The sequence below is a fragment of the Bradyrhizobium sp. 138 genome, from assembly GCF_023074075.1.
GTDB lineage: Bacteria > Pseudomonadota > Alphaproteobacteria > Rhizobiales > Xanthobacteraceae > Bradyrhizobium.
On the sequence record NZ_JADPKT010000086.1, the window covers coordinates 1 to 57,421 of the forward strand.

The 57,421-nt window shown below is 63.5% G+C and carries 48 protein-coding genes and 1 tRNA gene; 23 read left to right on the plus strand and 26 right to left on the minus strand.

All coding sequences use genetic code 11. The features are described from left to right. Window positions 1–256: 256 nt before the first annotated feature. The 4 genes from IVA79_RS29625 to IVA79_RS29640 all read right to left on the minus strand — a co-directional run bounded on the left by IVA79_RS29625 (window position 257) and on the right by IVA79_RS29640 (window position 7,765). Window positions 257–3,571, minus strand: coding sequence for a type I restriction endonuclease subunit R (locus IVA79_RS29625; protein WP_247559761.1), 3,315 nt, complete (start codon window positions 3,569–3,571; stop codon window positions 257–259). A 316-nt stretch (window positions 3,572–3,887) separates the two neighbouring features. Next, window positions 3,888–5,267: a restriction endonuclease subunit S gene (locus IVA79_RS29630; RefSeq protein ID WP_247559764.1), complete on the minus strand. Its 1,380-nt coding sequence runs from the start codon at window positions 5,265–5,267 to the stop codon at window positions 3,888–3,890. Continuing rightward, window positions 5,264–7,246, minus strand: coding sequence for a class I SAM-dependent DNA methyltransferase (locus tag IVA79_RS29635; protein WP_247559767.1), 1,983 nt, complete (start codon window positions 7,244–7,246; stop codon window positions 5,264–5,266). The genes IVA79_RS29630 and IVA79_RS29635 overlap by 4 nt, the downstream gene beginning before the upstream one ends. 429 nt (window positions 7,247–7,675) lie before the next feature. After that, a tRNA-Ser gene (locus IVA79_RS29640) sits at window positions 7,676–7,765 on the minus strand. A 133-nt stretch (window positions 7,766–7,898) separates the two neighbouring features. Here IVA79_RS29640 and IVA79_RS29645 point away from each other — a divergent pair. After that, the gene (locus tag IVA79_RS29645; RefSeq protein WP_247559770.1) at window positions 7,899–8,762 is read left to right on the plus strand and encodes an alpha/beta hydrolase; all 864 of its coding nucleotides are present in this window, start codon (window positions 7,899–7,901) and stop codon (window positions 8,760–8,762) included. Between the two features lie 168 nt (window positions 8,763–8,930). On the opposite strand, the gene IVA79_RS29650 is transcribed toward IVA79_RS29645, so the two are convergent. Then, entirely contained in the window at window positions 8,931–10,061 is a 1,131-nt protein-coding gene (locus IVA79_RS29650; protein ID WP_247559772.1) for an ROK family protein, read from the minus strand. 318 nt (window positions 10,062–10,379) lie between these two features. Here IVA79_RS29650 and rplU point away from each other — a divergent pair, with 318 nt between their 5' ends. The 3 genes from rplU (at window position 10,380) to IVA79_RS29665 (ending at window position 11,881) form a co-directional block, all read left to right on the plus strand. After that, entirely contained in the window at window positions 10,380–10,766 is a 387-nt protein-coding gene (rplU, locus tag IVA79_RS29655) for a 50S ribosomal protein L21 (RefSeq protein WP_212081963.1), read from the plus strand. Window positions 10,767–10,868: 102 nt separating this feature from the next. Further along, window positions 10,869–11,138, plus strand: a complete 270-nt coding sequence (gene rpmA, locus IVA79_RS29660; RefSeq protein ID WP_018643862.1) for a 50S ribosomal protein L27 — start codon at window positions 10,869–10,871, stop codon at window positions 11,136–11,138. Window positions 11,139–11,287: 149 nt separating this feature from the next. After that, window positions 11,288–11,881 carry a GNAT family N-acetyltransferase gene (locus IVA79_RS29665; protein WP_247559774.1) on the plus strand — a complete coding sequence of 198 codons (594 nt, stop codon included), beginning with the start codon at window positions 11,288–11,290 and terminating at the stop codon, window positions 11,879–11,881. A gap of 31 nt (window positions 11,882–11,912) precedes the next feature. Here the strand turns inward: IVA79_RS29665 and IVA79_RS29670 are convergent, their stop codons facing one another. Further along, entirely contained in the window at window positions 11,913–12,827 is a 915-nt protein-coding gene (locus IVA79_RS29670; RefSeq protein ID WP_247559776.1) for a DMT family transporter, read from the minus strand. A 253-nt stretch (window positions 12,828–13,080) separates the two neighbouring features. On the opposite strand from IVA79_RS29670, the gene IVA79_RS29675 reads away from it, so the two are divergent. From IVA79_RS29675 to IVA79_RS29685, 3 genes are all read left to right on the plus strand, one after another. Then, complete coding sequence (locus tag IVA79_RS29675; RefSeq protein WP_247559778.1) at window positions 13,081–13,575, plus strand: MaoC family dehydratase; 495 nt, start codon at window positions 13,081–13,083, stop codon at window positions 13,573–13,575. Window positions 13,576–13,660: 85 nt separating this feature from the next. Continuing rightward, the gene (gene obgE / locus IVA79_RS29680; RefSeq protein ID WP_247559780.1) at window positions 13,661–14,701 is read left to right on the plus strand and encodes a GTPase ObgE; all 1,041 of its coding nucleotides are present in this window, start codon (window positions 13,661–13,663) and stop codon (window positions 14,699–14,701) included. Between the two features lie 98 nt (window positions 14,702–14,799). Continuing rightward, window positions 14,800–16,434, plus strand: coding sequence for an alkaline phosphatase family protein (locus IVA79_RS29685; protein WP_247559782.1), 1,635 nt, complete (start codon window positions 14,800–14,802; stop codon window positions 16,432–16,434). A 187-nt stretch (window positions 16,435–16,621) separates the two neighbouring features. On the opposite strand, the gene IVA79_RS29690 is transcribed toward IVA79_RS29685, so the two are convergent. Continuing rightward, window positions 16,622–17,587: a Bug family tripartite tricarboxylate transporter substrate binding protein gene (locus IVA79_RS29690; RefSeq protein WP_247559784.1), complete on the minus strand. Its 966-nt coding sequence runs from the start codon at window positions 17,585–17,587 to the stop codon at window positions 16,622–16,624. Window positions 17,588–17,778: 191 nt separating this feature from the next. Between IVA79_RS29690 and proB the strand changes: the two genes are divergently transcribed. The 10 genes from proB (at window position 17,779) to IVA79_RS29740 (ending at window position 27,562) form a co-directional block, all read left to right on the plus strand. Beyond that, window positions 17,779–18,900 carry a glutamate 5-kinase gene (gene proB, locus IVA79_RS29695; protein ID WP_247316507.1) on the plus strand — a complete coding sequence of 374 codons (1,122 nt, stop codon included), beginning with the start codon at window positions 17,779–17,781 and terminating at the stop codon, window positions 18,898–18,900. 216 nt (window positions 18,901–19,116) lie between these two features. Then, on the plus strand, window positions 19,117–20,412 hold the full coding sequence (locus tag IVA79_RS29700; RefSeq protein WP_247559786.1) for a glutamate-5-semialdehyde dehydrogenase: 1,296 nt from the start codon (window positions 19,117–19,119) through the stop codon (window positions 20,410–20,412). Window positions 20,413–20,432: 20 nt separating this feature from the next. After that, complete coding sequence (locus IVA79_RS29705) at window positions 20,433–21,077, plus strand: nicotinate-nucleotide adenylyltransferase (protein ID WP_247559788.1); 645 nt, start codon at window positions 20,433–20,435, stop codon at window positions 21,075–21,077. 213 nt (window positions 21,078–21,290) lie between these two features. Further along, the gene (gene rsfS, locus IVA79_RS29710; RefSeq protein WP_018318847.1) at window positions 21,291–21,647 is read left to right on the plus strand and encodes a ribosome silencing factor; all 357 of its coding nucleotides are present in this window, start codon (window positions 21,291–21,293) and stop codon (window positions 21,645–21,647) included. A gap of 109 nt (window positions 21,648–21,756) precedes the next feature. Further along, window positions 21,757–22,239, plus strand: coding sequence for a 23S rRNA (pseudouridine(1915)-N(3))-methyltransferase RlmH (gene rlmH / locus IVA79_RS29715; RefSeq protein WP_247559790.1), 483 nt, complete (start codon window positions 21,757–21,759; stop codon window positions 22,237–22,239). Between the two features lie 32 nt (window positions 22,240–22,271). Beyond that, window positions 22,272–23,642, plus strand: a complete 1,371-nt coding sequence (locus IVA79_RS29720) for a peptidoglycan DD-metalloendopeptidase family protein (RefSeq protein WP_247559792.1) — start codon at window positions 22,272–22,274, stop codon at window positions 23,640–23,642. Further along, the gene (locus IVA79_RS29725) at window positions 23,639–24,997 is read left to right on the plus strand and encodes a S41 family peptidase (protein ID WP_247559794.1); all 1,359 of its coding nucleotides are present in this window, start codon (window positions 23,639–23,641) and stop codon (window positions 24,995–24,997) included. The genes IVA79_RS29720 and IVA79_RS29725 overlap by 4 nt, the downstream gene beginning before the upstream one ends. Window positions 24,998–25,187: 190 nt before the next feature. Next, window positions 25,188–26,417: a divergent polysaccharide deacetylase family protein gene (locus tag IVA79_RS29730; protein ID WP_247559796.1), complete on the plus strand. Its 1,230-nt coding sequence runs from the start codon at window positions 25,188–25,190 to the stop codon at window positions 26,415–26,417. 75 nt (window positions 26,418–26,492) lie between these two features. After that, window positions 26,493–26,999 carry an RNA pyrophosphohydrolase gene (locus IVA79_RS29735; protein WP_247559798.1) on the plus strand — a complete coding sequence of 169 codons (507 nt, stop codon included), beginning with the start codon at window positions 26,493–26,495 and terminating at the stop codon, window positions 26,997–26,999. A gap of 62 nt (window positions 27,000–27,061) precedes the next feature. After that, window positions 27,062–27,562 carry an RNA pyrophosphohydrolase gene (locus IVA79_RS29740; RefSeq protein ID WP_247559800.1) on the plus strand — a complete coding sequence of 167 codons (501 nt, stop codon included), beginning with the start codon at window positions 27,062–27,064 and terminating at the stop codon, window positions 27,560–27,562. Between the two features lie 176 nt (window positions 27,563–27,738). On the opposite strand, the gene IVA79_RS29745 is transcribed toward IVA79_RS29740, so the two are convergent. From IVA79_RS29745 to IVA79_RS29770, 6 genes are all read right to left on the minus strand, one after another. Then, window positions 27,739–29,406, minus strand: coding sequence for an adenylate/guanylate cyclase domain-containing protein (locus IVA79_RS29745; RefSeq protein WP_247559802.1), 1,668 nt, complete (start codon window positions 29,404–29,406; stop codon window positions 27,739–27,741). 163 nt (window positions 29,407–29,569) lie between these two features. Beyond that, window positions 29,570–29,977 (minus strand): F0F1 ATP synthase subunit epsilon, encoded by a 408-nt coding sequence (locus IVA79_RS29750; protein WP_247559804.1) that lies wholly within the window; start codon window positions 29,975–29,977, stop codon window positions 29,570–29,572. 87 nt (window positions 29,978–30,064) lie between these two features. Next, window positions 30,065–31,498, minus strand: coding sequence for a F0F1 ATP synthase subunit beta (atpD, locus tag IVA79_RS29755; RefSeq protein ID WP_247559805.1), 1,434 nt, complete (start codon window positions 31,496–31,498; stop codon window positions 30,065–30,067). 83 nt (window positions 31,499–31,581) lie between these two features. Further along, on the minus strand, window positions 31,582–32,454 hold the full coding sequence (locus IVA79_RS29760) for a F0F1 ATP synthase subunit gamma (protein WP_247559807.1): 873 nt from the start codon (window positions 32,452–32,454) through the stop codon (window positions 31,582–31,584). A 141-nt stretch (window positions 32,455–32,595) separates the two neighbouring features. Further along, on the minus strand, window positions 32,596–34,125 hold the full coding sequence (gene atpA / locus IVA79_RS29765) for a F0F1 ATP synthase subunit alpha (RefSeq protein WP_209969353.1): 1,530 nt from the start codon (window positions 34,123–34,125) through the stop codon (window positions 32,596–32,598). Further along, the gene (locus IVA79_RS29770) at window positions 34,125–34,685 is read right to left on the minus strand and encodes a F0F1 ATP synthase subunit delta (RefSeq protein WP_247559809.1); all 561 of its coding nucleotides are present in this window, start codon (window positions 34,683–34,685) and stop codon (window positions 34,125–34,127) included. The genes atpA and IVA79_RS29770 overlap by 1 nt, the downstream gene beginning before the upstream one ends. Window positions 34,686–35,358: 673 nt before the next feature. On the opposite strand from IVA79_RS29770, the gene IVA79_RS29775 reads away from it, so the two are divergent. Further along, on the plus strand, window positions 35,359–35,862 hold the full coding sequence (locus tag IVA79_RS29775; RefSeq protein ID WP_247559811.1) for a septal ring lytic transglycosylase RlpA family protein: 504 nt from the start codon (window positions 35,359–35,361) through the stop codon (window positions 35,860–35,862). A gap of 256 nt (window positions 35,863–36,118) precedes the next feature. Here the strand turns inward: IVA79_RS29775 and IVA79_RS29780 are convergent, their stop codons facing one another. Continuing rightward, a complete protein-coding gene (locus IVA79_RS29780) occupies window positions 36,119–38,329 on the minus strand; it encodes a primosomal protein N' (RefSeq protein ID WP_247559813.1) in 2,211 nt (736 codons plus the stop codon). Between the two features lie 111 nt (window positions 38,330–38,440). Here IVA79_RS29780 and IVA79_RS29785 point away from each other — a divergent pair, with 111 nt between their 5' ends. From IVA79_RS29785 to IVA79_RS29805, 5 genes are all read left to right on the plus strand, one after another. Next, window positions 38,441–39,403 carry a tyrosine recombinase XerC gene (locus IVA79_RS29785; RefSeq protein ID WP_247559815.1) on the plus strand — a complete coding sequence of 321 codons (963 nt, stop codon included), beginning with the start codon at window positions 38,441–38,443 and terminating at the stop codon, window positions 39,401–39,403. Between the two features lie 175 nt (window positions 39,404–39,578). Next, a complete protein-coding gene (locus IVA79_RS29790) occupies window positions 39,579–39,806 on the plus strand; it encodes a hypothetical protein (RefSeq protein WP_247559817.1) in 228 nt (75 codons plus the stop codon). After that, window positions 39,799–41,202 carry a class I SAM-dependent methyltransferase gene (locus tag IVA79_RS29795; protein WP_247559819.1) on the plus strand — a complete coding sequence of 468 codons (1,404 nt, stop codon included), beginning with the start codon at window positions 39,799–39,801 and terminating at the stop codon, window positions 41,200–41,202. The genes IVA79_RS29790 and IVA79_RS29795 overlap by 8 nt, the downstream gene beginning before the upstream one ends. Before the next feature lie 7 nt (window positions 41,203–41,209). Next, window positions 41,210–42,748 carry a sulfatase-like hydrolase/transferase gene (locus tag IVA79_RS29800; protein ID WP_247559821.1) on the plus strand — a complete coding sequence of 513 codons (1,539 nt, stop codon included), beginning with the start codon at window positions 41,210–41,212 and terminating at the stop codon, window positions 42,746–42,748. Window positions 42,749–42,848: 100 nt separating this feature from the next. Next, entirely contained in the window at window positions 42,849–43,439 is a 591-nt protein-coding gene (locus IVA79_RS29805; RefSeq protein ID WP_247559822.1) for a DUF4337 domain-containing protein, read from the plus strand. A gap of 98 nt (window positions 43,440–43,537) precedes the next feature. Here IVA79_RS29805 and IVA79_RS29810 read toward each other — a convergent pair whose 3' ends face one another. The 12 genes from IVA79_RS29810 to thpR form a co-directional block, all read right to left on the minus strand. Beyond that, window positions 43,538–44,068, minus strand: coding sequence for a hypothetical protein (locus IVA79_RS29810; RefSeq protein WP_247559824.1), 531 nt, complete (start codon window positions 44,066–44,068; stop codon window positions 43,538–43,540). A gap of 34 nt (window positions 44,069–44,102) precedes the next feature. After that, window positions 44,103–45,503, minus strand: a complete 1,401-nt coding sequence (lpdA, locus tag IVA79_RS29815) for a dihydrolipoyl dehydrogenase (protein ID WP_247559826.1) — start codon at window positions 45,501–45,503, stop codon at window positions 44,103–44,105. A gap of 56 nt (window positions 45,504–45,559) precedes the next feature. Beyond that, window positions 45,560–46,309 (minus strand): SDR family oxidoreductase, encoded by a 750-nt coding sequence (locus IVA79_RS29820; RefSeq protein WP_247559828.1) that lies wholly within the window; start codon window positions 46,307–46,309, stop codon window positions 45,560–45,562. A gap of 64 nt (window positions 46,310–46,373) precedes the next feature. Continuing rightward, window positions 46,374–47,609, minus strand: a complete 1,236-nt coding sequence (gene odhB, locus IVA79_RS29825) for a 2-oxoglutarate dehydrogenase complex dihydrolipoyllysine-residue succinyltransferase (protein WP_247559830.1) — start codon at window positions 47,607–47,609, stop codon at window positions 46,374–46,376. 177 nt (window positions 47,610–47,786) lie between these two features. Further along, the gene (locus IVA79_RS29830) at window positions 47,787–50,744 is read right to left on the minus strand and encodes a 2-oxoglutarate dehydrogenase E1 component (RefSeq protein WP_247559833.1); all 2,958 of its coding nucleotides are present in this window, start codon (window positions 50,742–50,744) and stop codon (window positions 47,787–47,789) included. 137 nt (window positions 50,745–50,881) lie between these two features. Then, complete coding sequence (gene sucD / locus IVA79_RS29835) at window positions 50,882–51,766, minus strand: succinate--CoA ligase subunit alpha (RefSeq protein ID WP_018318870.1); 885 nt, start codon at window positions 51,764–51,766, stop codon at window positions 50,882–50,884. Between the two features lie 6 nt (window positions 51,767–51,772). Beyond that, on the minus strand, window positions 51,773–52,237 hold the full coding sequence (locus IVA79_RS29840; protein WP_247559835.1) for a hypothetical protein: 465 nt from the start codon (window positions 52,235–52,237) through the stop codon (window positions 51,773–51,775). 8 nt (window positions 52,238–52,245) lie between these two features. Further along, window positions 52,246–52,725: a DUF1579 family protein gene (locus IVA79_RS29845; RefSeq protein WP_247559837.1), complete on the minus strand. Its 480-nt coding sequence runs from the start codon at window positions 52,723–52,725 to the stop codon at window positions 52,246–52,248. Between the two features lie 4 nt (window positions 52,726–52,729). Beyond that, window positions 52,730–53,926: an ADP-forming succinate--CoA ligase subunit beta gene (sucC, locus tag IVA79_RS29850; protein ID WP_247559839.1), complete on the minus strand. Its 1,197-nt coding sequence runs from the start codon at window positions 53,924–53,926 to the stop codon at window positions 52,730–52,732. A gap of 206 nt (window positions 53,927–54,132) precedes the next feature. Beyond that, a complete protein-coding gene (mdh, locus tag IVA79_RS29855) occupies window positions 54,133–55,101 on the minus strand; it encodes a malate dehydrogenase (RefSeq protein WP_008145224.1) in 969 nt (322 codons plus the stop codon). A gap of 247 nt (window positions 55,102–55,348) precedes the next feature. Further along, complete coding sequence (zapE, locus tag IVA79_RS29860; RefSeq protein WP_247559841.1) at window positions 55,349–56,533, minus strand: cell division protein ZapE; 1,185 nt, start codon at window positions 56,531–56,533, stop codon at window positions 55,349–55,351. A 220-nt stretch (window positions 56,534–56,753) separates the two neighbouring features. Beyond that, window positions 56,754–57,290, minus strand: a complete 537-nt coding sequence (gene thpR, locus IVA79_RS29865; protein ID WP_247559843.1) for an RNA 2',3'-cyclic phosphodiesterase — start codon at window positions 57,288–57,290, stop codon at window positions 56,754–56,756. Between the last annotated feature and the right edge of the window lie 131 nt (window positions 57,291–57,421).

Genomic DNA, 57,421 nt, shown 5'->3' on the forward strand with positions numbered 1-57,421 from the left:
GTTCAAGGGGGGGCACCCGGTCTCCGAGGGACTTCGGTCCCCCGGACAACAATAAACGCTAAAACAACCCCATGCACAGTAGACGGGGGCTTTGAGATCAATGGGTTACAAGGCAGTACTCATGGCGTGGCCGGATTTCGAATGACGCCGCGCGTCGTTGATCCGTCGGGCAAAACAGGGGCATAATGTCACCATCGCCAAGCTTGAGATATGCACGGGGGAGCACACCCGAGCTGCTTCTGCCCAGCAGCGTGTTTCACGATGACGATGGCGTCGGACGATCGTACGTCGCGGAAAAGACCGTATCGGTAAGCCAGCGCTTGAATTCGGGATTATCACTAAATTGTTTGAACAGCTCGGTGTCATCCTTCATCAATCCGATGATCACGCCTGCCAATGCTTTGTCGTGCTCGATCCGAGCATTCTGTTTGTCTGAATTTTTCTGGGCGTTCTGATAGGCCGGGTTTGCGGCCACCTTGCCTGGTATCACGGTCGCAATAAGGTGGCGGATGCGGTCCGTATCCGCCCAAGTAATGTTCCCAAACAGGTCATTGAAGCTGCGGATGATATTGGACAGACGATCGAGCTCGGGTTCGGCTCTGTGTCCGCCGCCATCGGTAGGCACCGGGTCGATCTCCGCGTCCTGATCCGAAAGCTGCACCCGTTGCGCTGCCTGCTTCTCGACCCGATAACTGTCCATGTCGATGGCCTCGAGAATCCCCTTGGACAGATCCTCCTCCCGCGGAGCCGGTAACTTCGGAATCAGGAAGTTGAGGAAGATTGAGAGCTTCTCCCAATCCGCATTGGTGAAGGGCAGAATGGAGGAAATGAAAGCGTAGGTCCGTGCAAAGGCCTTGGCCTTACCCTTAAAATCGACCTGCCCGTCCTCGTCGAGGTCACGCACATAGGTCTCAACACAGAAATCCAGGATGGGATCGAGCCGGTCGCGATCCGCGCCCGCGAGATACAGCTCGACGAGCTGCTCGATCTGGGCGGGCTGATAGACTTGATGGCCGTCGAGACTGGCCTTGAGATCATGCAGCCGATTTGGATCGGTCTCGTCACTGAGGATCGTCGTCCGATAGAACGTGTCGAACGCAGCCCGGATCGTCTCGATATCGTTCATGAAGTCGAGCACGAACGTATCGTGCTTCTGCGGATGCGCGCGGTTCAGGCGTGAGAGCGTCTGAACCGCCTTGATCCCCGAAAGAGCCTTGTCGACATACATCGTATGGAGCAACGGCTGGTCGTAGCCAGTCTGGAACTTGTCCGCGCAAATCAGGAAGCGATAGGGATCAGTTTCGATACGCTCGGCAATATCCTTGGAGGGAAAGCCGTTGAGGCTGGCTTCGGTGACCTTGGCGCCCTTGAATTCATGCTCCCCGGAGAAGGCAACGATTGCACGGTAGGGACTCTTGCGCTCGATCAGATAAGCGCTTACCGCTTGATAATACTGGATCGCGCGCTCGATTCCCGAGGTCACGACCATCGCTCGCGCCTGACCGCCGATCTTGTTCAGTGCTAGCACTTGCTCGTGGAAATGATCCACCATGATCTCGGCCTTGAGACGGATCGCGTGATCGTTGCTCTCGACATAGCGCCGAAGCTTCTTGGTCGCGCGCTTAGTGTCGAATTCCGGATCGGCTTCCACCGTCTTGACCAACCTGTAATAGCTATTGACCGGCGTGTAGTCGGTGAGGACGTCGAGAATGAACCCTTCCTGGATCGCCTGCTTCATCGTGTAGCTGTGGAAAGGGCGGTGCTTGACCTTGTCACCCTCCGGCCAGGGTTCGCCGAAGATTTCCAGAGTCTTGTTCTTGGGCGTCGCGGTGAACGCGAAATAGCTCGCATTGGGGAGCATCTTGCGGCTCTCCATGATCGCGTTGATTTTATCCTCGAGGGTCTCGTCGCCGTCTTCGGCGCCGGACAATGCAGTGTTCAGAGCCGCTGCTGCCCGGCCGCCTTGGCTCGAATGCGCCTCATCAATGATAATTGCAAAGCGCCGATCCCGGTGCTGCGAGCCGATGTCATCGAGGATGAACGGGAATTTCTGCACCGTGGTAATGATGATCTTCTTGCCGCCAGTGATAAAGCGGCGAAGATCGCCTGAGCGTTCGGCATGGCCGACTGTGGCGCCGACTTGCGCGAACTGTTTGATCGTGTCGCGAATCTGCTGATCGAGGATACGGCGGTCTGTCACGACGATCACTGAATCGAACACCTGGCCGGCAGTGTTCGCAAGCGCTACCAGCTGATGCGCGAGCCAAGCGATCGAGTTTGATTTGCCAGACCCGGCCGAATGCTGGATCAGCACCCGCCGCCCTGCTCCTTTGGCTTTGGCGTCGGCTAGCAACTTGCGAACCACATCCAACTGATGGAACCGCGGAAACAGCTGATCGCGCCTGGTCCGGTTGGTCTTGGGGTCCTTGCGCTCAACGATCTGCGCGTAGTTCTCAATGATATCGGTGAGGCCTACCGGTGTCAGAATATCCTTCCAGAGATAGTCGGTCTTGATCCCCGCCGGGTTCGGCGGGTTGCCGGCGCCGTCGTTCCAGCCCATATTGAAGGGCAGGAACCATGACGCCTTGCCCTTAAGCTGGGTGCAGAACTTGACCTGCGTGTCGTCGACCGCGAGATGCACGATGCAGCGGCCGAACTCGAACAGCTTTTCGCGTGGATCGCGGTCGCGCTTGTATTGCTCGACGGCGTCCTCGACGGTCTGCTTTGTCAGGCTGTTCTTGAGTTCGAACGTGGCGATCGGTAGGCCGTTGATGAACAGTGCCAGATCGAGCGCATGGGCCGTGTCGGCGCGGCTGTAGCGCAGCTGGCGGGTGACCGAGAACCGGTTCAGCGCAAAGCGTTCAGCGGCCTTGGGATTGCCTGGTGACGGCGTGCCGTAGAACAACTCGACATCGTGCGCGCCGTGCTTCACCCCCTTGCGCAGCACGTCGATAGCGCCGCGTTTGCCTATCTCGCCCTGAAGCCGGGCCAGGAATTTCTGCCGTGTCGGGCTGTCGTGGTCGAGGTCAAACGCCACCACCAGCGGCTGCTGGGTCGCGCCGATGAAAGCACGCAGCTGTACGAGATCGACGGTCCAGGCGCGATCATAGGCCTTGGGATCGCCGAGGAGCCAGTTATGGAGGCCAACAAAGGGCTCGGGGTTCTCGTCAAGTCCGCCACCAGCCGCTGCTTTGCGGCCGGTCATGTCAGCGACGATGAGGGTCTCTAAACCTCGCTCACTAACATCGGCCTTCTCTGCCCTTGGGGAAATTTCTGCACGCAGGACCGGAATGTCTTCAAAGAAGGCAGTTAAGTTCTTGTCTTGCGATTCAAGCCCGGCCACTATTTTCTCCGCTCCACTCGGGGGCATGAGCAAGCGGACTCGAATACTGTTCGCCGGCGAGACCGAGACAAACGAAACTTCGGATACGCGCACTCCGGCGTATGCGGCCGCCATCGAAACGAATCTCGTTCGCTGGCCTTCCGTCATCTCATCAGGATTCAGAGCTAGGATGAAGTCGATCAGAACCTGCTGTTCCGGCGACGCCAGAATTGGCGGTGGATTCTTCAACGCACAAGGATCATTCTTGTAGGCCCGGAGAGTTGCCTCCCCCCACTTTTCATTGTCGGCCCTCTGATGGCAGTTCGCACAAAGCGCTATCAGATTATTTGCGCCATGGTTTTTTGACTTGCTCCACGCACGTATATGCGCTCGCTCCAACGGTGTCGGTTCGCAGCATACGGCGCACCTGTGACGAGCTTGAAATAAGACTTCGCGCTGAACAGCGATCGGTATTGCGGGACGATTGGGCACTTCTTAGTCCCTTTCGGCGCACTGCATCGGCAGGACAGGACTGGTATCAGCTGCGTCTATGGCAGGCATGTTATCACGCAGCCTCATCTTCAGAATCGACCTCAGACTCCATGATGTCATCGTCCTCGGCAACATCGTCGACGGCCTCAACTTCGATGGTATCGGACAGACTAGCAGCCGTGGTGCGGACATCGAGTTTGCCGGTGACGGCGTCGGCGATCAAGCGAGCCCGAAACTCCTCGATCAGCGACACCTCACTAACGATTTTGGAAATGGCAGCATTAATTTCTGCGGTGGCGGCACGAACCGCCTCTACGATAGCAATCTGCTCCTCAATCGGAGGAACCGGCATTTTGATCCCGATAAATCGAGATGGGGCAATGGTATTCCGCAAACCAGTGTAGAGCGGACCAAGCAGCTTTCGATCATCCATCGCGATATAAAATAGCTCGACAAACTCCGGATCGATCGAGCCCTTAAACGAAAAAACTGTGTACGCTCCCGTGATCATCCCTTCGCAGCGAGATAGACCAACCGTTCGGGGTGTTTCAGGGATATCGAACAGACAGAAGATGATATCTCCCGCACTCACGATCTGGGAAGTTCCCATATCTGCAGAAAACTTTCCCTTTCCGCTTTCAACATCGCGAACGATCACACCCTTCTTTGTGAGCGAAAGAAGTTGAAACTGATTATGAGCGTCGCCGACAAGCGACTTCCGCTTCTTCAGAAATGCGCGATTTGGAAGCATCTGCCAGTGTTCGGGGACACTACGCACCCAAGACACTCCAGAGGACTTGAACTTAACGTTGGGATCGAGGCCGCGGGTGACGAGGCCGTGGATGATCTCCTGCTTCTGCTCGTCCAGGAGCGCGATGACCTTCTTCTTCGCTCGGATCAGCTTCGTGGCCCGCGCTCCATGCCAATCCAGAAACCGCACAATAAGCCGCTGCTCTTCGAGCGGCGGCACCGGTAGCCGAATGTCATAGAAGTCATCTGTGTAAAGGCGCCAAAATCCCTCGACGATGCCCTTGGCCCTTACTCGAAGCTCGGTGCGGCAAGCGGCAGACTTCAAGACATATTCAAAGAATCTGACGTTGGCACGCGGTTTCGGTCGCAACACCGTATAGTCCGGACTGATCAAGCCAGATTGCTTCGCACACGCGAACACCCCAAGGTGCGCCTTGAGACGATTCAGAACGAGATCTTCCTTTTCGACGAGTTTCGCTCCGACGTAACTCTCAGAGACGAGAGACTTTTCAACTTGGCTCGCTGGTACAAGTCCTAGACGTTGGCTCATTGACAAGTGGGTTTCTTCACCCGTCATCGAACGACCATCGACTTCCCGGAAGATATATTTGCTGCGGAAGACATCCCAATGGGTCGGCACGTCACCAATCCACAACAGGCCGCTCGGCTTCATCTCCGGATAGGGGCGAAGTCCCTCGATCATCGGGAGGCCCCGAAGATGTCGGCCATCAGGCCCTTAGTCTCGCGTTCTAGCGCCCGCATGTCGGCGCGGATGGCTTCGAGCGGACGCAGAGGCTGCGGCTTGTAGAAATGTCGAGTGAAACTGATCTCGTAGCCAATCGTGGTCTTGGCTTGGTCGACCCAAGCGTCGGATGCATGCGGTAGCACTTCGCGGCGAATGAACGCCTCGACCCCGCCCGACTCCTGCAGCGGCACTGTCTCGGTGTCCCGCAGATCGCCATCCGGCTCGTATTCGACCACGCAGGCCTTGCCGTCGATGGTGAGCGGGAATAGTCCGTGCATCGGATCGGGATCGACCTTACCCGCTTTGTGAATCCTGCGGATCACCGGCGCGCCGCCCTCGGCGATGCGCCCCTCCTCCTTCAGCGCCTTGATCTCCTTCGGCGTGTAGGCCCGCATCACCTCGATCCCTTTAGCTCGCAAGGGTCGCTCGACCGTAACCTTGGAATAGCCAAACTCTGCATTGTCAAAGATCCGCGATTGCTCGGTCTCTTCGAACGCCAAGAAGACCGCGAGAATTCGTTCGATGTCGGCCTTGGTCAGTTCACAGTTCTTCTTGCCCAGGTTCTTGCGCAGCGGCTTGGACCATTGGGTCGCATCGATCAATTGCACCTTGCCGCGTCGGTGGCTGGGCTTGCGGTTCGACAGCACCCAGACATAGGTGGCGATGCCCGTGTTGTAGAACATGTTCAACGGCAGGGCGACGATGCCCTCCAGCCAGTCGTTTTCGATCACCCAGCGCCGTACATTGCTTTCGCCGGAGCCTGCATCGCCAGTAAATAGCGACGAACCATTGTGCACCTCGGCGATGCGCGACCCTAGCGGCGTATCGTGCTTCATCTTTGACAGCATGTTCGCCAGAAACATCATCTGCCCGTCGCTGGATCGGGTGACAAGACTGTATTCCGGATCGCCAGCATGCTCGATTACGAAGCGTGGATCGCGCAAGCCCAGCTTGCCTCCCATACGCTCCTGATCACTCTTCCAGCTCTTGCCGTAGGGCGGATTCGACAGCATGAAATCGAATTCCCTCGACGGAAAAGCATCATTCGCAAGCGTTGACCATTCCGGTCCGCCGACCATGTTGTCGGCCTCTTCGCCCTCGCCCTTGAGCAGCAAATCGGCTTTGGCGATGGCATATGTCTCGCCGTTGATCTCCTGCCCGAACAGATGGGTGGATACTTGCTTGCTATGCTGCAGAGCCAGTTCCTTCAGCGTTGCTTCTCCGACGGTGAGCATACCGCCAGTGCCACACGCGCCATCATAGAGGAGATAGGTGCCAGACTGGATCTGGTTGGCGATCGGCACGAAGATAAGCTTCGCCATCAACTTCACGGCGTCGCGCGGCGTCCAATGTTCGCCCGCTTCTTCGTTGTTAGCCTCGTTGAAGCGGCGAACCAACTCTTCGAAAACCGTGCCCATCGCGTGATTGTCCAGGCCGGGATGCTTCTCCGAGCCGTCGCCGTTCAGCACCGGCTTCGGACCTAAATTGATCGAGCTGTCGAGGAATTTCTCAATTAGCGTGCCCAACACGTCGGCCTTCGACAGTTTCGGCACCTGGTTGCGGAATTCGAAATTGTCGAGGATCACCTGCACGTTCGGTGAGAAGCCATCGAGGAAAGCTTCAAAATCCGCCTTCAACTGGGCTTGCGAGGCGCGGTTGCGCAAATCGCGTAGGTTGAACGGAGACGTGTTGTAGAAGGCCTCCCCCGCGGCCTGGCGCAGCGCCGCATCCTGATTAGCGACGCCGGCGCTATCGAGATTGCTCTTCATCGACAGTACGGCAGCCTTGGTCGGCTCCAGCACCGCATCGAGACGGCGCAGAACCATCATCGGCAGGATCACATCGCGGTATTTGCCGCGTACATAGAGATCACGCAACGCATCGTCGGCGATACCCCAGATGAAGTTCGCAATCCAATTCAGATCACCGTTGCTCATTCCCTGACTGACTCCCCCGGACTTCCCAGACCGCTTGCCGCGCCGTCTCGATGAACCAGCCGCGTTCGCGCTCTCTGTAGCTTCTCGTATTCTTCAACGACCGTCACCACGACGACCAGTCGCCCGTGCTCCTGCTCCTCAACAGTCGCGGCTCCGCGCGCGCCAAATCAAAGAGGCGCCCAAAGCGATCTTTGGCGCTTGTGGCCGACATCTCTTGCAAGTTGTCCCGACCGAATCACGCGACTTTTCGACATTTTGGCCACTCAATCAAGGTTGGGAGGCCAATATCCAAATGCGCCTAATTGCCTATGCCGGCCCAAAGCACCGTGAGGCCAGTAAGACCTGAAGTGTGCCATCGGCATCATTATCCGGGCGATCGCCGCGACGGAAAAATCCAGGCAGGAATTGAAGGCCCGTTGATGAGATTTATGGCGGAGAGGGAGGGATTCGAACCCCCGATAGGCTTGCACCTATGCCGCATTTCGAGTGCGGTGCATTCAACCACTCTGCCACCTCTCCTGAAGGCGCCATATAGGAGCTGCGGCCCCTGTGGTTGGGGCGTTAATAGGCGAGGATGGCGGGCCAGACAAGGCGCGGGAGAGGAAAATCCGCTGCCTCTTTCACCCTTGTCCAGGCCCTCGGAGGAACTGCCATGGAGCATCTGACGATCTCGGCCAATGGCACAAGCTTCCACCTGGTTCGCGCTGGAAGCGGAAAACCGCTGCTTTTGCTGCATGGTTGGCCGGAATTCTGGCTGACTTGGGAGCCGGTGATGGCCCGGCTTTCGGACCGCTTCACCCTGATCGCGCCCGACCTGCGCGGTTTCGGCGACAGCGACAAGCCGGATGGGCCTTACGGGCCGGACGGCCATGCGGCGGACATGCTGGCGCTGATGGACGGGCTTGGCATCGACCGATTCGGCGTGGTCGGCCACGATGTCGGCGGCGCCGTGATGCAGCCGCTGGCGCGGCAGGCGGCGAAGCGGCTCGCCGGGCTGTTCTTGTTCGATTTCGTCTATCCCGGGATCGGGCCGCGCATGGCGGCGCCCGATCGGCTCAATCACATCTGGTACCAGTCCTTCCACCAGATGGAGATGGCCGTGCCGCTCGTTGGCGCCAGCCGCGAAAGCTGCCGGCTCTATATCAGCCATTTCCTCAAGGGCTGGGCGCATCGAAAGAACGCCTTCGATGACGTCCTCGATGCCTTCGCCGACAACTTCTTCAAAGACGGCAATCTCGCCGGCGGCTTTGCGCATTACCGGGCGTCACATGCGGGGCGGGTCGCGATGATCAAGGGTGAAGCCGTCAGGCTGCCGCCGATCACGGTGCCGACCTGCGTGCGCTGGGCCGAGCACGACCCGCTGTTTCCCTATGCCTGGACGGATCGGCTTTCCGAGACGTTCAGCGCGCTGGATCTCAAGATGTTTCCCGGCGTCGGCCACTTCCCGCATCGGGAAGATCCGGATCGCGCAGCCGCGGAGATCGCGGGGTTTTTTCAGCGTGTGGGCTGGAGTTGAAAAATGGGGTGGGACCGCCAGACGCGGTAAACACTGGCGGTCCCGTGCCGCTCATTGAAACTCTGGCCGGGAAGGGCGGCTTCGCAGGCCAGGCGAGGCGACGATTTGACCGTAGCGTGCGGCCCGCTTCATGCAACGCAATCCGCCCCTTAACCTAACCAGTCAAGGTTACTCCTTGTCGTTCTTACCTTTTTTCTTCCCGTTCTCCGTGGAATCACGGTCCTTGCCGTTGCTGTTCTCCTTGCGGCGGTTGGTGAAGCGGGCATTGCCAAGGCCGGTGCCGATGGTGAGCACGCCCCAGCGATCGAACTCCTGCATGAACGGCACTTCCGACAGGCCCTGAACCACGCCGTCATTGTGCATCAGGACCGCGGTGTCGTGCTCGCCGATCTCGGGGATGGCCTCGACGAGGCTCGCCGGCAGGTTGAACTTGCTGCTCTCCCAATTGCCCGGCAGGTTCTGCGCGCCCTTCTCGATGGAGCCGTCCGCGTTGATCACGCCGGGACAGGCGATGCCGATGAAGGGTGCGAGCTTGAAGCCTTCGGCCTCGGCGTCCTCGATCAGGCCTTCGAGCATCTTGACCAGCCGCTTGACCGCGGCTTCGCGGCTCGGCTCGTCATCGGCATGGCGCCACAGGTCGGATTTGAACACGATCGCCTTGGACAGATCGGCCGCCTTCTTCCAACGGGTCTCGACGATGCCGCAGCGGATGTTGGTGCCGCCGATATCGACCGCGAGGATGCTGTCATAGGCCTCGAAGATCCAGGACGGTGCGAGGTGCAGGGCCCCGATCAGCCCGGCATCGTCAGGATCGAAGCGGATCGGCACCAGATCGACCTTGAAGCCGTCCGATTTGAGGATGATCTCGGCCCGGGCAATGGCGATTTCGCCGAGCCGGCTAGCGCGAAAGCCGCCGCCGACCACGATGCACTCGGTCTTGGCCCAGGCCTTGGTCTTGAGAAACCGCCGCGTGACGTAAGCGAGCTCCTGCGCAAAATCCTCGATCGCGCTGTGCACCACGGCTGTGGCCTCGGTATTGTCGCCGACCAGAACGGCATCGAGCGCCTTCTTGCTGATCTTGTCGGACGGCTCCTCGCCAAAAGGATCCTCGCCGCTCTTGCGCAGCGGCTTGCGCCACTCCTCGAGGATGTCGCGAAACGCGCCCTTGCTGGCGCGGTCGCCGAGAAAGCCGTCGTCGTCCTTGAGCTCGATGTTGAAACTGTCGACGTCGACCGAGGGCAGGCGGTCCGCCCCGTGCTGGGCGATGCCCGTCGACTTGACCAATTCGTCCGTTGCCATGATAGCCCTTGCCCGAATGTCCGATTTGCCGGGACAACGGGGAGGGAACCCGTTGGTTGCAAACCGGCCGCGGATTCGGCCGATGCCTTGGAAGGCAGCCAAATCCTTCAAATCCCGGCGGTTTTCCTTGACTCTTCGCGCCCGGCGGCTATAAGTCCCGCAACCGGCGCGGGGCGTTTCTCGCGCCGCTTGTTTTTGCGTGGGTTTTCAAAGGGATAACTCCCACCCGCACAAAACTCGCATAAACCCATAGCGACTGGCAAAAAGCCGGCCCCGACAATCCGTCGCGAGGCCGGGATTGAACACGGAGAAAAAACGATGTTCGCAGTCATCAAAACCGGCGGCAAGCAATACCGCGTCGAGCCGGATGATGTTCTCGAAGTAGGCAAGATCGAAGGCGAAGTCGGCTCGATCATGCAGTTGAATGAAGTGCTGGTGGTCGGCGGCGACACGCCGGTGCTGGGCGTTCCGACGGTCGCAGGCGCGTCCGTTGCGGTCGAGGTGCTCGACCACAAGCGCGGCCCCAAGGTCATCGCGTTCAAGAAGCGCCGCCGCAAGAATTCGCGCCGCAAGCGCGGCTATCGCGACGAGATCACGGTGCTTCGCATCAGCGAGATCCTGACTGACGGCGCCAAGCCCACCAAGGGCCCGCGTCCGAAGCGGGAGAAGGTGGCGAAGGAGCCGGCAGCGGAAGCCGCCGAATAAATAGAATTGATCACGCCAATTCACGAATTGATGCGTGAGAAATTTTGAAATGATTCCGTCAAGGAATTGATCTAGAAATACGCAGGATTTCGGAGACGGGCCATGGCTCACAAAAAAGCAGGCGGTTCATCGCGTAACGGACGCGATTCCAAGGGCAAGCGCCTCGGTATCAAGGCGTTCGGCGGGGAGATCGTCACTCCCGGCAACATCATTGCGCGTCAGCGCGGCACCACCTGGCACCCCGGCCTTAATGTCGGCATGGGCACGGACCACACTTTGTTCGCCAAGGTCGAAGGTCGTGTCGCGTTCCAAGCCAAAGCCAACGGCCGCACCTTCGTATCGGTGCTCCCGATCGCAGAGGCTGCTGAATAGACGGTGGACCAAATTGGAGTCCGCCGGTCCCACTGAACCGGCGGAGTCCAGATCACAAGAGATCGAAGGCTCCAGGGGAGGCGGGAAACCGGCCTCCCCTTTTCTTTTGACTTGCTCACTTTGACTTAGTGACTTTCACGGAGCCGGACATGTTGCAGGATTTCTCGAGCGTGACCGTGGCTGAGGCGAGACCGAGCGTCGTCGCCACCGAGCGGCTGACCTTGCGGCGGCCGACGCTTGCCGATGTCAAGACCATCGCCCGGCTCGCCAACGACCGCCGCATCGCGGAAAACACCCGCCGCCTGCCGCATCCCTATTCGCAGGACGACGCCGTCGAATTCGTCCGCGCCACCGCCGCGCTCGGCAGCGAAACCGTGTTCCTGATCGAGCACGACACCGGGCCGGTCGGCATGGTCGGCATCGACTGCTCCAGGCCCGGCGATGCCGAGCTCGGCTATTGGCTCGGCGTCGAGCATTGGGGCCGGGGCTTTGCCACCGAGGCCGCGCGCGGCGCGATCGACTTCTTCTTCGAGGAGTTCGAGGACGAGCATCTCTATGCCGGCGCGCGCGTCACCAACCCGGCCTCGCGCAAGGTGCTGGAGAAGTGCGGCTTCCAGTGGAGCGGCGTGCAGCTGCATCGCTTCCTCGCGCTGGGCTCGTCGACGCCGGTCGACTGCTTCCGCTTGTCGCGCGGGGTGTGGGCCTCGCTGAAGAGCTGGAGCAGCGCAAGGAGGATGAGGTAGGCGACACTTACCCTCCCCTGGAGGGTAAGGGCTACGCCGGCGGATTCACCTCTGCACTCTCACGCCCGAGATCGCGCTCGCGCAAATAGATATAGAATCCCGCACCGATAATGATGGCGGCGCCGATCAGCGTCGCCATTGACGGCACGTCGCCGAACACGACGAAGCCGAAGATCACGGCCCAGACGATCATCGAATATTGGTAGGGCACCACGACACTCGCCGGTGCCAGCTTGAGCGAGCGATTGACGCAGAACAGCGCCGTTACCGAAACGAGGCCGGCGGCAGCGAAGATCACAAGGCTGCCCGAGGTCGGCGGCACCCAGTGGAACGCGGACAGCGCCGCACCCAGCGAGAACGTGCCGACAAATTGCGTTGACGCCATCACGATGTCGGGCGTCTTGCGCAGGCTGCGCGTGATCAGCATCAGGGTTGCGAAGGACAGGCTGCCGCCGAGCGCGATCAGCGCCGGCAGGCTGACGGTCTGCGCCGACGGCCGCAGCGCGATCAGGACGCCGCAAAAGCCGATCAGGATCGCGGTCCAGCGCCGCCAGCCGACCTTTTCCCCTAAGAAGATCGCCGACATCGCGGTGACGAAGATGGGCCCGGCCAGATAATAGGTGATGACGTCGGCGAGCGGCAGGTAGACCGTGGCCAGGAAGAAGGCGGCAACTTCAAGCGTCGAGAGCACGACGCGGACCAGCTGCAGGCCCGGCCGCTCCAGATGCAGGAACTGATGACGCTGCTTCCAGATCAGCGGCGACAGCAGCAGCAGCGCCGCGCAGGCGCGCAGGAACAAGAGCTGTCCCACCGAATAAGTCCCGACCAGGAACTTGCCCATGGCGTCGCCGAACGAGAACATGAAGATCGACAGCACCATGAGCCCGATGCCGGCGAGGCGCGCGGAGCGATCATCATAAGCGGAGAGGTTCTTGAACAGGGGCATTGATCGGACTGTGAGCGGTCGTCATTGCGAGCGCAGCGAAGCAATCCAGAATCTTTCCGTGGAGACAGTCTGGATTGCTTCGCTGCGCTCGCAATGACGGGGAGACAGCGGCGGAAACCGGCGAATAGAGTCGCTTGCGGTCGTTTTAATGACGTGGGCGCGCTGGACAAGCCTGCAACGCCGAATTGAACGGATTGTCGCACTCTTCGCATCGCGGTAGCGGTAGAGGCCGCACCGACAAGAGAGCACTGACATGACCGATTTCGATCCCAGCCAGCATCGCATGATCCCCACGCAACGCTGGTTTGAGGATTTCGTCGTCGGCGAACGCTTCGTGCTGCCGAGCCGGACCCAGACCTCGGCGATCTTCGCGGCGTTCCAGACCGCGAGCGGCGACACCCATCCGGTGCACTACGATCTGGAATATTGCCGCAGTCGCGGCATGCCGCACCTGCTCGCCCACGGCTTCCAGACCCTGATCCACACCGCGCCCGGCGCCGGCCTGTTTCCGTTCATGGTCGAGGAATCCCTGGTCGGCTTCCTCGAGCAATCGAGCCGGTTTCTCAAGCCGGTGTTCGCCGACGACACCCTCTATCCGACACTGGAGGTCACTGAGCTCGTGCCGGGCCGTACGACCGGCACGGTGACGCTTCGCAGCACCGTGTTCAACCAGCGCAAGGAGCTGGTGCTGGAGGGGACGCAGAAGTTCCTGATCCGGCGCCGGCCCTCTGAAGTCGTCCGGGGTTAAGCAAGGGTCGCAATTCGCGGAGATTCGGCCGATTTGCGGGTCGATCCGGGTTGCCGCGCGGGACCTGCTGGCCTACCTATGGCCCATGAAATTCCTCGACGAAGCAAAGGTCTATATCCGCTCCGGTGACGGCGGGAACGGCTGCGTGGCGTTCCGCCGCGAGAAGTTCATCGAGTTCGGCGGTCCCTCCGGCGGCAATGGCGGCCGCGGCGGCAATGTCATCATCGAGGTCGCCGACGGCCTCAACACGCTGATCGACTATCGCTACCAGCAGCACTTCAAGGCCCAGAAGGGCGAGAACGGCTCGGGCTCGGACCGCCACGGCGCCAACGGCAAGAACATCGTGCTGAAGGTGCCCATGGGCACGCAGATCTTCGACGAGGATCGCGAGACGCTGATCCACGACTTCACCAAGGTCGGCGAGAAATTCGTGCTGGCCGAGGGCGGCAATGGCGGCTTCGGCAACGCGCATTTCAAATCCTCGACCAACCGCGCGCCGCGCAACGCCAATCCCGGTCAAACGGGCGAAGAGCGCTGGATCTGGCTGCGGCTGAAGCTGATCGCCGATGCCGGTCTCGTCGGCATGCCCAACGCCGGCAAGTCGACGTTCCTGTCCAAGGTCAGCGCTGCCAAGCCGAAGATCGCCGACTATCCCTTCACCACGCTGCATCCGCAGCTCGGCGTCGTGAACGCCGACGGCCGCGAGTTCGTGCTGGCAGACATTCCCGGCCTGATCGAGGGCGCGCATGAAGGCACCGGTCTCGGCGACCGCTTCCTCGGCCATGTCGAGCGCTGCCGCGTGCTGCTGCATCTCGTCGACGCCACCTGCGAGCATGCCGGCAAGGCCTACAAGACGGTGCGCAAGGAGCTCGACGCCTATGGCGGGCAGCTCACCGACAAGATCGAGATCATCGCGCTGAACAAGATCGACGCGGTCGAGCCGGACGAGTTGAAGAAACAGAAGGACCGGCTCAAGCGTGCCGCCAAGAAGACGCCGCTGCTGCTGTCTGGTATCACCGGCGATGGCGTCAAGGAAGCGTTGCGCGCGCTGGCCGAGGTGATCGGCGAGGCCCCGGTGTCGGCCAAGGCGAAGAGCGCCGCCGAAGCGGAGCCTTGGTCGGCCTGAAGGAAGCGTCGCTCGCTCTAAACCTCTCCCTCCGGGAGAGGTTTTCTTCGCGCCATCAATAGCGCAATATCCGGCAAACGAAGGGTGGAGCGAGACGCATGGCGCGGGCGAAGAACGTTTTGTGGATCATGTGCGACCAGCTTCGCTATGATTATCTCGGCTGCACCGGCCACCCCACGCTGAAGACGCCGAACATCGACGCCATGGCCAAGCGCGGCGTGCTGTTCACCAAAGCCTATGTGCAATCGCCGATCTGCGGCCCGTCGCGGATGTCGTTCTACACCGGACGCTACATGCGCTCGCACGGCTCGCACTGGAACGGCTGGCCGCTGCGCGTCGGCGAGCCCACGCTCGGCGATCACCTCAAAAAGATCGGCGTGCGCAACGTGCTGGTCGGCAAGACCCACATGGCGCCTGATATCGAAGGCATGAAGGCGCTCGGCATTCCCCCGGAATCGATCATCGGCGTGCACGTCGCCGAATGCGGCTTTGAACCTTACGAGCGCGACGACGGCCTGCATCCGACGGGGCGGCCGCGGCCGAAATACGATGACTATCTACGCAGCCAAGGGTTTGAGGCCGCCAATCCCTGGGAGCATTGGGCCAATTCGGGCGCCGCGGAAGACGGTAGCTTGCAGAACGGCTGGCTGCTGGTGCATGCCGACAAGGCCGCGCGCGTGCCGGACGAGCATTCCGAGACGCCCTACATGACGCGGCGCGCGATGGACTTCATCAGCGAGGCCGAGACCGACGGAAGGCCATGGTGCCTGCACCTGTCCTACATCAAGCCGCACTGGCCCTATATCGCGCCCGAGCCCTACGCCAGCATGTACTCGACATCAGACATGATCCCGGTGATCCGCTCGATGCGCGAGCGGCAGAATCCGCATCCGGTGTTCGGCGCCTACATGGACATGCGCTACTCCCGCAACATGGCGCGCGATGATGCCCGCGAGAAGGTGATCCCGACCTATATGGGCCTGATCACGCAGATCGACGACCAGATGGGCGTGCTGATGAAGTTTCTGGAGGCGCGCGGCCTGCTGGAGACCACGATGATCGTGTTCACCTCCGATCATGGCGATTATCTCGGCGATCACTGGATGGGCGAGAAGGATTTGTTCCACGAACAGTCGGCGAAGATCCCGCTGATCATCATCGACCCCTCGCAAGAGGCCGACGCGACGCGCGGCACACGCAGCGATGCGCTGGTCGAGGCCATCGATCTGGCGCCGACCTTCGTCGATTATTTCGGCGGCAAGGTGCCGGGCCACATCCTCGAAGGACGCTCGCTGCTGCCGCTGCTGCGCGACTCCACGCCGCCGGATTGGCGCAAGGTCGCGTTCTCCGAATACGACTACGCCATGCAGGACGTACGTCTGAAGCTGAACCAGCCGCTCGAGCGTTGCCGCCTGTTCATGGTGTTCGACGGCCGCTGGAAATACATCCACGCCTCCGGCTTCCGCCCGATGCTGTACGATCTCGAAACCGATCCGGAAGAGTATCTGGACCGCGGTGACGATCCCGAATGCGCCGGCATCATCGCGCGGCTCCAGGCCGAGCTGTTCGACTGGGCGCTGCATCCGAATGACCACATCACCACGCCGCGTGAGAAGATCGCGGCCTATGCGGACAACCAGCTGCAGGTGAAGGGTGGGGTCTTGATCGGCATCTGGGATGAGGCCGAGCTTGCCGCGATCAAGGACGGCATCGCGCAGCGCGCGAAGATGTAGACCCTCATGGTGAGGAGGCGCGAAGCGCCGTCTCGAACCATGCAGGCCCAGCTGCTGCAGCGAAGGCCTCGATCCTTCGAGACGCCGCTTCGCGGCTCCTCAGGATGAGGAGAACGAGGGAGCGCGCCGCTGTCTCAGTTCGTCAAGCCCAACCATGACGACGGATTGTGGGGTGCTAAAACCGCCCTCAATTCTCGATCTTGTATCCGGTCGCTTTCACGATCGGCTGCCATAACGCGATGTTGGCGGCGAGCTCCTTGGTCAAGCCTTCCGGTGTCGACCCGACCGGAATGAGCCCGATGGCCGTCAGCCTCTCCTTCACCTCGGGCTTGGCCAGCGCGGCGCTGGCGGCGGCGCCGAGCTTTGCGGCAAATTCCGGCGGGCTGCCGGCGGGAAGCCACATGCCGTACCAGGCATCAGCGACGAGATCGATGCCGCTCTCCCTCAGCGTTGGAACGTCGGGCGCGAACGGCGAACGCTCAGCACTAGACACCGCGATGATCTTCACGCCCTTGGCGCGATGCTGCGGCAGCGCGTCGGCCAGCGTGGTGATCCCAAAAGAAATGTGACCGCCAACGAGGTCGTTGAGGATCGGCGCGCTGCCGCGATAGGGCACACGGGTCAGGGGGATGCCGAGGTCCTTCTCGAGCCTGGAGCCCATGAAGTGCGGAATGGTGCCGTTGCTCGGCACGCCGAACGACGTCTTGTCCGGATGCGCCTTGAGCCACGTCACGAAGCTCTTGAAATCGGACGCGTCGACCGACGGGTTGATCACCAGCGCGAATTCGAACCGCGCCAGCAGCGACACCGGCACGAAATCCTTGGCGGCATCGAAGCTCGGTGTCGTCTCCACCATCGGCAGCAGGTACATGGTCGGGCCCGTCGTCACCAGCACCATGCTGCCGTCGGCGCTTGCGCCCTTCACCGCCTTGATGCCGATCAGGCCGTCGCCGCCGGTGCGGTTCTCGACCACGACAGTTCGCTGCAGCACCGGCGCCATCTCCTGCGCGATCAGCCGGCACAGCGTGTCGCCGCCAGCTCCGGCTGCGAATGGGAAGATGACCTTTGTGAGCCCGGCCTGCGCTTGCACCTCGCCCGCCTGCGCCAGCAGCGGCACCCCCAAGCATCCGGCCATGAATGTGCGGCGATCCATTCGTTTCCTCTTTCGGCTTGTTATCGTTGGCCGCAATTAGAGCCAAGCGGACGCCCGACACAAGGCCGAGATGCGCCGTTTACCATGCCGGCTGCCTTGCGCCGGCCATCGTCCTGCTGCAAAAGCGGGCCTATCGGCGCCGCTCTCTCGCTCCGCCGTTTCCAATGCAGAGCAGATCGTCCAGGCGCACTATGGCCAGCCCCGAACTCAGTCAATTCCGCCGCATCGTCGTCAAGGTCGGCTCCGCGCTGCTGGTCGATTCCGACAGGGGCGAGGTGCGGGCGTCCTGGCTGGCCGCACTGGCCGACGACATGGCCAAGCTGCACCGCGAGGGCCGCGACGTTCTCGTCGTCTCCTCCGGCTCGATCGCGCTTGGCCGCAGCCGGCTCAAATTGCCGCGCGGTCCGCTGAAGCTGGAAGAGAGCCAGGCCGCTGCCGCGGTCGGCCAGATCGCGCTGGCGCGGATCTGGTCGGAGGTGCTTGGCGCCCACGGCATCGGGGCCGGCCAGATCCTGGTGACGCTGCAGGACACCGAGGAGCGCCGCCGCTATCTCAACGCGCGCTCCACCATCGGCAAGCTCTTGGAATGGCGCGCCATCCCCGTGATCAACGAGAACGACACGGTGGCGACCAACGAGATCCGCTACGGCGACAACGACCGCCTCGCCGCGCGCGTCGCCACCATGGCGAGCGCCGACCTCCTGGTGTTGCTGTCCGACATCGATGGCCTCTACGACGCCCCGCCGAAAAACAACCCGAACGCAAAGCTGATTCCGGTGGTCGAGAGCATCTCCTCGGAGATCGAGGCCGTGGCGGGAGACGCCGAGTCCGAGCTGTCGCGCGGTGGCATGCGCACCAAGGTCGAGGCTGCCAAGATCGCGACGACAGGCGGCACGCATATGCTGATCGCCTCCGGCAAGATCGAGCATCCCCTGCAGGCGATCGCCGATGGCGGCCGCTGCACCTGGTTCCTGACACCGGCCAATCCCATCACCTCGCGAAAGCGCTGGATCGCGGGCACGCTTGAGCCGAAGGGCACGCTGACGATCGATGCCGGCGCCGTGACGGCGCTGCGCGCCGGCGCCAGCCTGCTGCCGGCCGGTGTGATCAAGGTCGAGGGCCAGTTCGCCCGCGGCGACGCCGTGATCGTGCGCGGCCCCGATGGCAGCGAGGTCGGCCGCGGCCTGATCGCCTATGACGCAGAGGTCGCCGAGCGGATCAAGGGCCGCTCCTCGCCGGACGTGATGGCGATCCTCGGCATTAGCGGCAGGTCGGAGATGATCCACCGCGACGATCTGGTGGTGGGCGGGTAGGGGCCCGCCTCCGTCATTCCGGGGCGGTGCGCCAGCGCCGAACCCGGAATCTCGAGATTCCGGGTTCGATGCTTCGCATCGCCCCGGAATGACGCCGGGGCCGGTCTGTCGTCCAGGCCTCGTCCCACCCGGCCGAAGCCCAGCCATACCCTCCCCGGCCTTCGCAAATGCGGGATTTCCGTGCTAGGACACCGCCTTAGCAGAAGGTTTTGACCCATGGCCGCCCCCCTCAAAGCCGTAGACGGCAATGCCGATCTCCAGGCGCTGATGTCCGATCTCGGGACTCGTGCCCGCGCTGCCGCGCGCGTGCTGGCGCTGGCGCCGCCGGAGCAGAAGAACCGGGCGCTCGAAGCCATGGAACGGGCGATCCGCGGCAATGCTGCGGCGATCCTCGCCGCCAATGCCGAGGACGTCGCTGAAGCCCGTGCTTCCGGCAATGCCACCTCCTCCTTCATCGACCGCCTGACGCTGACCCCAGCGCGGGTTGAAGGCATGGCCGAGGGCATCAGCATCGTGCGCGGCATTGCCGATCCGATCGGGATCGTCACCGAGAGCTGGCAGCGGCCGAACGGCATGACGATCGAGCGCGTGCGCGTGCCGCTCGGCGTCGTCGGCGTGATCTTCGAGAGCCGGCCCAACGTCGCAGCGGACGCCGGCGTGCTGTGCCTGAAGTCCGGCAATGCCGTGATCCTGCGCGGTGGCTCCGACAGTTTCCGCTCGTGCCGCGCCATCCATGAATGCCTGGTGCAGGGCCTGCGCGAAGCCGGCCTGCCCGAAGCTGCGATCACGCTGGTGCCGACGCGCGACCGCGCGGCGGTCGGCATGATGCTGTCAGGGTTGAACGGCGCCGTCGACGTGATCGTGCCCCGCGGCGGAAAGAGCCTCGTCGCACGTGTCGAGCAGGAAGCGCGCGTGCCTGTCTTCGCGCATCTCGAAGGCGTCAATCACGTCTATGTCGATGCCAGCGCCGACCTTGCCATGGCGAAGTCGATCGTGCTGAACGCAAAGATGCGCCGCACCGGCGTCTGCGGCGCGGCCGAGACGCTGCTGGTCGATCGCGCCGCTGCCGGTAAAAATCTGAAGCCGCTGGTCGAGATGCTGCTAGATGCCGGCTGCGAGGTGCGCGGTGACGATGCCGTGCAGAAGACCGACACGCGCGTAAAACCTGCCGGCGAAGAGGATTGGGACACCGAATATCTCGACGCGATCATCGCGGCGAGGGTGGTGGACGGCGTCGACGGCGCGATCGCGCACATCCAGAACCACGGCTCGCATCATACCGACGCGATCGTGAGCGCGGATGAGCGTGCGGCGAACAAGTTCCTGAGCGAGGTCGATTCCGCGATCGTGCTGCACAACGCCTCGACGCAGTTCGCCGATGGCGGCGAGTTCGGCTTCGGCGCCGAGATCGGCATCGCCACCGGGCGTTTCCATGCCCGCGGCCCCGTCGGCGCTGAGCAGCTGACGAGCTTCAAATATCGCGTTCGCGGCACCGGGCAAACGCGGCCGTAAGCAACGTCGCGGGGCGGGCATTGAGCAACAATTTCGTCGCGCCACGTTTCTTCGCGCAGGCCATACCAACCCACACCTCGGGCATGCGCATCGGCCTGCTCGGCGGCTCGTTCAATCCGCCGCACCAGGCTCATCGCGCCATCAGCCAGTTCGCGCTGAAGCGATTGCAGCTTGACCGCATCTGGTGGCTGGTGACCCCCGGCAATCCGCTGAAGGAGAACGGCACGCTGCATGAGCTCGGCGCGCGCATGCAGGCGGCGCGCGACGTTGCCGACGACCCGCGGATCGAGGTCAGCTGTCTCGAATCCGTCATTCGTACCCGCTATACTATCGACACGATCAACACCTTGCGCCGCCGCCTCAGCGGCTTGCGCTTTGTCTGGATTATGGGCGCCGACAACCTCGCTCAATTCCATCGTTGGCAGCACTGGCGGCGCATCGCCGGCCAGGTGCCGATTGCGGTCATCGATCGCCCGCCGCAGAGCTTTCGCGCCCTCGCCTCCCCCGCTGCCCAGGCACTCCGGCGGTACCGCGTGCCGGAGAATGAGGCAGCCCTGCTCGCGGACCGACCGGCGCCCGCCTGGGTTTTCCTGACAGGAATGAAGCTAAATCTCTCTTCAACCGGCTTACGGAACCCGGATGGAAGCTGGAAAGGTACGAAGTGAGTCAGACCGTGCGGACATGTGGGGGCCTGGGGCTCTCTGGCATATTGAAACCCTTAACCCCACATGATGTAGTGTAACCGGTGAGCGCCGGATTCGGCGTTCGCGATACAGTGAAAGGAATGGTCCCTGACCGCATCTGTATTGTCCAAGACAGAGTCTGTTTTACCCAAGGTTGCCAAGCCGGCGCGTAAAACATCGACCAAAGCTGCGGCCTTGAAGGCGCAACCCGACGCCGACAAGACGCTGAGCCTGATCCTCTCCCGCCTCGAGGACATGAAGGCGGAAGAGACGGTCACAATCGACCTTCGCGGCAAATCGGCGTACTCCGACTACATGATCGTCACCACCGGCCGGGTGAACCGGCACGTTGGCGCGATCGCGGAAAACGTCGCCAAGGGCCTCAAGGAAAACGGCATCAAGAACATCCATGTCGAGGGCTTGCCCAATTGCGACTGGGTGTTGATCGATTCCGGCGACGTGATCGTGCACGTATTCCGACCCGAGGTCCGCGAGTTCTACAATCTCGAGCGATTGTACACGCAGGGCCCAGGGGCGGCGAAGGCGATCTAGGCTCATCGGGCCGATTTCGAATCGGCTGACGCGCATGCTAGCGTCGTGCGCGCGCTTATTGCGCGCGGTCTCGAAACGCGACCTGAAGATATCAGGCCCTGAAGATATCATGCGTGTTGCTGTCATTGCGGTGGGCCGGCTGAAGCAGGGCCCCGAACGGGAGCTTGCCGACCGCTATTTCGAGCGGTTCAGCGAAGCCGGCGGCAAGCTCGGATTCCGCGGGCTCAGTGTCTACGAAGTTGCCGAAAGCCGCGCGCGGGACACCGCGACGCGGATGACCGAGGAAGCCGCGGCGATCTCCGTCCATATTCCGGAAAAATCGATCCTGGTGGCGCTGGACGAGCGCGGCCAGAATCTCGAATCCACCGTATTCGCACGGCATCTTGGCCGCTGGCGCGACGAGGGGGCCGGACATACTATCTTCGTGATCGGAGGAGCGGACGGACTTTCGCCCGAATTGCGCCGTAAGGCCAAGCTCGCGATCGCGTTCGGCTCTGCGACCTGGCCGCACCAAATGGTCCGCGTCATGCTTCTGGAACAGCTTTACCGGGCCGCCACCATTCTGGCGGGCCACCCCTATCACCGCGCGTGACACGCGCCACAACGAGCACCTTTGCCGACACGATGCGAGCGCCGCTCCTCAACCTGTTGCTGATCGGAAGCGTTGCCGGCGCAAGCCTCGCGCAAGCGTACATAAGCCTCGCGCAAGCTCAGACGGCAAATCCGGCGCCGCAGACCGCAGCCGTCTCGCCCGATGCCATCAAGCAGCGCGAGCAGGAGCTGGAAGCCGCCCGCGCCAGGCAGAAGAGCGCGGAGGAAGCACAGGCCAAGCTCAAGGCCGAGATCACCGCGCTCGGCCAGGACCGCACCCAGCTCAACCAGCAGCTGATCGACACCGCCGCCAATGTGCGCAGCGTCGAGACCAAGATCGACGCCACCGAAGCGCGGCTGCGAAACCTGAACGGCCGCGAGCAGGAGATGCGCAATTCGCTGGATTCGCGCCGCGCCGATATCGTCGAAGTGCTGGCGGCATTGCAGCGGGCCGGGCGGCGGACGCCGCCGGCGCTCTTGGTGCGGCCCGAAGATGCGCTGCAATCGCTGCGCACCGCGATGCTGCTCGGCGCCGTGGTGCCGGAGTTGCGCGGCCGCGCCGAAAAGATCGCAAGCGAGCTCGGCGAGCTGATAGCCTTGCGCAAGACCATCGCCACCGAGCGCGACCAGCTCGCCTCTGACCACGACCGGGTCCGCAGCGACCAGACCCGGCTCACCGCCCTTGTCGACGAGCGGCAACGCCAACAGGCGGCGCGCGAGAAGGATCTCGACGCCGAGAACTCGCGCGCGATCATGCTCTCAAAGCAGGTCGGTGATCTCCAGGGGCTGATCACCAAGATGGAGCAGGACCTGCAGAGCGCCGCCAAGGCAGCCGAGAAGGCCGCCGAGGCCGCCAGGCAGGCCGAGGCCAAGGAGGCCAAGGCAGCAGCGGCAAACGCGGCCGCCAGCGCCAAGTCCGGCCCGGCTGCGTTCAAGGATCGCTCCCGGACCACCCCCGCCATCGCCTTCGCCTCGGCCAAGGGTCTCCTGCCGCTTCCGGTTAACGGTAACAAGATCAGGGATTTTGGCGGTTCCGACGGGGTCGGCGGGGTCCAGAAGGGCATTTCGCTGGCGACCAAGCCCGGCTCCCAGGTCACAACGCCGTGTGACGGCTGGGTGGTCTATTCCGGCCCCTTCCGCAGCTATGGACAACTCTTGATCCTCAATGCCGGGGGCGGGTATCATGTCCTGATCGCCGGGATGGAGCGCATTTCGGTCAACATCGGACAGTTTGTGCTCACGGGGGAGCCGGTCGCGACCATGGGGTCGACCTCTCAGGTCGCTTCCATTCTCGCGACGAACGCGAGTCAACCTGTGCTGTATGTCGAGTTCCGTAAGGACGGCACTCCAATCGATCCAGGCCCATGGTGGGCCGCAAATGAAGGCGAGAAGGTTCGCGGATGATGCGCAAGACTTCAGTAATCCTCCTCAGCGCAGCTACCGGTGCGGCGCTGACGCTGTTCGTGACGCAGCCGCGCGCGGTGTTCATGGGCTCGAGCGCGCGAGCTGCCACCGCGGACACCTATCGCCAGCTCAATCTGTTCGGCGACGTCTTCGAACGCGTGCGCTCCGACTATGTCGAGAAGCCCGACGACACCAAGCTGATCGAATCCGCCATCAGCGGCATGCTCACCGGTCTCGATCCGCATTCGAGCTACATGGACGCCAAGAGCTTCCGCGACATGCAGGTGCAGACCCGCGGTGAGTTCGGCGGCCTCGGCATCGAGGTCACGATGGAGGACGGCCTCATCAAGGTGGTCTCGCCGATCGACGACACGCCGGCCTCGCGCGCCGGTGTCATGGCCAACGACATCATCACCAATCTCGACGACGAGGCGGTGCAGGGCCTGACCCTGAACCAGGCGGTCGAGAAGATGCGCGGCCCTGTCAACACCAAGATCAAGCTCAAGATCATCCGCAAGGGCCAGGACAATCCGATCGACGTCACCCTGGTGCGCGACAACATCCGCGTCCGCTCGGTGCGCGCACGTGTCGAGCAGGACGACATCGGCTATATCCGCATCACCACGTTCAACGAGCAGACCACCGAAGGCCTGAAGCGCGAGGTCGCCAACCTCTCGAATCAGATCGGCGACAAGCTCAAAGGCTACGTCATCGACCTCCGCAACAATCCGGGCGGCCTGCTCGAGGAAGCTGTCACCGTCTCGGACTCGTTCCTGGAGAAGGGCGAGATCGTGTCGACCCGCGGCCGCAATGCCGAGGAGACCCAACGCCGCACCGCGCATTCGGGCGACCTCACCAAGGGCAAGCCGGTCATCGTGCTGGTCAATGGCGGCTCGGCTTCGGCGTCGGAAATCGTCGCCGGCGCGCTGCAGGACCACAAGCGCGCGACCATCGTCGGCACGCGCTCGTTCGGCAAGGGCTCGGTGCAGACCATCATTCCGCTCGGAAGCGGCAACGGCGCGCTGCGCCTGACCACGGCGCGCTATTACACGCCGTCGGGCAAGTCGATCCAGGCCAAGGGCATCGTGCCCGACATCGAGGTGCTGCAGGACGTGCCGGACGAGCTGAAGGCGCGCACCGACACCAAGGGCGAAGCTTCGCTGCGCGGCCATCTCAAGAACGACGGCGACGAGAAGACCGGCTCGCAGTCCTACGTCCCGCCGGACGCCAAGGACGACAAGGCGCTCAAGCTCGCCGACGATTTGCTCCATGGCATCAAGAACAGCGCCTCCGCCGCGCCCACCCCTGGCGGCGACAACAAGGCCGCCGCCGACAAGCCCAAGGCGGCGAACTAGGTCTTTTCAAGCCAGCTCTTGTCAAGTCAGGTCTTGTCAAGTCAGGTCTTGGCACCACGCGATCCAACACAAAGGGCGGCTCCTCGAGCCGCCCTTTTTGCTTGGAACCCCTGGCATCCCCGGCCTATCCCGGCCTGCCGCCGCTTGACCCCGGCGTGGTATCGTCATTGGCAGTGATTCGGGATCGCGCATGACTGAAACGGCCGATGATCTGAGCGCCCCGCTCGGACAGGACAAGCCGCGCCGGAAACGCCGGCTGCGGCTGCCGTTCACGGCTATGCAGCTGCTTGCCGTCCTGCTCGGCCTGTTCCTCGCCGCCTTTGCCGGCTTCGCCATCTTGAACAAGGATCCGCTCGGCGGCGAGCCGATGACGCGGATCGCGATCAACCCGGCGGACAAGGCACCGGACGAGAAGCCCGTCGCCGCAGGCCATGGCTCCGAAACCAAGCCAGAGGGCAAGCACGAGACCAACGAAGCGCCGAAGCAGGCCGCTCCCGGCGAGCAGAAGACCGTCACCATGATCGACGGCTCCACCGGCGCCCGCCACGACGTGGTCATCGGTGCCGGCGAAGCCGCCGACAAGGCCGATGCTTCAGCATCAGCGCCGCCTCCCGTCATGGCCGGGATCAATCCAAAACTGCTAGAGAAGTCACGCTACGGCATGATCCCGGTGGTCGCCGGCGACTTGAAGCCATTCAACGTCTACGCGGCAGACGCCGACCGCGCCAAGGCCGCCAAGATGCCGGTGGTCGCCATCGTGATCGGCGGCCTCGGCGTCGGCGCCGCCAAGACCACCGATGCCATCATGAAGCTGCCGGCAGCGGTGACGCTGGCCTTCACGCCCTACGGCGCCGATCCCGGCAAGCTCGCCGAGCGGGCCCGGGCGCAGCGCCACGAGATCTTCCTGCAGGTCCCGATGGAGCCCTACGACTTCCCCGACAACGATCCGGGACCGCAGACGCTGCTGACCTCGCTCAGCGCCGACCAGAACACGGACCGCCTGTACTGGCATTTGAGCCGGATGCAGGGCTATGCCGGCATCACCAATTTCATGGGCGCCCGCTTCATCGCGACGGAGCCGGCGATGCAGCCGATCATCCGCGAGGCGGCCAGGCGCGGCCTCGGCTTCTTCGACGACGGCTCCTCGCCCCGCAGCATCGCGCCCCAGGCTGCAGCGAACCAGACCATGCCGTTCGGCAAGGGCGACATCGCGATCGACGCGGTGCCGACGGCGACCGAGATCGACCGCGCCCTGAACAAGCTCGAATCGGCGGCACGCGAGCGCGGCGCGGCTGTCGGCACGGCTTCCGCCCTGCCCGTCTCGATCGAGCGCATCGGCGCCTGGACCAAGACATTGGGCGACCGGGGTATTCTTCTGGTGCCATTGACAACCGTGATGCTGAAATCAAAATCCAGCTAAATCAACGAATTGGTACGGCACGGGTCCCCGCGGCCACTTCGTGCCTTACCGACAGCATGCGAGAGGTCTGGCGGAATGGCGCGTTACGAGGATCTGCCCTACCGGACCTGCGTCGGCGTGATGCTGATCAACACGAAGGGCCTGGTGTTCATCGGCCGCCGCGCCGGCGGCATCGAGCATGTCGACGACACCCATGTCTGGCAGATGCCGCAAGGCGGCGTCGATCCCGGCGAAGACACCTGGGAGGCCGCCAAGCGCGAGCTCTATGAGGAGACCAGCGTGCGCTCGGTCGAGCGGCTCGGTGAGGTCCCGGACTGGCTCACTTACGACATTCCGCGCACGGTCGCCGGGCGCGCCTGGAAGGGCCGCTATCGCGGCCAGCGCCAGAAATGGTACGCGGTGCGCTTCACCGGCAAGGACAGCGAGATCAACGTCGAGAAGCCCGGTGGCGGCGGCCACAAGGCCGAGTTCGTCAGCTGGCGCTGGGAGCCGATGCAGAATCTGACCGGGCTGATCATTCCCTTCAAGCGCCCGGTCTATGAGCGCGTGGTGCAGGAATTTTCCGCGCTGGCGAATGAATGAATCAAATTGTCGCTCCGGGTTGATGCTAAGGCATCTCCGGAATGACGATGAGAGATGCCCGCGTGACCAATGAAAAGCCCTACCGCCCCAACGTGGGCATTGCCCTCTTCAATGCCGATGGCCGCGTGCTGATCGGCCACCGCTTCAAGGGCGACGGCCCCGAGATCATTTTGCCGGGGCTCGACTGGCAGATGCCGCAGGGCGGCGTCGACGAGGGCGAGAACTTACGCGACGCCGCGATGCGCGAGCTCTGGGAGGAGACCAGCGTCGTCAGCGCCGACTATCTTGGCGAGACCGACTGGTTGACCTACGAATTCCCGCCCTATGACGGCCCGCAGACGCATCGCCTAGCGAAATTCCGCGGCCAGCGTCAGAAATGGTTCGCGCTGCGCTTCACCGGCAAGGATGACGAGATCGACCCGCTGACGCCGCGCAACGACCAGCCGGCGGAGTTCGACGCCTGGCGCTGGGAGCGCCTGGATCGTGTCGCCGACATCGTGGTGCCGTTCCGACGTGAGGTTTATCGCGCAGTGGCTGGGCAGTTTGCGGCCTTCGGAAACTGAAACCGCGAAAACAACCCCATGCACAGTAGAGTGGGGTTTGAAATGATTGGAGAATTTTTGTCGAGAATCTTCGCGTAAGGGACGCTCGCTCTCTCATTCCCTCTCCCTTGCGGGCCCTTGCGGGGAAGGGAACGCAGCATTTGCTGCGCGCCCGTCGGGCCTAATCTCAGCGCGCCCTAATTCATCGGTCCCACCGTGAACGGGCCGATGGCGATGACGTGGCAATCGCTGTCGCGCCTGGCGCAGTCGGCGAGTGCGGAATTGACGGCGGCCTGCTCGTCGGCGGCCTTGAGGCCGAGACCCGGCCGGCCGGCGGTGCCGACGGCAACCGCATTCCAGCCCACGGCATCGCCGAGCTTGCGCACCACTTCGCCGCGCGCATCGGCCACGATCGAGGCATTGGAGGCGGCATTGAAGAAGCCGGTGATCCTGAACAGCGTCGGGATCGGCACGACGAAATTGTCGTCGATCGCGACCACGAGGCACGCCACGCCGGCGATGGCGCCGCAGGATTCCAGCGACCGCCGTGCCGCATCCTCGGCGGATGAGGCGCCGAGCACCATGAAATATTGTCCGCCCGGCCCGAGCGCGACCGAGCGCGATTTCGCAGCCGGCACGAACATGTTCTCGAGCCGGACTTTTTGCGGCTCGCGCACGATCGGAAAGTCCTTTGAGGCGAACGCTCGCTCCGTCATGGCGTCATGCCGGAAATACGGCGATGGCGGCATCGGCGGCTTGCCGCGGCTGTAAACGACAGTGTTGCCGACCGCATAGAGCTCGCAGCGCCGCGGCGATTGCGCGGCGTCGGCGCGCTTCTGACATTGCTCGATCGCGGCGTTGCGCGCGGCCTCCTCGCTCGGCTGGTTCAGCGACGAGCCGGAGAAGCCGCCGACATTGAGCGCGAAGGCCTTGTAGTCGCCGGCCGTGGAATAGTCGCCGGCGAGGAAGCTGCGCACGCGCTCGTTGATGAAGGGCACGTTGTCGGCCGCAAGCTTGCCGGCCATCGGCGCGGCCGATGGCGACGGGGCAGGCATCGGGGCCATGGCAGCCCCGGCATTTTGCGGCGCCATCGGTGTCATCGGCGCCTTGGCAAGCTGGGTCGGCATTGGGCTCGGCGCCGCTGCATTTGCCGTCGGCGCGGCACTTGGTGTCACGGCCGGCGTCGGTGCGACACTGGCCGTCTGCTTGAGCTTGGTGTTGTAGAGAAAGCCAGTGACGCCGATGGCGACGATCGAGACCACCGCGACCACCAGCGGCCACATCCACACGGGGGCAGCGGCCAGCTTGGAGGCCGGCTTCTTCAGTTGCGGCTTGCTATAGGTCCCGTTCTCGCGCCGCATCGCCACCATGTAGGCATGCACGGGCGTCGGGATGTTCTTGACCTCCTGCGCGCCGATATCGGCGAACTGCACCGAGAGCTTGTTGGCGACCTGCTCGTGCACCGCACGAGAGACGCAGATGCCGCCGACCTCGGCGAGCCCCTCCAATCTTGCTGCGATATTGACGCCGTCGCCCAAGAGATCGCCGTTGCGCTCGACGACGTCGCCGATGGTGATACCGATGCGGAACGACATCTGCCGGCTCGGCGGATAGGCCATGTTGCGGGTCCGCAGGGATTCCTGGATGTCGATGGCGCAGCGCACCGCATCGACCGCGCTCGGGAATTCCGCCAGCACGGCATCGCCCGCCGTGTTGAAGATGCGCCCGCCGGCCCTGGCGATGAAGTCGTCGACGACCTCGCGATAGGAGGCCAGACGCCGCAGCGTCTCCTCCTCGTCTTCCGCGACCAGCCTCGAGTAACCGGCAATATCGGCCGCGAAAATCGCCGCGATCTTGCGTTTCATTTGCGCCAGCCCCAGGAACAAATCCGCGAGGGCAGAATGCCGCCATCGGCGGCGCGGTGCAACACAGTTTCAGCGCCCGCCACGGTGGTGACGAGCGCTGAACCTGTTCAGGAATTCCTTTGCAGGAATGTCTTATTCGAGCCCCGGAGCGGTGCCCCGGGGCTTAGTGCATAGCCGTGGAATTGAGCTGGTGCTGGATGCTCTTGAAGTGGTCGAGCCGCTCGATGGCCTGATCGAGCTCGCTGCCTTCGTGCTCCTTCAGATTCTCTTCCATCTCCGCGATCGTCTCGGCGAACTGCGTGCGATCGAGCTCGGCGAGCGACGTCGCGACGTCGGCGAGCACGGTCAGGCCGTTTTCGGAGACTTCGGCGAGACCGCCGAGCACGATGATCTTCTCGTGGCGGCCGCCGGTGGTGACGGTCAGAATGCCGGGCCGGATCGCAGCCACGACCGGTGCGTGACCCGCCAGCACGCCGAAATCACCCTCGACGCCGGGGATGTCGACCTGATCGACCTCGCCCGAGAAGGCGAGCTTTTCCGGAGAGACAAGATCGAAGTGGAAGGTGGCCATAAGAAACCTGCGAATGGTGAGTGGCGAATGGCGAGTGGTTGAAACAGGGAGCAGCTATTCGCCACTCCCTATTCGCTATTCGCCAGCTTAGGCGGCTTCCGCCGCCAGCTTCTTGCCCTTCTCGACGGCTTCTTCGATGGTGCCGACCATGTAGAAGGCCGCTTCCGGCAGGTGGTCGTACTTGCCTTCAACCAGGCCCTTGAAACCCTTGATGGTGTCGGCGAGGTCGACGAACTTGCCCGGCGAACCCGTGAAGATTTCGGCGACGAAGAACGGCTGCGACATGAAGCGCTCGACCTTGCGGGCGCGGGCCACGGTCAGCTTGTCCTCTTCCGAAAGCTCGTCCATGCCGAGAATGGCGATGATGTCCTGGAGTGCCTTGTAACGCTGCAGCACCTGCTGGACCTGACGGGCGACCGCGTAGTGCTCCTCGCCGACGACCAGCGGCGAGAGCATGCGCGAGGTCGAGTCGAGCGGGTCCACCGCCGGGTAGATGCCCTTTTCGGCGATCGAGCGCGACAGCGTGGTGGTCGCGTCAAGATGCGCGAACGAGGTCGCGGGCGCCGGGTCGGTCAAGTCGTCGGCCGGAACGTAGATCGCCTGCACCGAGGTGATCGAGCCCTTCTGCGTGGTGGTGATGCGCTCCTGCAGCGCGCCCATGTCGGTGGCGAGCGTCGGCTGATAACCCACCGCCGAAGGAATACGGCCGAGCAGCGCCGACACTTCCGAACCGGCCTGGGTGAAACGGAAGATGTTGTCGACGAAGAACAGCACGTCCTGGCCCTTGTCGCGGAAGTCTTCCGCGATGGTCAGACCCGTGAGCGCGACGCGGGCGCGGGCGCCCGGCGGCTCGTTCATCTGGCCGAACACCAGCGCGCATTTCGACTTCACGCCCTCGTCCGGCTTCTTCGGATCGGCGTTGACCTTGGACTCGATGAACTCATGATAGAGGTCGTTGCCCTCGCGGGTACGCTCTCCGACGCCGGCGAACACGGAGTAACCGCCATGCGCCTTCGCGACGTTGTTGATCAGCTCCTGAATCAGCACGGTCTTGCCGACGCCGGCGCCGCCGAACAGGCCGATCTTGCCGCCCTTGGCGTAGGGAGCCAGGAGATCGACGACCTTGATGCCGGTGACGAGAATTTCGGCCTCGGTCGACTGGTCGGTGTAGGTCGGCGCTTCCTGGTGAATCGCGCGCAGGCCGTCCGACTTGACGGGACCTGCTTCGTCGATCGGCTCGCCGATGACGTTGATGATGCGGCCGAGCGTGCCTTCACCGACGGGAACGCGGATCGGCGCGCCGGTGTCGGTCACTTCCTGGCCGCGGACCAGACCTTCGGTGGTGTCCATCGCGATGGTGCGGACGGTGGACTCGCCGAGATGCTGGGCGACTTCGAGCACCAGGCGGTTGCCGCCGTTCTTGGTCTCGAGCGAATTGAGAATGGCCGGGAGGTGGCCTTCGAACTGCACGTCGACGACGGCGCCGATGACCTGGGTGACGCGACCGACCTGGGCTGCCATTGAATGTCTCCTTCGATCCGAACTTCTAAACCGCGGTCAGTCTGACCGGGATGTTGCGTGTGATGGGTACTGAAGCGCCTTGGTCAGACGGCCTCGGCACCCGAGATGATTTCGATCAGTTCCTTGGTGATCTGCGCCTGACGCGTGCGGTTGTAGACCAGCGTCTGCTTGCGGATCATCTCACCGGCGTTGCGCGTCGCGTTGTCCATCGCGCTCATCTGCGCGCCGTAGAACGAGGCGTTGTTCTCGAGCAGCGCGCGGAAGATCTGGACCGCGAGGTTGCGCGGCAGAAGACGGGTGAGGATCTCGTCCTCTTCCGGCTCGTATTCGTAAGACGTCGTGTTGGCGGCACCGCCCTCCTCGACCACCAGCGGGATGATCTGCTGGGCGGTCGGGATCTGCGCGATCACCGAGCGGAAGCGCGAATAGAACAGCGTGCAGACGTCGAATTCACCGTTGTCGAAACGCGCCAGCACCTTCTTGGCGATGTCCTCGGCATTGACGAAGCCGAGCTGGCGGACGCTGCGCAGGTCCATGTGCTCGACGATCTGCTTGTCGAACTGGCGGCGGAGCTGCTCGTAACCCTTGCGGCCGACGCAGAAGAACTTCACGTCCTTGCCCTGCGCCATCAGCGCCAGGGCGCGCTCGCGGGCAAGACGCACGATCGAGGAGTTGAAGGCGCCGGACAGGCCGCGCTCGCCGGTGCAGACCAGCAGCAGGTGGACCTGGTCGCGGCCGGTGCCGGCCAGCAGAACCGGCGCGCCGGGCGAGCCCGCCGCGGCGCTGGCGATGTTGGAAATCACCGCGCTCATCTTGTCGGCATAGGGACGTGCAGCTTCCGCAGCGGTCTGCGCGCGGCGCAGCTTGGAGGCCGCGACCATCTGCATGGCCTTGGTGATCTTTTGCGTCGCCTTGGTGGAGGCGATGCGGACGCGCATGTCTTTAAGTGACGCCATTCTTCGTTCACCCCGGCAGTTCGACGCTACGTCGGACTGCTAGCCTGTCCCTACCGCAAAACCCGGCCGGGCGCCGGGCATGCACTTTATTGTTTGCCTCTCGCGAAGCGGTCGTGGCCGGACGATCCGGCCACGTCGCAATTACGCGAAGCTCTTCGCAAAGCCTTCGACCACCGACTTCAGCTTGGCAGCAGTGTCGTCGGAGAGATCGCGGCTGTCGCGGATCGTGTTGAGGATGTCGGCATTCTTGCCGCGCAGCAGCGAGAGCAGACCGTCCTCGAACGCGCGCACCTTGTTGACCGGAAGCGGATCGAGATAGCCGTTGGTGCCGGCCCAGATCACGCAGACCTGCTCTTCCATCTTCAGCGGCGAGAACTGCGGCTGCTTCAGCAGTTCGGTCAGGCGCGAACCGCGGTTGAGAAGGCGCTGGGTCGAGGCGTCGAGGTCGGAACCGAACTGTGCGAACGCCGCCATTTCGCGGTACTGCGCGAGCTCGCCCTTGATCTTGCCAGCGACCTTCTTGGTGGCCTTGGTCTGCGCCGACGAACCCACGCGCGACACCGACAGGCCGACGTTCACCGCGGGACGGATGCCCTGAAAGAACAGGTCGGTTTCCAGGAAGATCTGGCCGTCGGTGATCGAGATGACGTTGGTCGGGATGTAGGCCGACACGTCGTTGGCCTGCGTCTCGATGACAGGCAGCGCCGTCAGCGAGCCCGAGCCATGGTCCTTGCTGAGCTTCGCCGCGCGCTCGAGCAGGCGGGAGTGCAGATAGAACACGTCGCCCGGATAGGCCTCGCGGCCCGGCGGACGGCGCAGCAGCAGCGACATCTGGCGATAGGCGACGGCCTGCTTGGACAGATCGTCATAGATGATGACCGCGTGCATGCCGTTGTCGCGGAAGAATTCGCCCATGGTGCAGGCGGTGAACGGCGCGATGTACTGCATCGGCGCCGGATCCGAGGCGGTGGCGGCAACGACGATCGAGTATTCGAGCGCGCCCTGCTCTTCCAGCACCTTCACGAACTGGGCGACGGTCGAACGCTTCTGGCCGACCGCGACGTAGACGCAGTACAGCTTGATGTTCTCGTCCGGCTGCGCGTTGAGCGGCTTCTGGTTCAGGATGGTGTCGAGCGCGATCGCGGTCTTGCCGGTCTGGCGGTCGCCGATGATCAGCTCGCGCTGGCCGCGGCCGATCGGGATCAGGGCATCGATCGCCTTGAGGCCGGTCGCCATCGGCTCGCTCACCGACTTGCGCGGGATGATGCCGGGCGCCTTGACGTCGACGCGCATGCGCTTGTCGGCCTGGATCGGGCCCTTGCCGTCGATGGGATTGCCGAGCGCGTCGACGACGCGGCCGAGCAAGCCCTTGCCGACCGGCGCGTCCACGATGGCGCGGGTGCGCTTGACGGTCTGGCCTTCCTTGATCTCGCGGTCGGCGCCGAAAATAACGACACCGACGTTGTCGGTTTCGAGGTTCAGCGCCATGCCGCGGGTGCCGTTCTCGAACTCGACCATTTCACCGGCCTGGACGTTGTCCAGACCGTAGACGCGGGCGATACCGTCGCCGACGGACAGCACCTGTCCGACTTCGGAGACTTCAGCTTCCTGGCCGAAATTCTTGATCTGGTCCTTGAGGATCGCGGAAATTTCCGCGGCGCGGATGTCCATCAGCCTGCCTCTTTCATCGCGTGCTTGATCGAATTGAGTTTGGTGCGAAGCGAACCATCGATCATCCGGCTGCCCAGCTTGACGACGAGGCCACCGATGATCGCGGGATCGACTTTCACGTTCAGCGCGACGTCCTTGCCGGTCACCGACTTCAGGGCAACCTTGAGGGCGTCGAGATTCTTGTCAGAGAGCGCTTCCGCCACCGTCACGTCGGCCGTCGTCTCGCCCTTGAACTTGGCGACGAGGGCGCGATAGCCGCGGATGACGTCCGTCACCACGAACAGGCGGCGGTTGGCGGTCAGCACTTTGAGGAAATTGGCGGAGATGCCGGCGATACCGGCCTTGGCCAGCACGGCCGACAGGGCCCTGGACTGGGCGTCGGCCGCGAATACCGGGCTGCGGACGAGACGCTTCAGATCGGCGCTCTCGTTCAGCAAGGCCTCGAATTTGTCGAGATCGGCTTTGACCTCATCGACCACTTTCTGGTCGCGGGCCAGTTCAAACAAGGCCGTTGCATAACGGCCCGACACACCGGAAACGGACGTATCTTCTGCAGCCACAGACGCGCTCTTTTTGCTGTCAAACTCGCAAGGGAAAAACCGTCGCCACGAAGCGGCGCCTAGCGATCCAAGCCCTTGGAATTCAAGCGGGACTTCGATTTTCGACCAGCACGGGACGTGCCGGGCTCGTTAAAATCGCGGCTTTGCTAACATAGCAGGCGCGCAGGTGCAACATGACGCCAAATTAAAGGCACGAGGTTCTGTCGCCAGTTCGTCGCACGCCGCGATCCGTCGATGACGGCCTGATCCAACGATTGGATCAAGGATCGGATGACGACCTCCCGGCCACGGAATGTCACAGACCTCGCGGAGCCTCTTCCTCGTCTTGGTTCCCGCCCTCAGCGCATAGCGGCCATGAACACGGATCGCCGAGGCGTGATTCCCGACCTCCTCAGCTCCACACGCTGAATACTTACTCAATTCTAAATATCGGGAACGACAACTTCAGTTTACAGTATTCGCATGTAATCGTCAGATTAATAAATCGTTAAAGGCGAAGATTACGGAACATCGGCTGAATATCTCATCGCGGTAACAAGATATTTCATGACGACACAGAATGGATTTACTGCCCAATTCACGCCGCATTGGGAATCGAAACGCCAAACCGCTCACAAACTGATGGGGGCTCCACTAGCCACATATGTGGCAATACTAGCTTAGGGACCACTAAATGCTGTCTTTGAAGACGCTGGGCTCTGTGACCCGGCCGCGCACGGCGATCGCTTTCGTTGCCGCAACTCTCCTCATCGGTGGAACTGCCACCGAAGCTTCCGCCAAATCCAGGCATCACCGGCATCACCACCATCACCGCCACAACGCCCAGGCTGACACCAACGCGACCTCCGATTGGCGTAACGCCAATGCGTCGATGACGCCGACCTCGGGCTCCGGTCACAGCTTCTCCGGCGTCGCGTCCTTTTACGGCAACGAGTCCGGCAGCAAGACTGCCTCGGGCCAGCGCTTCAACCAGAACGCCATGACCGCGGCGCACCGTTCGCTGCCGTTCGGCACCAAGCTGCGCGTCACCCACCGCGGCCAGAGCGTCATCGTCACCATCAATGACCGTGGTCCGTTCATTCGCGGCCGGGTTCTCGACCTCTCCACCGGCGCTGCCCGCGCCATCGGCCTCACCGGCGCCGGCGTCGGCCGCGTCACCGCGGAAGTCGTCTCCTAAGGCGTTCGCGCCTCGGATCACACGCGCAGTTTTCATCAGTTTGATGCGCGTGAAACAAGCCCGCGGTCTTGGGGGACCGCGGGCTTTTTGTATGCCCGGCGTCATCGCGATCGCAGCCGCAGGATGGACAAAGCATCCGCCGGCGCTCGCAGAGCGGCGGCGGGAGCGTGCCCACCAAATCCAGTGGTGGGCACGCCTGCGCCTTCGTTCTGCGAACGAAGACGCAGACTTTGCCCACCCTACGAAAGCTCGAGGCTTACAAAAAGCTCTGCGGATCGACGTCGACTTCGAGCTTCTGATTGCCCGTCGGCTTCGGGCAGACCGCGAGCCAGTTGCGCAAATAATCCGACAGATCGAAGCCGCGCGCGGATTTCACCAGAATGCGGAAGCGGTAGCGGCCCTTGATGACGGCGAGCGGCGCCTCTGCCGGCCCGAGCACCACGACGCGCTCGTCGCGCGGCGCGAGTGCCACCAGCTTGCGGCCGAGACCTTCGGCGCTCGGGCGGTCACCCGCGGAGATGATCAGGCTCGCGAGCCGACCGAACGGCGGATAGAGCGTCTTCTCGCGCAGATCGATCTCGCTGTCGTAGAAGGCTTCGCGATCGCAGGCGATCAGCGCTTTCATCACGGGATGATCGGGCTGGTGCGTCTGCAAATATCCGACGCCGCGGCCCTGCTCGCGTCCGGCGCGGCCGATCACCTGGTTGAGCAATTGCCAGGTGCGCTCCGCCGCGCGCGGGTCGCCGTTGGATAGACCAAGATCCGCATCGACCACGCCGACCAGATTGAGCCGCGGGAAATTGTGGCCCTTGGCGACGAGTTGGGTGCCGATGATGATGTCGACGCGACCCTCCGCGATCTCGGCGAGCTCGCTGCGCATCGTCTCGATCGAGGTGATGAGATCGCTCGACAGCACCATGGTGCGCGCCTGCGGAAACAGCGCAGCCGCCTCCTCCTGCAGGCGTTCGACGCCGGGGCCGACCGCGACCAGCGATTCCTCGGCCGAACAGTTCGGACAGAGATGCGGGCGCGGCATCGAGAAGCCGCAATGATGGCAGACCAGGCGCTGGCGGAACCGGTGATCGACCAGCCAGGCATCGCAGATGGTGCAGGCGAAGCGATGGCCGCAGCTACGGCACAGCGTCAGCGGCGCATAGCCGCGGCGATTGAGGAACAGCAGCGCCTGCTCGCGCCTTTCGATCGCAGCTCTGATCTCGCCGGCAAGCCGCGGCGAGATGAAGCGGCCGCGCGCGGGCGGCTCGCGGCGCATGTCGATGGCCTCGATATGCGGCATGTGCTGGCCGCCGAAGCGCGAGGGCAGCGCGATGCGTTGATAGCGATTCTTGCGCGCATTGACCTCGGATTCGACCGAGGGCGTCGCAGACGCCAGCACGACCGGGATCTTTGCGATATGCGCGCGCACCACCGCCATGTCGCGGGCGTGATAATGCACGCCCTCGTCCTGCTTGTAGGCCTGGTCGTGCTCTTCATCGACCACGATCAGGCCGAGATCGGCGTAGGGCAGAAACAGCGCCGATCGCGCGCCGACTACGACCGGCGCAGTCCCTGCGGAGATCGCCGCCCAATTACGGGCGCGGGTGCGCGGGGTGAGCTCGGAGTGCCATTCGATCGGCCGCACGCCGAAACGCTGCGCGAAGCGGTCGAGGAACTGGCCGGTGAGCGCGATCTCCGGCATCAGGATCAGTGATTGTTTGCCGCGGCGGATGGTTTCCGCGACGGCCTCGAAATACACCTCGGTCTTGCCCGAGCCGGTGACGCCGTCGAGCAATGCGACGTGAAAGGTGCCGTTGGCCGCGAGCGCGCGCATCGCATCCACACCGGCACGCTGCAGCGGCGAGAAATCCGGCCGGCCGAATTCCGGGTCAGGTGCTGGTGGCGGCGGAGGGGGCGGCATCGGCTCGACCGTGAGCGTGCCTTCATCGACGAGGCCGTCGATCACGCCTGAGGAGACACCTGCCTCCTTGGCGGCCTCCGACTTGCCGTGCAGCAGCCGGTCCGACAGCAATTCGATCACGCGCGCCCGTGCCGGCGTCAGCCGTCGCGGCGGATCGCCGACCAGGCGCACGCCGGGGCGCACCCGCTCGGGGCCGAGAGTCTCGCCCATCCGCAGGCACATGCGCAGCACCATGCCGCGCGGGCTCAGCGTGTAATTGGCGACCCAGTCGACCACGGACCGCAGCTCGGGCTTGAGCGGCGGGATGTCGAGCTTCTCGCTGACCTCCTTGAGACGGTTGTGCAGGCGCGGATCAGGATTGGCGTTTTCGCCCCAGACCACGGCCAGCACCTCGCGCGGCCCAAGCGGCACAGCGACGAGATCGCCCGCCTTCAGCTCCATCCCGCGCGGCACCTTGTAGGAATAGGTTTGGTCGAGCGCGACCGGCACCAGCACGTCGACCATGCCGGTCGCGTTGGTGGGGGCGGTGGTGCTGCGCGGCGTGTGGTCCATGAACGGAGAATCGGAACCCGGGGCTTCAAGGCTAGCGCCCTGGGGCGGCCTTAGCGAACGATAAACGAGTGTGATGCGATATACTGTCGGGAATCACCACGTCCAGAGCGCATGAGCAAAGCCGTCCCACAGATCGAGCTCGCCAGCGCCGATCCCTCGATCGCGCAGGAGATGACGCGCTGGCTGTCGCATCTCGGCGCCGAGCGACGGTTGTCGCCGAAGACGCTGGAGGCCTATGGCCGCGACTTGCGGCAATGCCTGGATTTCCTCTGTGCCCATTGGGGCGAGCGCGTCACGCTCAAGCGCTTCGCCGCGCTGGAAGCGACCGATGTGCGCGCCTTCATGGCAATGCGCCGCGCCGACGACATTGCCGGCCGCAGCCTGATGCGCGCACTGGCGGGCCTGCGCTCGTTCGGCCGCTTCCTCGAGCGCGAAGGCAAGGGCAAGGTCGGCGCGCTCTCCGCCATTCGCGCGCCGAAAGTCGCAAAGAGCCTGCCAAAACCGCTGCCGATGGCATCTGCAAAGCGTCTTGCGGACGCCGACGAGCGCGCCGGCGAGGATCGCGAGACCTGGGTTCTGGCGCGCGATGCCGCGGTGATGGGGCTGTTGTACGGCTCGGGCCTGCGCATCTCCGAAGCGTTGGGGTTGAAGCGCCACGAAGTGCCGCGGCCGGGCGAAGGCGACGTGCTTGTCGTCACAGGCAAAGGCAACAAGACCCGTATGGTCCCGGTGTTGCAGAACGTGCTGGAGCTGGTGCAGGAATACGTCGCGATGTGCCCCTATCCGCTGCCGGCGGAAGGGCCGATCTTCGTCGGCGCGCGCGGCGGTCCCTTGAGCCCGCGCATCATCCAGCTCGCGATGGAGCGGCTGCGCGGTGCGCTGGGACTTCCCGACAGCGCCACGCCGCACGCGCTCCGCCACTCTTTCGCAACGCATCTGCTCTCGCGCGGCGGGGACTTACGCGCCATCCAGGAATTGCTCGGCCATTCCTCGCTCTCGACCACGCAGGTCTATACCGGCATCGATTCCGAGCGCCTGCTGGAGGTCTATGCCAGCGCGCATCCGCGGCGCTGAGGCTGCGAACGATTCCACCGCATCGCAGCAGCAGAAAGAACCTTTGACGACCGGGGAATGGAGCGGATTTGGGTTTACGCGCCTAGGTGGATGGTACAAAAGACCAATAGGCGGCATCTGGGAACCCGCGACGATCGTCTGGGGCTTGTGGAAAATGAATAGGACTTCTTCGGGAATGACGGTGGCGGTGCTGGTGGGGCTCGCCGTGCTGATGCCGACCAGCGCCTATGCCTATCTGGACCCGGGGAGCGGCGCCTTCGCCGTGCAGGCGCTGCTTGCCGGCATCGCCGGCGGCCTGATCGCCATTCGCGCTTACGGAAAGCGGGTGATGGGTTTCTTCCGGCGCTCGAAATCGTCGCCGGAGATTGCGATCAACAGATCCATATCGGACCACGATGCGTGATCCCGGATCGTTCCGCGATCCCTCAGGCTACGTCTTCACCAAAGCTGGCCGGGTCTTTCGCGCGGTCGACGACGAAGCGTATCGCAACTTCCTGCTGCTGAAATCGTCGGGCGCCTACGATGCGCTGATCGAAAGAGGATGGATCGTCGCCGCGGAGGATGCAGGCTCCGACGAGGCGACGCAGATTCTGGTTCATGCCGAAGCCAGCCAGCGGAAAGTTCTGGAGCATCCAAGGGTCCCGTTCATCTCCTATCCCTATGAATGGCCGTTCGAGCTGCTCAAGCGCGCCGCGCTGCTTCACATCGATGTCCATCTGCTCGCGCTCGACTTCGGTCTGACGCTGTCGGATGCGACCGCGTACAATATTCAGTTCATCGGAATCCGGCCGGTCTTCATCGACACTTCCTCTTTCGTGCCTTATCGGGACGGCGACTATTGGGACGGCCACCGGCAATTCGTCGAACAATTCGCCAACCCGTTGCTGATGCGCGCCCTGCTCGGCGTCGCTCACAATTCCTGGTACCGGGGCGCGCTGGAGGGCATTCCGACCGCCGACATGGCGGCGCTGATCGGATGGCCCAAGCGGTGGCTCTCCCCGGACGTCATGACCAACATCACGCTTCCGGACCGCTTCCAGCGACGGGCACGCCGCGCTCCGGATCAGCCCTCACGCGCGCCGAAGCCGCTCCCCAAAGCCGCGCTTCAGATGATGTTGCGCCGCTTGCGGCGCTGGATCTCCAATCTCGCGCCGAAGGACGTCGGACCGACCGAATGGCAGCAATATGAGCGCGGCAATCTTTCATATTCCGGCACCGAGGAAAGCAGGAAGCAGGAATTCGTCAGCCGCTTCGCGCAAGACAATACGCCGGCCTGTGCGTGGGACATCGGCTGCAACACCGGTCGATATTCGCAAGCGCTTTTGCAAAGCCGGGTCCGGTCCGTGATCGGGTTCGACGCCGATCTCAACGCGCTCGACGTTGCGGTGGCGCGCGCGACCGCGGACAAGCTGGACTTTCTCCCCCTGTTCAGCGATGCCGCAAATCCGAGCCCCGGTCAGGGCTGGGCGGAGACCGAGCGTTCGGGGCTGCATTCGCGCAGCAAGGCGGACGCCGTCATCGCGCTCGCGATCGTGCACCATCTCGCCATCGGCCGGAACATTCCGCTGCCGTCGGTGCTGGACTGGCTCGTGGGATTGGCGCCACGCGGCGTGATCGAGTTCGTTCCGAAGTCCGACCCGATGATCCAGCGCATGCTGCGGCTGAGGCGTGACATTTTCGATGGCTATGACGCCGACCAATTCGAGCGCGCCTTGACCCGCCATGCAACGATCGTGCGGCGGCTCGACCTCACCCCGGGTGGCCGCACGCTGTATGAATTTGCAAGACACATCGATTGAGACCGAAATGCCGCTCCGATCCAACGACAGAATAGTCCTGCTCCGCGCGGTCGCGACGGCCGTCCTTCTGTCCACGATGGCCCTCCTCAATTTCTACGCAGCGAACATGAGCGCGCTGGCTGGTCCGTCGCGTGTCATGCAATACGCGGCCGGCATCGTGGCGATCGCGGCAGCCCTCTCCGTGGGTCTCGCATTGCTGCTGCGCAAGGTCCCGCCATGGCGCATCGTTCTGGCGGTCGGGCTGACGATCTTCGTCTTCTTCGCCTATCGCGTCGAGCTGGTTGAGTACGAGATGAAGGGCCGCTTCGGCGACTGGGCCGCGATCGCCTGGACCATGATGGCCGTCGCCACCGGCATCGGCGCCCTGATCGTGATCCGCCGACCGGCACTCGTGACGGTCGCGCTGGTGGCGTCGTTGGCGTTTGCCGCCCCGCCTGCCGCCCGCATCGCGACCGCGCTTGCGAACGAGCAGCGCGTGCCGCGCCCGGTCGCGGGCGCCGATGAGCCGGCGATGAAGCTCACGATGTCTCCGAACATCTATTGGATCGTGCTCGATGCCTATCCAAGGCAGGACGTCCTCAAGGAAGACTTTTCATTCGACAACAGCGGCTTCCTCGCGTCGCTCGGCTCGAAGGACTTTACGGTTTTTCGCAACGCCCGCTCGAATTTTCCGGCCACGGCCAATTCGATATCGAGCACGGCCAACGCCGACTACACCGTCGAGGGCGAAGGCAAGAACCTCAAGGCTTTCCCGATGGAGCGGCTGTATCCGATCGTGCGCGGCAAGAACCGGACGGTGGCCCGGCTCACCTCGGCCGGATACAGCTATGTCCACTTCGAAAACGGCTATGACAACCTGACCAAATGCGCATCCGACGCGCCGAGATGCCTGCGCGGAAATGTCGGGTTGGACGAGATGGACGTCGCCATCCTCTCCAACACACCGGTGATCGACTTGATCATCGGTCGGCGGCAGTCGCCGTTTGCGTGGGGCGGCGTGGATGACCTGACCCATCTGTTGAATGAAGTCCGGGCGACGCCGTCGCCGTTCTTCCTCTACGCACACATCCTGGTGCCGCATGTGCCGTTCCGTTTCACGGCGGACTGCGGTTTCCGCCCTGCCGCCCCGGACCTCCAGCGCTGGATCCCGGCGAGCCGTCCGGCCTTCCTCGACCAGCTCCGCTGCGCCAACGCGCAGACGCTGACGCTTGTCGACAAGATCGTGACGTCGGATCCCGACGCACTGATCATCCTCCAGTCGGATCATGGCACGGGCTTCCGCGGCCAGACCAATCGCCCGCCATCCGATTGGTCGGATGCCGATCTCCACGAACGATTCGCCGTTCTGGATGCGCTTCGGCTGCCGAAGCAATGCCGCGCGGCGGCTCCCGAAGACATCACCTTGATCGACACCTTTCCGCTGGTCTTTGCCTGCCTGACAGGCGCCGTGTTCGAACCGCGTCATCCGCGCTTCTTTCTCACGCCGTATGATGACAGGCCCGACTTCGGGGATGCGGTCGAATTTCCGGCGGAAAGGGTGCGGTGAACCAGCCGACAGCGTGACACACTCTCGTCATAGCTCGCGTGCCTCTTGCGCGGCGCCCGCGGTTCGGTCAATCGTTGCGGAACCGAGGCAGGAGAGATTTATGAGCGCACATGAAAGCATGGAGCACGCCGAGCACGCCGAACACGCGTCCGGCTCGAACAAGAAGATCGCGCTCCTGATCGCCGTTCTGGCGCTGTTCCTGGCGATCTCCGAGACGCTCGGCAAGGGCGCCCAGACCGAATCGATCAGCAAGAACGTCGAGGCCGCCAATCTCTGGGCGTTCTTCCAGGCCAAGAGCATCCGCCGCACCGTGGTGCTGACCGCGGCCGAGCAGGGCAAGCTGACGCTGGGCGGCACGAGTGACGATGCCATAAAGGCGACGGTGCAGAAGCAGGTCGACGACTGGACCAAGACCGCGCAGCGCTACCGCTCCGAGCCCGAGACTGGCGAAGGCACCGAGCAGCTCGCGGAGAAAGCCAAGCACGCCGAGCACGACCGCGACGAGGCGACCGCGAAATACCACCATTTCGAGCTGGCGTCGGCCGCGTTCCAGATCGGCATCGTGCTGGCCTCGGCCACCATCATCACCGGCATGCTCGCGCTCGCCTATGTCAGCGGCGTGCTGACGATCGCCGGCCTCTTCATGACCGCGCTCGGCCTGTGGTGGCCGCATCTCTTGCATTTGCATTGAGACTTGTAGCCCGCATGAAGCGTAGCGGAATGCGGGGAGGGCTGTCCCGGATTGCGCTGCGCTCCATCCGGGCTACGTGACTGCCGTCGTGGCGAAGATCACCGCGCTTCGTGCACGCTCTTCCTGAAGCGCTGGATCAGGCGGAGCGTGCGGGAGGACCAGCCCTCCCCGTCGCCGGCGATCAGCTCGCGGATACGGCGCTTGACCGGGTCGACCAGCTCGGCGGCCTTGGCCCGCACCTTCAGCACGAGATCGTAGATCCGCTCGAACCAGCGCATCTCCAGGAGCTTGTCGCGCGTCACATCGAACACGAAGGCGGTGACGCCGACGCCGAGCATTTTCGCGAAAACGATCGTGAACACCGCGCTGGTCCAGTACTCGTGCGCGAGCAGCCACAGCCCGATCAGCTTGAGCGGAAACAGCGGGACGACGGGCACCGCGAATACGATCAGCGTCATGGCCGGCGACAGCGCGTCGACCCGCTCCGTCAGCCATTGCTTGAAGCGCGCCAGCGGGACGGCCGCGACAATCCGCGCGACGATCGGCTCGAGATGGTCCCACAGCCAAGCTTCGATCAGAAAGACGATCGCAAGCAGGACCCAGACCGGTTGAAGAAGGCGGCGCAGCATGTGTTTCCCGCCCGATTCGGATCTGGGCGCGTGCCTACATATGGATGGCCCGCTTGCCGACTGCAAGCGCGGCTTCCTTGACGGCCTCTGAGCGGGTCGGATGGGCGTGACAGGTGCGGGCGAGATCCTCCGCACTGCCGCCAAATTCCATGAGAACGCAGGCTTCATGGATCATTTCGCCGGCCTCAATGCCGATAATGTGCACGCCGAGCACGCGATCGGTTTTCGCATCTGCGAGAATCTTCACGAAACCGTCTGTGGTCTGATTAACCTTGGAGCGGCCGTTGGCGGTGAACGGGAACTTTCCGACGGTATAGGCCGTGCCTGCCTGCTTCAGTTCCTCCTCGGTCTTGCCGACGGAGGACACTTCCGGCGTGGTATACACGACGCCGGGGATGACATCGTAATTCACGTGGCCGGCCTGGCCGGCGATGATCTCGGCCACCGCAACGCCTTCATCCTCGGCCTTGTGCGCGAGCATCGGGCCGGCGACGACGTCGCCGATGGCATAGACGCCCTTCAGGCTGGTGGCGAAATGCGGATCGATCTGGACACGGCCGCGCGCGTCGAGCGCAACGCCGGCTTCCTTCAGGCCGAGACCGTCGGTGTACGGCACGCGGCCGATGCAGACGAGCACGACGTCGGCCTCGATCGTCTCGGCGGCACCACCCGCAGCCGGTTCGATTTTCGCAAGCAGCGCCTTGCTGTTCACTTCGACGCCAGTGACCTTCGAACCCAGCTTGAATGCAAATCCCTGCTTTTCAAGGATGCGCTGGAATTGCTTGGCGATCTCGCCGTCCATGCCGGGCAGAATACGATCGAGGAATTCGACCACCATGACTTCGGATCCGAGCCGGCGCCACACAGAACCCAGTTCGAGCCCGATCACGCCGGCGCCAATGACCAGCAACCTGCCGGGCACCTTGTCCAGCGACAGCGCGCCGGTGGACGAGACGATGCGCTTCTCATCGATCTCGATGCCCTTGAGACGCGCGATGTCCGAGCCGGTGGCGATGACGATGTTCTTGGTGTCGACGACTTGCGACTTGCCGTCGGCGGAGACTTCCACCTTGCCGGTGCCCAAAATCTTGCCGGTGCCCTTGAGCACGTCGATCTTGTTCTTCTTCATCAGGAATTCGACGCCCTTGACGTTGCCATCGATGCCCTGCTGCTTGAAGTTCATCATCGCGGGCAAATCGAGCTTCGGAGACGAGACCGACACCCCCATTTTCGCGAAGGAATGGCCGGCTTCCTCGAACATTTCGGAGGCGTGCAGCAGCGCCTTCGAGGGCATGCAGCCGACATTGAGGCAGGTGCCGCCGAGGGTGGCGTTCTTTTCGACCACGGCGACTTTCATGCCGAGCTGGCTGGCGCGCACCGCGCAGACATAACCGCCCGGTCCGGTGCCGATGACGACGAGATCGTAGGTAGCCATGAGAGAAAGTCCCGTGAGTTTAGCGTGATGAGGATGCGTCAGCGTCTGCCGGTGCGTTAGCGTCCGCCGGAGACATCGAGAGTGGCTGCGGTGACGTAGGAGGCCTCGTCCGACAGCAGCCAGACGATGGCGTTGGCGATTTCGTCCGCGGTGCCGACGCGCTTCATCGGCACCAGATGGGCCAGACGATGGGCGCGGTCGGGCTCGCCGCCGGCGGCATGGATCTCGGTGTCGATCAGGCCGGGGCGAATGCCTGCGACGCGAATGCCTTCGCCTGCGACTTCATAGCCGAGGCCGATGGTGAAGGAATCGATCGCGCCCTTGGAGGCCGCATAGTCGACATAGGTGTTGGGCGAGCCGAGCTTCGCGGCGACCGATGAGAGATTGACGATGACGCCGCCCTTGCCGCCATGCTTGGTCGACATCCGCTTCACCGCCTCGCGGGCGCAGAGGATCGAGCCCGTGACGTTGACCGCCATCACGCGCTGGATGCGCTCGGCCGACATCTCGTCGACGCGCACGCCGCTCTGGCCGACGATGCCGCCATTGTTGACGAGCGCCCCGAGCGTGCCGAACTTGTCCGCCGCCTTGAACAGTTCGAGGATGTCACCTTCCTCGGCGACATCGCATTTCACCGCGATGGCCTTGCCGTTGCTGGCCTCGATCTGCGCGACCACCTCGTCGGCGGCGGTCTTGTTGCTGGCATAGCCGACCACGACGCGAAAGCCGCGCGCGGCCGCCGCAATCGCGGTCGCCCGCCCGATGCCGCGGCTGCCGCCGGTGATGACAACGACTTTATCCGTCACGCGCGCCTCCATGGTTCGACATGCGCCGTCGCGAACGGCGACGGCGCTCGCAGAGCATCAGGGATCAGAGATCGAGCACCAGACGCGCCGGATCTTCCAGGCTCTCCTTGACGCGAACCAGGAAGGTGACGGCTTCCTTGCCGTCGATGACGCGGTGATCGTAGGACAGCGCCAGATACATCATCGGGCGGACCTCGATCTTGCCGCCGACGACCATCGGGCGATCTTGGATCTTGTGCATGCCGAGGATGCCGGACTGCGGCGCGTTCAGGATCGGGGTCGACATCAGCGAGCCGTAGATGCCGCCATTGGTGATGGTGAAGGTGCCGCCCTGCATCTCGTCGATCTTGAGCTGGCCGTCGCGGGCGCGGCGGCCGAAATCGGCGATGCCCTTCTCGATGTCGGCGATCGACTTGTGGTCGCAGTCGCGCACCACGGGCACGACGAGGCCCTTGTCGGTGCCGACGGCGACGCCGATGTGATAGTAGTTCTTGTAGATCAGGTCGGTGCCGTCGATCTCGGCGTTGACGGCCGGGATGTCCTTCAGCGCCTGCACCACCGCCTTGGTGAAGAAGCCCATGAAGCCGAGCTTACTGCCGTGCTTCTTCTCGAACGCATCCTTGTAGTGCGCACGCAGCGCCATCACGTTGGTCATGTCGACCTCGTTGAAGGTCGTCAGCATGGCCGCGGTGTTCTGCACGTCCTTGAGGCGGCGCGCGATGGTCTGGCGCAGCCGGGTCATCTTGACGCGTTCTTCGCGGGCGGCATCATCCGCCGGCGAGGGCGCGCGGACCTGCACGGCGGCGGCGGGCTGGTTGACCGGGGTCGGCGCGGAGGCCGCGCGCTCGATCGCAGCGAGCATGTCGCCCTTGGTGACGCGGCCGTCCTTGCCGGAGCCGGGAACGGTCGAGGCATCGACGCCGCTCTCGGCCGACAGCTTTCGCACGGAAGGCGCGAGCGGGGCATCGGCCGGCGGCGCCTTCGCAGCCGGGGCCGGTGCGGCAGCAGCAGCCGCGGGAGCCGCTGCAGGCTTGGCAGGCGCAGCGGCCGGTTTGGCAGCGCCGACGCCATCGGTGATCTGGCCGAGCAGTGCGCCGACCGCGACGGTGGCACCATCGGCGGCGACGATCTCGCTCAGCGTGCCGGCGGAGGGCGCCGGGACTTCGATGGTGACCTTGTCGGTCTCGAGCTCCACCAAGGGCTCGTCGACGGCGACGGGATCACCGGCCTTCTTGAACCAGCGGCCGATGGTGGCCTCGGTGACGGATTCGCCGAGCGTCGGCACACGAATTTCAGTCATGGTCTTTGTCCTTAGGGATCGCCAATGCGGTCATAAGTGCGGATGCCATCGCCTGCGAAAAGCAAGCCATCCAGCAAACCGGACGCTCGTACAGGGCACGGACGTCACGGCGTACTGGATGCCCCGCTCCGGTGCGCTGGTTGCGCACGAGGCGGGGCATGACGCAGTTCGAAAAGTTCAGCTCAGTGCTTCGTCCAGGAACGCCTTCAGCTGCGCCTGATGCTTGGACATCAGACCCGTGGCGGTCGCAGCGGAAGCGGCGCGGCCGACATACCGCGGACGCCGGCTTACGCCGTTCACCTGGTTCAGCACCCATTCCAGATAGGGCTCGATGAAGTGCCAGGCGCCCATGTTGCGCGGCTCTTCCTGGCACCACACCACTTCGGCCTTCTTGAAGCGCGACAGCTCGGCCACCAGCGCCTTCAACGGCACCGGATAGAGCTGCTCGATGCGCATCAGGTAGATGTCGTCGATGCCGCGCTTCTCGCGCTCCTCGTAGAGGTCGTAATAGACTTTGCCGGAGCACAGCACGATGCGGCGGACCTTCTCGTCGGGGACGAGCTTGATCGCCTCGTTCGGCAGCATCTGGGCGTCATCATAGAGGATGCGGTGGAAGGTCGTGCCCTTCGCAAGCTCCTCGATGCGCGACACCGCCCGCTTGTGACGCAGCAGCGATTTCGGCGTCATCACGATCAGCGGCTTGCGGATCTCGCGATGGAGCTGGCGCCGCAGCACGTGGAAGTAGTTCGCCGGCGTGGTCGGATAGACCACCTGCATGTTGTCTTCCGCGCTCATCTGCAGATAACGCTCGAGGCGCGCCGAGGAATGCTCCGGGCCCTGGCCCTCGTAGCCGTGCGGCAGCAGGCAGACGAGACCGGACATGCGCAGCCATTTGCGCTCGCCCGAGGAGATGAACTGGTCAAACACGACCTGCGCGCCGTTGGCGAAGTCGCCGAACTGGGCTTCCCACAGGGTCAGCGTGTTCGGCTCGGCGAGCGAATAGCCGTATTCGAAGCCGAGCACGGCCTCTTCCGACAGCAGCGAGTTGATGACCTCGTAATGGCCCTGCTCGTGACCGAGATGGTTGAATGGCGTGTAGCGGCTCTCGTCTTCCTGGTCGATCAGGACCGAGTGGCGCTGCGAGAAGGTGCCGCGCTCCGAATCCTGTCCGGACAGGCGGACGTGATGGTTTTCGTTGAGCAGCGAGCAGAACGCCAGCGCCTCGCCGGTCGCCCAGTCGATGCCGGCGCCGCTGTCGATCGCCTTGGAGCGGTTATCGAGGAAACGCTGGATGGTGCGGTGAACGCGGAAGCCGTCCGGCACCTTGGTGATCTTGCGGCCGATATCCTTCAGCGTGGCGATGTCGACGCCCGTGACGCCGCGCCGCGCGTCCTCTTCCTGGTCGGCAATCTTGAAGCCGGACCACTTGCCGTCGAGCCAGTCGGCCTTGTTCGGCTTGTAGGAGGTGCCGGCCTCGAACTCGGCATCGAGCCGCGAGCGCCAGTCGGACTTCAGCTTGTCGACCTCACCTTCGGTGACCACGCCGTCGGCGATCAGGCGCTTGGAGTAAAGAGTGAGGGTCGAGGGATGGGCCGCGATCCGCTTGTACATCACGGGCTGGGTGAACGCGGGCTCATCGCCCTCGTTGTGTCCGTAACGGCGATAGCACCACATGTCGATCACGACCGGCTTGTGGAACTTCTGCCGGAACTCGGTCGCGACCTTGGCCGCGAACACCACGGCTTCCGGATCGTCGCCGTTGACGTGGAAGATCGGCGCGTCGATCATCTTCGCCACATCCGACGGGTAAGGCGAAGAACGCGAATAACGCGGATAGGTGGTGAAGCCGATCTGGTTGTTGACAATGAAGTGCACGGAGCCGCCGGTGCGGTAGCCCTTCAGGTCGGACAGGCCGAAGCATTCCGCGACCACGCCCTGGCCGGCGAACGCGGCATCGCCGTGCATCAGCAGCGGCATGACGGAGATGCGCATGTCGGGCGGATCACCGTGCTGGTCCTGCTTCGCGCGCACCTTGCCGAGCACGACGGGATCGACGATCTCGAGATGCGAGGGGTTGGCGGTCAGCGACAGATGGATGCGGTTGCCGTCGAACTCGCGGTCCGAGGAGGCGCCGAGGTGGTACTTGACGTCGCCCGAGCCTTCGACCGCGTCGGGGTTGGCGGAGCCGCCCTTGAACTCGTGGAACAGTGCGCGATGGGCCTTACCCAATACCTGGGTCAGCACGTTGAGGCGGCCGCGATGCGGCATGCCGAGCACGATTTCCTTCACGCCGAGATTGCCGCCACGCTTGATGATCTGCTCGAGCGCGGGGATCAGCGCTTCACCGCCATCGAGGCCGAAGCGCTTGGTGCCGGTGAACTTGGTGTCGCAGAACTTTTCGAAGCCCTCGGCTTCGACCAGCTTGGTCAGGATGGCGCGACGACCTTCAGGAGTGAACGAGATCTCCTTGTCGGGTCCCTCGATGCGTTCCTGGATCCAGGCCTTCTGCGCCGCGTTGCTGATATGCATGAACTCGACGCCGAGCGTCTGGCAGTAGGTGCGCTCGCAGATCGCGGTGATCTCGCGCAGCGTGCCGTATTCGAGGCCGAGCACGTGATCGAGGAAGATCTTGCGGTCGAAATCGGCTTCGCTGAAGCCGTAGGTGCGCGGGTCGAGCTCTTCGCGGTTGCGCTGGGCTTCGATGCCGAGCGGATCGAGCTTGGCATGGAAGTGGCCGCGCATGCGGTAGGAGCGGATCAGCATCAAGGCGCGGACGGAGTCGCGCGTGGCCTGAAGCACGTCGGCGGAGGAGATGTCGGCACCCTTAGCCTGCGCCTTGGCGGCGATCTTGGCACCGACCGCCTTCTCGACCTCAGCCCAATTGCCGTCGAGGGCGGAGGTGAGGTCGTCCTGCGGCGTCAGCGGCCAGTTGGCGCGCTCCCAGGACGGGCCCTCGGCGTTCTTCCGGACGTCGGCAGGCTGGTCGTTGAGGCTCTTGAAGAACTCCTGCCACTCGGCGTCGACCGAGGAGGGGTCCTTCTCGTAGCGGGCGTAGATTTCGTCGATGTAGGTGGCGTTGGTGCCCTGCAAAAAGGAGGACAAGGCAAAGGCTGCGTTCGCGTCCTGGCGAGACATACTGGAGTTCCTGGCGATTTCGGTTCGCGCATAACAAACGGCGCTGACGCCGAGCTCCCCGGCAGAGGCTCGGCGCGACAGGCACCCTTTACCCTATTTGCTGCGAAACTTCGCCCGGAAAATTACGAAGAAGTGAATTAGCCTTTCAACTTTTCGGCAAGCGTATGGCCGAGGCGGGCGGGCGACGGGGACACTGTAATTCCTGCCGATTTCATCGCCTCGGTCTTGGAACCGGCGTCGCCCTTGCCGCCCGAGATGATCGCGCCGGCATGACCCATGCGGCGGCCGGGAGGGGCGGTGACGCCGGCGATGAAGCCGACCATCGGCTTCTTGCGACCGCGCTTGGCCTCGTCCTTGAGGAACTGGGCGGCATCCTCCTCGGCGGAACCGCCGATCTCGCCGATCATGATGATGGATTCGGTCTTGGGGTCGGCGAGCAGCATTTCCAGCACGTCGATGAACTCGGTGCCCTTGACCGGGTCACCGCCGATGCCGACGGCGGTGGTCTGGCCGAGGCCCTCCTGGGAGGTCTGGAAGACAGCTTCGTAAGTGAGCGTGCCTGAGCGGGAGACGATGCCGACCGAGCCGGTCTTGAAGATGTTGGCGGGCATGATGCCGATCTTGCACTCGCCGGCGGTCATGACGCCCGGGCAGTTCGGCCCGATCAGGCGCGACTTGGAGCCGGCCAGCGAGCGCTTCACGCGCACCATGTCGACGACGGGAATGCCCTCGGTGATGCAGACGATCAGCGGGATCTCGGCGTCGATGGCTTCGCAGATCGCATCCGCCGCGCCCGGCGGCGGCACGTAGATCACCGACGCATCGGCGCCGGTCTTCTCACGCGCATCGCGCACGGTGTCGAACACCGGCAGGCCCAGATGGGTCGCGCCGCCTTTGCCCGGCGAGGTGCCGCCGACCATCTTGGTGCCGTAGGCGATCGCGGCCTCGGAATGGAAGGTGCCGTTCTTGCCGGTGAAGCCCTGGCAGATGACCTTGGTGTTCTTGTCGATCAGGATGGACATTTTTACTTAGCTCCGAGCATCTTCTGCGAGTTGTTCTTCATAAACCTTGTCGAGGAATTGGTCCGGTGACAGGCCATCATCATTCGTCTGGGCGTACATCCAACGCATCATCTTTTCGCGTCCAAACTTTCCCGACCCGACGACGACGAACCACTGTCGGCCCTCATCGACGGGGTTATGGTCGTGAAGCGCATCGAGAACATGCGGCTTCTGGCAGAGCGAACACCAAAGCTGCTTGCGTTCGCGCCGAGATGACCGATCTTTTGTCGCCTCAAACAGCCAGTAGCTCCGTTCGGCCTTGACTGTCTCAGCATGTGGTCCCCTGACGAGGAATGTCGTTGGCTCCTCATCACGGGACCAGTGATAGTGGTTGACGAAGAGATATTGCTGCATCTCCTCGATTGAGAAGGGGCACGTATCCGGCATTTGATCCGAGGTCGTTGCTGCGTCCCATATCGGATATCCGGCCATACCCAACTCTAGTGAACACGACGGTAGACGCCGGTGAGCACGTCGGCCCAGCCTTCCGCATCCGGCGAGAACTGGATCTTCAACGAGTAGGAATCCTCATTGATGATTTCGTAGACGTGGCGCGCATTGCCGCGGAGCGAGCCGCGCACCAGCGTCAGGGTCTTGCCGACCCACCCGCCGGAAGCGGGCGAGGGCGGCGTGTAGCCGAGCGAGTCGTACCAGAACAATTTGTAGGTCCGGTCGTCGCGGTCGTAGGTGAAGAGGCCGTGGGTGGCGAAGACCTGCTTGCCGTCGCGCATCTGGACGCCGTCCTGGATCAGGTAGAACCCATTAAGGTCCATGCGCGCGACGATGCGCGAGGTGGCCGGCCCGCCGGCATTCCAGCGCGACGGAAAGACCACCTCTTCGCCATCCCATTCGCCGGCGAACGCGGCGAGACGCGCGTGCTCGGGGAGCGGAGATGATGCGGCGAGATGGTCCTGGGCCATGGCCTTAGCCTCCCTTGACGGCCTTCACGATCTTCTGCGCGGCGTCGTCGAGATTGTCGGCGGGCACCACGTTCAGTCCGGATTCACGGATGATCTTCTTGCCGAGCTCGACATTGGTACCTTCGAGGCGGACCACCAGCGGCACGCTGAGGCCCACTTCGCGCACGGCGGCCGTGACGCCCTCGGCGATCACGTCGCACTTCATGATGCCGCCGAAGATGTTGACCAGGATGCCCTTCACGTTGGGATCGGCGGTGATGATCTTGAAGGCGGCTGCCACCTTCTCCTTGCTGGCGCTGCCGCCGACGTCGAGGAAGTTGGCGGGCGACATGCCGTAGAGCTTGATGATGTCCATCGTCGCCATGGCAAGGCCGGCGCCGTTGACCATGCAGCCGATATTGCCATCGAGCGTGACGTAGTTGAGGTCGTGCTTCGACGCCTCGATTTCCTTGGCGTCTTCCTCGGTCTCATCGCGCAGCGCGAGCACCTCAGGATGACGGAACAGCGCGTTGTCGTCGAACGACACTTTTGCGTCGAGCACGCGGAGCTGGCCCTGCTTGGTCACGACCAGCGGGTTGATCTCCAGCATCGACATGTCCTTGGCGACGAAGGCCGCGTAGAGTTGCGCGGTGAGCTTTTCCGCCTGCTTGGCAAGGTCACCGGAGAGCTTGAGCGCATTGGCGACTGTGCGGCCGTGATGGCCCATGACACCGGTGGCGGGATCGACCGAGAAGGTCACGATCTTCTCGGGCGTGTTGTGCGCGACGTCCTCGATGTTGACGCCGCCTTCGGTCGACACCACGAACGACACGCGCGAGGTTTCGCGGTCGACCAGGATCGAGAGGTAGAATTCCTTGTCGATGTCGGAGCCGTCCTCGATGTAGAGGCGGTTGACCTGCTTGCCGGCGGGGCCGGTCTGCACGGTCACGAGGGTTGCGCCCAGCATCTGTTTGGCGAATTCGGAGACTTCCGCAGCCGACTTGGCGATGCGGACACCGCCCTTGTCGCCGGCCGAGGCCTCCTTGAACTTGCCCTTGCCGCGGCCGCCGGCATGGATCTGGCTCTTCACCACATAGACCGGGCCGGGCAGCGCCTTGGCGGCGGCTTCCGCGTCAGTGGCTTTGAGGACCGGCACGCCCTTGGAGATCGGCACGCCGAACTCATTCAGCAGCGCTTTGGCCTGATATTCATGGATATTCATTTGGTCGCTCCCTGAACCCGCGGGCGGTGACCTCTAGGGCCCACCTCAGTCTTGTGGCTGGCATACCATATACCACAGGAACTGCAACCCGGATTCTTTGACTCGATCTCTGGACTGCCGAACCCGGAGCCCCGCCCGGACAACCGGGCCCCGGAAATGAAACCGCCGAAGACCGGGTTTCGATCTTCGGCGGGATTGGTTGCGCCTTAGCGGCCGAGAAGATCGGGGGCGATCTTCTTGCAGGCATCGACCAGGCCCTGTACGGCGCCGACCGACTTGTCGAAGGCCTCGCGGTCCTTGCCGGCGAGCTCGATCTCGACGACGCGCTCGACGCCCTTGGAGCCGATCACGACGGGCACACCGACATACATGTCCTTCACGCCGTATTCGCCGTTCAGGTAGGCGGCCGACGGCAGCACGCGCTTCTTGTCACGCAGATAGCTCTCGGCCATCGCGATCGCGGACGCGGCCGGCGCGTAGAAGGCCGAGCCGGTCTTGAGCAGATTGACGATCTCGGCGCCGCCGTTGCGGGTGCGGTCGACGATCTCGTCGAGGCGCGCCTGCGAGGTCCAGCCCATCTTGACGAGATCGGGCAGCGGAATGCCGGCGACGGTGGAGTACTTCACCAGCGGCACCATGGTGTCGCCATGGCCGCCGAGCACGAAGGCGGTGACGTCTTCCACCGAGACGTTGAACTCATCGGCCAGGAAGTAGCGGAAGCGGGCCGAATCCAGCACGCCGGCCATGCCGACGACCTTCTTGTGCGGCAGACCGGAAGCCTTCTGCAGCGCCCAGACCATCGCGTCGAGCGGGTTGGTGATGCAGATGACGAACGCGTCGGGCGCGTATTTCTTGATGCCGGCACCGACCTGCTCCATGACCTTGAGGTTGATGGAGAGAAGGTCGTCACGGCTCATGCCGGGCTTGCGCGGCACGCCGGCGGTGACGATGCAGACTTTGGCGTTGTCGAGCGCCTCATAGGAATTCGCGCCGGTGTAATGCGCGTCAAATCCGTCGACCGGCGAGGACTGCGCGATGTCGAGCGCCTTGCCCTGCGGCACCCCCTCGGCGATGTCGAACATCACGACGTCGCCCAGTTCTTTCAGGCCGATGAGGTGAGCCAGCGTTCCACCGATCTGACCGGAGCCAATCAAAGCAATCTTGTCGCGCGCCATGTGAGCCTGTCCTTTAGACACGTAAGGAGGGGAAAACTGAGAGGGTGGTTATCCCTTTCGCCTTCCCCGTTCAAGTCGGTGGATGCCCATTTGTCGGGCTTGCCGCGTTTCCGGCCAGCAACCCAAAGCCGTCATTCATGGGCGCCCGCGCCACTGCGCGGGCGAACCCGGAATCTCGAGATTGGGACCGCGAGATTCCGGGTTCGCGCTTCGCGCGCCCCGGAATGGAAGCATCGGAGAATAGGACTTAAGTCTCCACCAGACCCTTGGTGGAGCCGCTTGCGGTGGAATCCTTGCGGCCGTGAGCCAGCGCCAGATAGGATTCCGAGCTCATCTCGATCAGGCGCGAGGCCGTCCGCTTGAACTCCATGGCCTCAACGCCCTCATGGGCGAGGTAGAGCGAGATCGGGTTGGCGTCGGCCGAAGCCATCAGCTTCACGGCATTGTCATAGAGCGTGTCGATCAGCGTGATGAAGCGCTTGGCGGCGTTGCGCTGGGCGAAGTCCATCACTGGAATATGGTCGACCAGGATAGTGTGATAGTCGTGCGCCAGCCTGAGGTAATCCGATGCGCCGAGCGGCTTCTCGCAGAGGTCGGAGAAGGGAAACCGCGCCACGCCATGTGCCGAGCACGGCACGTGCAGGATGCGACCCTTGACCGAAATATCGCGCGACTTGCATTTGGCGTTGCCGGTCATTTTCGACCAGGCGCGGTCGAGCGCGGCGTCCGCATCGCCATCGGCCGGCGTCAGCCACATCGGCACGCCCTGCAACTTCTCCAGCCGAAAGTCGGTGCGCGCATCGAGCCGCGCGACGTCCATATGGTCGGTGATCTGCTTGATGAACGGCAGGAACAGCGAACGGTTGAGGCCGCCCTTGTAGAGATCGTCGGGGGCGACGTTGGAGGTCGCGACCACGACGGTGCCGAGCTCGAACAATTTGGCGAACAGGCGTCCCAGGATCATCGCGTCCGCGATGTCGGTGACGTGGAATTCGTCGAAGCAGAGCAGCCAGCTCTCCTCGAAGATCGCATTCGCGGTCAGCGCGATGACGTCGCCGTCGGCGATCTCGCCGCGCGCGATGCCCTGGCGATAGTCGTAGATGCGCTCATGCACGTCCGCCATGAATTCGTGGAAATGCGCGCGCCGCTTGTGCTCGACGGTCGAGTGCTGGAAGAACAAATCCATCAGCATGGTCTTGCCGCGGCCGACCTCGCCATGGATGTAGAGCCCGCGCGGGGCCTCGTCCTTGTCGCTGCTGAACAGGCGCGCGAGCAGGCCCTGCTTGCGCTGCGGCGTATAGCTCGCGAGCCGCTGGTCGAGCGCCGCATAGGCCTCGGCGACCTCGGCCTGCGCCGCGTCGGGCTCGATCGCGCCGGAGGCGATCTCGGCCTGATAGGCCTCGCTGAATGGGGAACTGGGGGTCGAGAGCATGGCCCTTTACCGCCAGAGACGGGCGGAAATTGCAAGCCGGGAATTGGTGCAGGGCGCTATGCGTTCCGTGTCCCGGACGCGCTGCGGCACTCCCGGCGATGCGAAGCATCGTCCGGTGTGACGCCGTGCAGAGCCGGGACCCACCGTTTCGCTCAGCGGCAAATTTCGTTCATCGTGGAGCACTGGGCCCCGGCTCTGCGGCCGGGGCACGAGAGCGGTGCTACTCACACAGCTCGTAGGCGTCCTCGACCACATACGGCCCGCCGCCCGTCGACGCACGCGACGAGAACAAGACAAACCGCTCCGCCATGAACGCCTTGCTCGGGAAATAGCCGCGCAGCGAGAGATAATCGGCGACGTCGCGATCGGAGGCATCGTGCAGCCGGGCGAGCGTCACATGCGGAATGAATTTGCGCCCCTCGGGGTTGAGACCGATCCGCTGCATCATGCGCTCGAGCTCGGCCTGCAATTCCATCAGCGGCTTGCTCGGCGCGATGGTCGCAACGACTGCGCGCGGCTTGCGGCCGCCGAAACTCGTCAGCCCCTGCACCTTCACCTCGAACGGCTTGCGGTCGACGCGAAACAGCATCGAGGCGATCTCGTTGGCGGACACGCCGTCGATATCGCCGATGAAGCGCAAGGTGACGTGATAATTTTCGGGATCGATCCACCGGGCGCCGGGAAGGCCACCCCTCAAGTTGGAAAGCGACTGGCCGATCTCGGCCGGAATTTCCAGACCCGTGAACAAACGCGGCATCGTTTCGCACTCCCGATGCTTGGGTACGATCCCTGAGCAGGATCATATCCAAATTAGAGCCGGCGACGAATCACCGGTACCCTGATTCCTATCGCGTTTGTGTGACTCTGCGAAGCTTGGCCCGCCTTACC

What these genes read in the sequence shown, in the direction of transcription:
- IVA79_RS29840 (WP_247559835.1), bottom strand. Translation starts at nt 52,237, where the DNA reads ATGGCCGGATATCCGATATGGGACGCAGCAACGACCTCGGATCAAATG.
- IVA79_RS29675 (WP_247559778.1), top strand. Translation starts at nt 13,081, where the DNA reads ATGACCGATTTCGATCCCAGCCAGCATCGCATGATCCCCACGCAACGC.
- IVA79_RS29735 (WP_247559798.1), top strand. Translation starts at nt 26,493, where the DNA reads ATGGCGCGTTACGAGGATCTGCCCTACCGGACCTGCGTCGGCGTGATG.
- IVA79_RS29805 (WP_247559822.1), top strand. Translation starts at nt 42,849, where the DNA reads ATGAGCGCACATGAAAGCATGGAGCACGCCGAGCACGCCGAACACGCG.
- zapE (WP_247559841.1), bottom strand. Translation starts at nt 56,533, where the DNA reads ATGCTCTCGACCCCCAGTTCCCCATTCAGCGAGGCCTATCAGGCCGAG.
- mdh (WP_008145224.1), bottom strand. Translation starts at nt 55,101, where the DNA reads ATGGCGCGCGACAAGATTGCTTTGATTGGCTCCGGTCAGATCGGTGGA.
- IVA79_RS29830 (WP_247559833.1), bottom strand. Translation starts at nt 50,744, where the DNA reads ATGTCTCGCCAGGACGCGAACGCAGCCTTTGCCTTGTCCTCCTTTTTG.
- IVA79_RS29800 (WP_247559821.1), top strand. Translation starts at nt 41,210, where the DNA reads ATGCCGCTCCGATCCAACGACAGAATAGTCCTGCTCCGCGCGGTCGCG.
- lpdA (WP_247559826.1), bottom strand. Translation starts at nt 45,503, where the DNA reads ATGGCTACCTACGATCTCGTCGTCATCGGCACCGGACCGGGCGGTTAT.
- IVA79_RS29760 (WP_247559807.1), bottom strand. Translation starts at nt 32,454, where the DNA reads ATGGCGTCACTTAAAGACATGCGCGTCCGCATCGCCTCCACCAAGGCG.
- IVA79_RS29690 (WP_247559784.1), bottom strand. Translation starts at nt 17,587, where the DNA reads ATGGATCGCCGCACATTCATGGCCGGATGCTTGGGGGTGCCGCTGCTG.
- atpD (WP_247559805.1), bottom strand. Translation starts at nt 31,498, where the DNA reads ATGGCAGCCCAGGTCGGTCGCGTCACCCAGGTCATCGGCGCCGTCGTC.
- IVA79_RS29725 (WP_247559794.1), top strand. Translation starts at nt 23,639, where the DNA reads ATGATGCGCAAGACTTCAGTAATCCTCCTCAGCGCAGCTACCGGTGCG.
- IVA79_RS29845 (WP_247559837.1), bottom strand. Translation starts at nt 52,725, where the DNA reads ATGGCCCAGGACCATCTCGCCGCATCATCTCCGCTCCCCGAGCACGCG.
- proB (WP_247316507.1), top strand. Translation starts at nt 17,779, where the DNA reads ATGGCCAGCCCCGAACTCAGTCAATTCCGCCGCATCGTCGTCAAGGTC.
- IVA79_RS29750 (WP_247559804.1), bottom strand. Translation starts at nt 29,977, where the DNA reads ATGGCCACCTTCCACTTCGATCTTGTCTCTCCGGAAAAGCTCGCCTTC.
- IVA79_RS29700 (WP_247559786.1), top strand. Translation starts at nt 19,117, where the DNA reads ATGGCCGCCCCCCTCAAAGCCGTAGACGGCAATGCCGATCTCCAGGCG.
- IVA79_RS29745 (WP_247559802.1), bottom strand. Translation starts at nt 29,406, where the DNA reads ATGAAACGCAAGATCGCGGCGATTTTCGCGGCCGATATTGCCGGTTAC.
- odhB (WP_247559830.1), bottom strand. Translation starts at nt 47,609, where the DNA reads ATGACTGAAATTCGTGTGCCGACGCTCGGCGAATCCGTCACCGAGGCC.
- IVA79_RS29795 (WP_247559819.1), top strand. Translation starts at nt 39,799, where the DNA reads ATGCGTGATCCCGGATCGTTCCGCGATCCCTCAGGCTACGTCTTCACC.
- IVA79_RS29730 (WP_247559796.1), top strand. Translation starts at nt 25,188, where the DNA reads ATGACTGAAACGGCCGATGATCTGAGCGCCCCGCTCGGACAGGACAAG.
- IVA79_RS29810 (WP_247559824.1), bottom strand. Translation starts at nt 44,068, where the DNA reads ATGCTGCGCCGCCTTCTTCAACCGGTCTGGGTCCTGCTTGCGATCGTC.
- thpR (WP_247559843.1), bottom strand. Translation starts at nt 57,290, where the DNA reads ATGCCGCGTTTGTTCACGGGTCTGGAAATTCCGGCCGAGATCGGCCAG.
- rplU (WP_212081963.1), top strand. Translation starts at nt 10,380, where the DNA reads ATGTTCGCAGTCATCAAAACCGGCGGCAAGCAATACCGCGTCGAGCCG.
- IVA79_RS29785 (WP_247559815.1), top strand. Translation starts at nt 38,441, where the DNA reads ATGAGCAAAGCCGTCCCACAGATCGAGCTCGCCAGCGCCGATCCCTCG.
- IVA79_RS29685 (WP_247559782.1), top strand. Translation starts at nt 14,800, where the DNA reads ATGGCGCGGGCGAAGAACGTTTTGTGGATCATGTGCGACCAGCTTCGC.
- sucD (WP_018318870.1), bottom strand. Translation starts at nt 51,766, where the DNA reads ATGTCCATCCTGATCGACAAGAACACCAAGGTCATCTGCCAGGGCTTC.
- IVA79_RS29780 (WP_247559813.1), bottom strand. Translation starts at nt 38,329, where the DNA reads ATGGACCACACGCCGCGCAGCACCACCGCCCCCACCAACGCGACCGGC.
- rlmH (WP_247559790.1), top strand. Translation starts at nt 21,757, where the DNA reads ATGCGTGTTGCTGTCATTGCGGTGGGCCGGCTGAAGCAGGGCCCCGAA.
- IVA79_RS29775 (WP_247559811.1), top strand. Translation starts at nt 35,359, where the DNA reads ATGCTGTCTTTGAAGACGCTGGGCTCTGTGACCCGGCCGCGCACGGCG.
- IVA79_RS29720 (WP_247559792.1), top strand. Translation starts at nt 22,272, where the DNA reads ATGCGAGCGCCGCTCCTCAACCTGTTGCTGATCGGAAGCGTTGCCGGC.
- IVA79_RS29790 (WP_247559817.1), top strand. Translation starts at nt 39,579, where the DNA reads ATGACGGTGGCGGTGCTGGTGGGGCTCGCCGTGCTGATGCCGACCAGC.
- rpmA (WP_018643862.1), top strand. Translation starts at nt 10,869, where the DNA reads ATGGCTCACAAAAAAGCAGGCGGTTCATCGCGTAACGGACGCGATTCC.
- IVA79_RS29635 (WP_247559767.1), bottom strand. Translation starts at nt 7,246, where the DNA reads ATGAGCAACGGTGATCTGAATTGGATTGCGAACTTCATCTGGGGTATC.
- IVA79_RS29630 (WP_247559764.1), bottom strand. Translation starts at nt 5,267, where the DNA reads ATGATCGAGGGACTTCGCCCCTATCCGGAGATGAAGCCGAGCGGCCTG.
- obgE (WP_247559780.1), top strand. Translation starts at nt 13,661, where the DNA reads ATGAAATTCCTCGACGAAGCAAAGGTCTATATCCGCTCCGGTGACGGC.
- atpA (WP_209969353.1), bottom strand. Translation starts at nt 34,125, where the DNA reads ATGGACATCCGCGCCGCGGAAATTTCCGCGATCCTCAAGGACCAGATC.
- IVA79_RS29645 (WP_247559770.1), top strand. Translation starts at nt 7,899, where the DNA reads ATGGAGCATCTGACGATCTCGGCCAATGGCACAAGCTTCCACCTGGTT.
- sucC (WP_247559839.1), bottom strand. Translation starts at nt 53,926, where the DNA reads ATGAATATCCATGAATATCAGGCCAAAGCGCTGCTGAATGAGTTCGGC.
- IVA79_RS29670 (WP_247559776.1), bottom strand. Translation starts at nt 12,827, where the DNA reads ATGCCCCTGTTCAAGAACCTCTCCGCTTATGATGATCGCTCCGCGCGC.
- IVA79_RS29665 (WP_247559774.1), top strand. Translation starts at nt 11,288, where the DNA reads ATGTTGCAGGATTTCTCGAGCGTGACCGTGGCTGAGGCGAGACCGAGC.
- IVA79_RS29650 (WP_247559772.1), bottom strand. Translation starts at nt 10,061, where the DNA reads ATGGCAACGGACGAATTGGTCAAGTCGACGGGCATCGCCCAGCACGGG.